Here is a 57,279-nt window from a genome sequence, read left to right on the forward strand (position 1 = left end):
CGCTACGCGTCGACCATCACCGCCCTCTCGTTGGGCACGCAGTGGGTCATCGTGAGGCCACTGACGTCGCGAGGTCCGTTCTTGCCGAGGTTCTGCATGCGCTGCACCTCCTCGGCGCTCAGCGTCTGCGTGCGCAGCGGGGCGAGGTCGGCGACGACCTCGAGCCCGATGCCAAGCCCCTCGCCGACACGCTGTCCCAGCTCGTCGTCGCACATGTAGAAGTGCCACACCATGCGCTCCTGCACGGGCCGCGCCGCCTGTCCGATGAGCTCGACGAAATTCGCGACGAGATCGTCCTTCTCCCACTCCTCCATGAGCTGGTAGCGCTGCCCCGCCTGCATGTAGTCGTTGGTGCGCGGAATACGCGCCCGCACGAGGCGCCCGCGCAGCTCGGGGCCGACCTCCGACTGATACTCCCGCGTCGCCTCACGCAGGCCGCCCGTGATCGATGGCTCGTAGTTGACGTGCGGGTTCTCCCCCGTCCCATCGACGTAGTAGGTCATCTGGCCGTCGCGCTGGTTGGTCGCGACTGACGCGTTCTTCGCCTGGTTGACCGGCAGTTGGAGGTAGTTCGGCCCCACCCGGTAGCGCTGCGTGTCGCTGTAAGAGAACGTGCGACCGACGAGCATCTTGTCGTCGGAGAACTCAAGGCCGTCGACGAGCACGCCCGTGCCGAAGGCGATCTGCTCGTTCTCAGCGAAAAAGTTGTCGACGTTGCGGTTGAGCACCATCCGGCCCACATAGCGGGTGGGGAACTCGTTCTCCGGCCAGACCTTCGTGTCGTCGAGCGGGTCGAAGTCCAGCTCTGGATGCTCGTCGTCCGTCATGAGCTGCACATACAACTCCCACTCGGGGTAGTCGCCCGACTCGATCGCCTCATAGAGATCTTTCGACGCGTGACCGAGGTCACCCGCCTGAATGGCCGCGGCATCCGCCTCGGTGAGGCTCTTGACACCCGCCTTGGGAATCCAGTGGTACTTGACGAGGTGGCTCTCGCCCTCAGCGTTGACCCAGCGGTAGGTGTTGACGCCGAAGCCCTGCATCGTGCGGTAGTTCGCGGGGATGCCGCGCGGGCTGAAGAGGTTGACGAGCATGTGCATCGCCTCAGGAGTCTGCGACATGAAGTCGAAGATGCGTGCCGGCTCCTGCCGGAAGGTCACGGGGTCGGGCTTGAGCGCATGGATCACGTCAGGGAACTTGATCGCGTCGCGGATGAAGAAGACCGCGAGGTTGTTGCCGACCAAGTCCCAGTTGCCATCCTCCGTGTAGAACTTGACGGCGAAGCCGCGAGGATCGCGCGCCGCCTCTGAAGAATCGCGGCCACCGATCACCGTCGAGAAGCGGATCGCGAGGTCCGTGCGCTTGCCCTCCTCCTGGAAGAGCTTCGCGCGCGTGTACTTGGAGATCGGCTCGTCGCCGACGCGGCCAGTGGCCTCGAAGTAGCCGTAGGCGACGGCACCGCGGGCATGCACGACGCGCTCGGGAATGCGCTCGCGGTCGAAGTGGCTGATCTTCTCAAGGAACTGGTAGTTCTCGAGGGTTGCCGGGCCACGCGGTCCGACGGTGCGCTGGTTCTGGTTGTCGGCGACTGGGTGACCCTGCCTGTTCGTCAGAATGCCGCCGGCCTTCTGGGTCGCCTTCGTGTCCGCCATGTGCTCGCTCCTCACGTCGCCACTGATCGTCATCCGAGCGCCTCATAGGGGCCGCTGCCCCCGTGCGCCCGTCTACAGTCCCACTGTGCCCCGCTTGTGCGAGTCGTGCATGAATGCACGGTGAACATGGAGGATGCTGTTGGCGCGGGCCTAGTATTGGCCCATGCCCCTCGGCGCGACGCCTACCGCTTCGCCCGCAGGCGGCACATCGCCTCACGCCCACCCCTTGAAAGGATCGTCGCGTGTCGACTCTCTCCCTCAGCATCGGCCGGCCGACCCTCGCCGACCGTCTCTTCTCCCGCAGCCTCGCGACCGACATCGTCCTGGTGACTGCGGGAGCCGCGGTCACGGCTGTGGCCTCGCAGCTCTACATTCCGATCCAGCCGGTGCCCATCACGATGCAGACCCTCGCGGTGCTCCTGGTCGGCAGCACTCTCGGGGCGGCGCGCGGTGCTCTCTCGATGGTGCTGTACATGGCACTCGGTCTCGTCGGCCTGCCCGTCTTCAGCGAGGGCGCCTCCGGGGCCGCCGTACTCTTCGGCGCCACAGGCGGCTACATCGTCGGCTTCGTCTTCGCGGCAGCTCTCACCGGGTGGCTCGCGCAGCGCAACTGGGACAAGAAGTTTCTAGGGGCTGCTATCTCCTTCAGCGCGGGCACCGTGGTGATCTTCGCCTTCGGTCTCATCGGACTCGCGATCGTTCTCGGCGGGACCCTTGAGCAGACGCTCGCCTGGGGCCTCTACCCCTTCATCCTCGGTGGCGTCGTCAAGGCCGCCCTCGCTGCGGCGATCATCCCGGCAACGTGGAAACTCGCCGACCGGATCGACGCTCGGCGCAACTGAGCCGCGATCTCTCGCGATGGCCCGACCACACGTGGTCGGGCCATCGTCGTTCTCGGGACTATGCTGTAGGGCGGGCTTTTTTACACTGAGACCAACAAAGCTCTGGTTTCCCTCCCGCTCACCGTCCGCCACAGCTCCCGAGGTACGAATGCTCCGCGCCCCCCACACCTTCTCTCTCCTTGGTTCCATCGCCATCGTCGGCCTGCTCGCGGGCTGCTCGAGCACGACCGTCACCTCCGATGAGCCGGTAGAGGGCGGCGTGCTCGTCTACGCCACGGGCGACGCCGAGCCTGACTGCCTCGATCCTCACGTTGGCGGCAACTACCCACAGGCCCTGCTTGCGACGCAGTATCTCGAGTCCCTCGTGTCGAAGAATGCGGAAGGGGACATCCTGCCCTGGCTCGCAGAGTCCTGGACGGAGAGCCCCGATGGATTGAGTTGGGAGTTCACGCTGCGCGAGGGCATCGAGTTCACCGACGGCACGCCTCTCAACGCCGCAGCCGTTGCGGCGAATATCGCCCATCTGAAGGACCCCGAAACCGGCTCCTCGACCGGATACCTTGCCCTCGGCAAGGTCGAGTCGACAACCGTCGTGGACGACCTCACGCTGCGCCTCGACCTCACTGCTCCCGACAGCGCCCTCCTCGACTCCTTCAGCATGCCCTGGCTCGGCATCCAGTCCCCCACCGCCCTGGAGCGCGGCGAGGAGGTCAACTGTGCGTCTCCTGTCGGGACTGGCCCCTTCATCGTCGAGAGCTGGACGCGCCAAGACAGCATCACCCTCGTGCGCAACGAGGACTATTCCTCCGCCCCTGAGGACGCGGCTCACGACGGTCTCCCCTACCTGGACGGCATCGAGTGGCGCTTCATTCCCGACGCCACGACGCGCTACGCGGCCCTGCAGTCTGGGGAAGTGGACGTCATTGACAATCCGCAGCCCAACTCGCTCGCCGCTGCCCTCGACGGCGGCGAGATCACGGCGCTGCTCGCCCCGCGTCCCGGTGCCTCCAACCGCATCGAGCTCAACTCGAGCAAGCCGCCCTTCGACGACCCCCGAGTACGCGAGGCGTTCGTGCGCGCAGCGGGTGTCGACGAAGGCATCGAGAGCCTCTTCTTCGGTACGGTCGACCGCTCCTACTCGGTGCTGTCGAGCGTCGAGAAGGAGGCGCTCTCGGCTCCCGAATACTTCGAGGGTGACCTCGACGCAGCGAACGCGCTTCTGGATGAGGCGGGCTGGACCGAACGCGACGATGAGGGTTACCGCGTGCGAGACGGCGAACGACTCACCCTCTCCTTTCCCGTGAGCACGAACCAGTCGGTGCCCGCCGAGCAGTCGCTCTTCGAGCAGCTGCAGGCCACGACGAAGGATGTCGGCTTCGAGGTAATCCTCGAACCCCTCGATCTCTCGAGCTGGTACGGCGCGCTCTTCGCACACGAGTACAACCTCGTGAGCGCCCCCTACACCAAGGTGGGCCCGGACGTGCTGCGCATCCTCTACCACTCCGACTCCACCGTTCCCGCACCGAGCGGCTACTTCGCCAACCTCGCGCAGCTGAAGGACTCGGAGCTCGACGCCCTGTTGACGCAGGCCAGCGAGACGAGCGACCCCGCGCTGCGCGGTGAGCTCTACGAGCAGGCGCAGGAGATCGTCCTCTCCGGCTACTACGCCATCCCGCTCTACGACCAGCAGAACAACTACCTCCTTGGCCCGGATGTCCGGGGCGTGCGCGCCCTGCCAACAGTCTCGACGCCGACGTTCCACGATGCCTGGCTCGCCCGCTGACGCGAGCGTGACGCACTGCAACGGATGCCCGTGAGCGGCGCTCGGCGCGTGCTCCGTTGGCTCGCGGTTCGGCTCGCGGGCGCCGTGTTCGTGCTGTGGTCGATCGCGACGCTGATCTTCTTCGCCCTCCGACTCGTGCCCGGCGATCCGGCGCTCGCCATACTCGGGGGCCCGGGATCGCAGGCATCCGAGGAGGCGCTCGCTCTCGTCCGGCAGGAGTACGGCCTCGACCGCCCGGTTAGCGAGCAATATCTCCTCGCGATGGGCCGCCTGCTCGTGGGAGACCTGGGAACCTCCTACTCGCTTCGCCAGGACGTCCTGGGTCTCATCGCTGAGCAGTTCTGGGGCACCCTCCTGCTCACCGTCCTCGCCCTCGCGACGGCCTGGCTGCTGGCACTCGGGCTCGCGACGTGGGCGACGCGAGGTAGCCGCGCGGGGCGAGCCGTGGCATCCGCTCTCGAGATCGTCGCGGCGGCTGTGCCCCACTTCTGGCTCGCGTCGGTGCTCATCCTTCTCTTCAGCACGACGCTCGGAATGCTGCCTCCCGTGAGCGTGCCGGGGCCCCTCGGTCTCGTGCTGCCCGTCGTGACGCTCGCCCTGCCGCTCGCTGGCTTCCTCGCCCAGGTCATGCGCGAGTCACTCGCTGACGCCCTCGAGTCGCCCTTCGCGCTCTCCGCTCGGGCGCGTGGGGAGTCTGAGACAGGCGTGCGCCTGCGCCACGCCGTCCGCCATGCCGCCCTGCCTGCCATCTCGCTCTCGGGCTGGGCATTCGGTTCTCTCATCAGTGGCGCGGTCGTCGTCGAGACGGTCTTCGCCCGCCCAGGCTTGGGGCGGAGTCTGCTCAAGGCCGTCACGGACCGAGACATTCCCCTTGTCACGGGAATCGCACTCGTCTCCGCACTGGCCTTCGTGCTGGTCACGATCGCGACCGACGCTCTCGACCGCGTCGCCGACCCGAGGCTGAGGGGCTCGTGACCGCCCCCGAGACCGCGGGGACGGGACTGCGGACCGCACACCTCGCCTCTCGCCCCGGCGCACGTCCGACCGTTGGCGAGATCATCAGCGTGCTCATTCTGCTCCTGATCGTGCTCGCCGCCGTGGCACCCCGACTGCTGGCGCCGGGCGACCCGCTCGGCATCAGCCCGGCAGATGCCTTCCAAGCGCCGTCGTGGCAGCACCCTTTTGGCACGGACGAGTCCGGACGCGACGTCTACACTCGGGTCGTCCACGGGGCGGGAGAGTCGCTCCTGATCGGCCTAGCCGCGACCGCGATCGGCCTGGGACTCGCCCTCGTGATCGGCATTCTGGGTGCCGTAGCGGGCCGTGCCGTCGACTTCGCGACGACCCGGATCAACGAAGTGCTCTTCGCCCTTCCGGGTCTCCTCCTCGCACTCGTGTTCATCGCGATCGTCGGGCCGGGAGTCGCCACAACAACCGTGGCGGTGGGGCTATCGACCGCGCCGGGATACGCCCGTATCATCCGCACCCAGATCCGGGCGGTTCGGGGCTCGGCCTACATCGAGGCCGCCGTCGTGCTGGGGCACAGCAGCCCGCGCATCCTCGGCCGCCACATCCTCCCCAACGCACTCGCCCCCGTCTTCGTGCTCGCGACCCTTGGCGTCGGTCAGGCCATCGTGTGGGCATCCTCTCTCAGCTTCCTCGGTCTGGGGGCCGTTCCGCCCGCTCCCGAATGGGGCGCGATGCTCGCGGCCGGGCGCCCGTATATCGAGCTCGCGTGGTGGATGACGGTCTGCCCGGGACTCGCGATCGTGGCGACGGCCGCCGCTTCGACGGCGCTCGGCCGCAGCATCCAGGCTCGCACTCGGCAGGGGGACGGATGAGCGAGCCCCTGCTCTCGGTCGAGGACCTGCGCGTCTCGTTCTCCGGCGTGGCTGCCGTCGACGGTGTCTCCTTCGATGTCGCGGCGGGCGAATGCCTCGCGCTCGTCGGCGAGTCGGGTTCCGGCAAGAGCGTGACCGCGAGATCCCTTCTTGGCCTCGCGGGGAGCAGTGTGACTGCCCAGCGCCTGTCCCTCGGAGGCCGTGACCTGCTCCGCGTCTCGCCACGCGACTGGCGCGAGATTCGCGGGGGCGAGATCGGGCTCGTGCTGCAGGATGCGCTCGTCTCGCTCGACCCGTTGCGCCCCGTCGGTCGGGAGATCGATGATGCGCTGCGGCTGCACACAACCCTGAAGTCCGGCCAGCGCCGGGAACGGGTGATCGAACTGCTTCACGCCGTCGGCATGCCTGAACCCGAGACGCGAGCCGGCCAGCGTGCCGGCGAGCTCTCGGGCGGCCTGCGCCAGCGCGCCCTCATCGCAAGCGCGATCGCCGCCGGGCCGCGGCTCCTCATCGCCGACGAGCCGACGACCGCCCTCGACGCGACTGTCCAGGCACAGGTGCTGCAACTGCTCGGCGAGCTGCGCTCCTCCGGCACCGCCCTGCTACTGATCAGCCACGATCTTGCTGTCGTGCGGGAGGTGTCTGATCGCGTCGCCGTCATGCGCGCGGGGCGCATCGTGGAGAGCGGCGCGACCGAGGAGGTGCTGCGCAACCCCCAACACGAGTACACCCGCGAGCTGATCCGCTCGGTTCCTTCCGGCGTGCCGCGTGGGGTGCCCCTGCTCTCTCCCGCATCGGCCTCCACGGATGAGCGGCGGACGGCGGGCGCGGTTATCCTTGAGGCGCGGGGTGTCAGCAAGGTGTTCCCCCGCCGCCACGCCGCTCCCCTGCTCGCCGTCGATGACGTCTCACTGCGGCTCGCTCGCGGGTCGACGCTTGGGCTCGTAGGCGAGTCTGGCTCGGGCAAGACGACGCTTGCGCGACTTCTCCTCGGCCTCGAGGAGCCTGACTCGGGCACCGTCCTTCTCGACGACGAGCCGTTCAGCGACGTTCCCGAGCGATCGCGACGCCCACGGCGGCGGATGCTCGGGGCTGTCTATCAGGACCCCCTCAGCTCCTTCGACCCGCGTCACAGTGTGCGCCGCATCCTCCTCGACGCGGTGGGGAAGGGCGCAGAGGCGGACCGACGGATCGCGGAGCTTCTCGACGCGGTCGGTCTGCCCAGCGCGGTGTTGTTGCGCCGCCCACTTCACCTCTCGGGCGGCCAGCGCCAGCGTGTCGCGATCGCCCGTGCTCTGGCGCCGCGCCCCGCGGTGATTGTGTGCGACGAACCCGTCTCGGCACTCGATGTCTCGGTGCAGGCGCAGGTGCTCGACCTTCTTGACGAGCTGCAGCGGGAGTTCGGCCTCGCCTATCTCTTCATCTCGCATGACCTCGGTGTCGTTCAGCACGTCAGCGACCGCATCGCCGTCATGCGCGCGGGCCGTATCGTGGAAGAGGGCGAGGCCTCGGAGGTCTTCGCATCGCCGAGCCACGAGTACACGAGGCGCCTGCTCGCCTCCTCCCCGCGTCTCGACCTTGGGACGGAGTGAGTATGGCAACACGATCGGCACGGGGACGACCTCCCTCGGCCTCACGCGAAATGCTCCAGGATGCCGCGTTCGAACTCTTTCTCGAGCAGGGCTACGCCGCCACGACCGTCGAGCAGGTCACGCGGCGGGCGGGGGTCAGCCGCAACACCTTCTTCAACTACTTCGACGCCAAGGCTGACGTCTTCTGGGTCGAGCTGGATTCCGCACTCACGCAGTTGGCGGAGTTACTCGCCGCCGTACCCGACTCGGCCTCCCCACTGCCGGCCCTGCGCGTGCTCCTGTTCGACCTCGGCGAGGGCTTCGGGGCCGGCGACGTGCCGTTCGCCCTCACCCAGCACGAACTCATCGGCAGCACGGGCGACCTCCAGGCTTCCGCCGTGACGCGATTCATGACCGCCGTACGCCTGATTCGCCGCTTCCTCGCAGAGCGAGGCATCTCGGATGCGCGGGCTCGAGCCATCGCCTATGCCACAGTTGGGGCATCCGTCGCGGCGGCGGAGGCCTGGGCTGCTGCGGGGACCTCCCGAGGGTCGCTCCGCTCGCATCTGGAACCCGTCGTCGGGCCTGTCCTCGACGGATTCGGGAGCGCCGAAGGGGACGCCCGTCGCTGAGGCACCGTTGGGAACGCTTCGCTAGGATTGGCCCTGCACTCAGCACACTCAGGCACCTCAGTACGGACACGGTGCCGCACACACCGAACCGGAGCATCCCATGGCCGACGCCATCCCCGACAAGCCCGCCCTCGAAGGCCTTGAGCAGAAGTGGGGACCGGAGTGGGAGTCGCGGGGAACCTACCGCTTCGACCGCGCGTCGGCCACGCGCGAGAACATCTACTCGATCGATACCCCGCCGCCCACCGCCTCTGGCTCCCTCCACATCGGGCACGTCTTCAGCTACACCCACACGGATGTCATGGCTCGGTTCCAGCGCATGCGTGGTCGCACCGTCTTCTACCCCATGGGGTGGGACGACAACGGCCTGCCAACAGAGCGTCGCGTGCAGAACTACTACGGCGTGCGCTGCGACCCCACGCTCCCCTACGACCCCGATTTCACGCCCCCCTTTGAAGGTGGCGACAACAAGAGCTCGAAGGCGGCCGACCAACTACCCATCAGCCGCCGCAACTTCGTCGAACTGTGTGAACGACTCACGGTCGAGGACGAGAAGCAGTTCGAGGATCTCTGGCGCAAGCTTGGGCTCAGCGTCGACTGGAGCCAGACCTACCGCACCATCTCGCCCGAGGCTCAGGCGACCGCCCAGCGCGCGTTCCTGCGCAACCTGGAGCGCGGCGAGGCCTACCAGGCGGATGCCCCGACCCTCTGGGACGTGACCTTCCGCACGGCGGTGGCCCAGGCGGAGCTCGAGGACAAGGAGCAGCCGGGCGCCTACCACCGCCTCGCCTTCCACGCTCCCGACGGCAGCGACATCCACATCGAGACGACCCGGCCGGAACTGCTCCCGGCCTGCGTCGCGCTTGTCGCGCATCCGGATGACGAGCGCTACCAGGCGCTCTTTGGCACGACCGTGCGCACCCCGCTCTTCGACGTCGAGGTCCCCGTCGTGGCCCACCACCTCGCCCAGAAGGACAAGGGATCGGGCATCGCCATGATCTGCACCTTCGGCGACCTCACCGACGTGATCTGGTGGCGCGAGCTCAACCTGCCCAACCGCGCCATCATCGGCTTCGACGGCCGCGTCGTGAGCGAGGCTCCCGCCGCCATCACGAGTGAGAGCGGCCGAGCGGCCTACGCGGAACTTGCCGGCAAGACGGTCTTCAGCGCCAAAAAGGCGATCGTGGAGATGCTGCAGGGCACGGGCGAAATGATCGGCGACCCGAAGCCCATCAGCCACCCCGTCAAGTTCTTCGAAAAGGGTGACAAGCCCCTCGAGATCGTCTCGACCCGGCAGTGGTACATCACGAACGGCGGGCGGGACGAAGCCCTGCGACGCGACCTCGTCGCCCTCGGCGAGACGATCGACTGGCACCCCGACTTCATGCGCGTGCGCTACGAGAACTGGGTGGGCGGCCTCAATGGCGACTGGCTTATCAGTCGGCAGCGCTTCTTCGGCGTTCCGATTCCCGTCTGGTACCCGCTCGACGGCGACGGCAACCCTGTCTTCGACTCCCCCATCGTCCCCGCGGAGGCACAGCTGCCGGTCGACCCCTCCTCGGATGCCGCACCCGGCTACGAGGAGAGCCAGCGGGGCGTGCCCGGCGGCTTCATCGGTGAGATCGACGTCATGGACACCTGGGCGACCTCCTCGCTGACGCCGCAGCTCGCGGGCGGCTGGGAGACCGACCCTGAGCTCTTCGAGCTCGTGTTCCCCTACGACCTGCGACCTCAGGGCCAGGACATCATCCGCACCTGGCTCTTCTCGACCGCCCTGCGCGCCCACCTCGAGCACGGCGGGGTCGCTCCGTGGAAGAACGCCGCGATCTCCGGCTTCATCGTCGACCCCGACCGCAAGAAGATGTCGAAGTCGAAGGGCAACGTCGTCACGCCGGCGGGCATGCTCGACGAACACGGCTCCGACGCCGTCCGCTACTGGGCGGCCTCTAGCCGGCTAGGAACGGATGCCGCGTTCGACCCGCAGAACCCCAAGCAGATCAAGATCGGCCGCAGGCTCGCGATCAAGGTGCTCAACGCATCCAAGTTCGCCTACTCCTACGAGCTCCCGTCGGGCGACTTCTCCATCACTGCCCCGCTCGACGTCGATGTGCTCGCCGAGCTCCACGCTGTCGTCGCAGCAGCGACGGCCGCGCTCGAGGACTACGACCACGCGCGCGCCCTCGAGACCACGGAGCAGTTCTTCTGGACCTTCTGCGACGACTATCTCGAGCTCGTCAAGGAGCGCGCCTACGGCGCCTCGACCCCGGAGGGCCAGGCAAGCGCCGTGCTCACGCTCCGCGCGGCGATCGACGCCATGCTCCGCCTGCTCGCGCCGTTCCTCCCCTTCGCCACCGAAGAGGTGTGGTCGTGGACGCACAAGGGCTCGATCCACGCCGCCGAGTGGCCCGTCGCCCCCGGTGACGACGCTCCCAGCGGGCTCCTGCCCGCCGTGAGTGCCGCCCTGATCGGGATTCGCCGAGCCAAGACGGATGCGAAAGCCTCCCAGAAGACGCCCGTCACCTCCGCTTCCATCGTCGCGCCCGCGGAACAGCTCGAACTGCTCCGGCTCGCGGAGGACGATTTGAAGGCCGTCGGACGCATTGGAGAGCTGTCGTTCGTCGAGGGCGAGGAACTCGCCGTCGTCGACATCGTCCTCGCCGAGCAGCCCGCCTGATGCAACTCGGCACGCGCTGGTCGGTCGGGGCTTCCAGCCCCGACCGTCTGCCGGAGCCCGTGCGGAACGCGGTGCGTGAGGTCGACGCGGAGCTGTTGGCGCTCGCATCCGCCGACTTCGACCCCACGACGTGGCGCTGGACGCTCACCTGGCTTGAAGGCCGGCCCGTCGTCGAACTCGATGACGGTACCGTCGTGACTGTGGATGCGGCGGGCGAGGTTCACGTCACCCCGCCGTCGTGATCGACGACACGACTGCCTCGCGGGCCGAAGCCCTCGCGGCGATGGCGGACGTGCTCTCGACACTCCTGGCCTGAACCTCGTAGCATCAGTAGCCCCGCGTCGAAGGGCACGATATGACTCTCGCAGAGCTTCTTGACCTCGAGCATCAGGGCTGGAAAGCCCTATGCGATGGCACCGCCGCCGAGTTCTATGGCCAGATCATGACCGACGATTCCGCCATGGTGCTCGCGGGAGGGCTCTCCCTCGACCGCCAGGGCGTCATCGACTCCCTCGGTGCCTCCCAGCCCTGGCAACGCTATGACATCAGCGAGGAGCGCATCATCCGTCTCGGTGAAGACGAGGCCATCCTGCTCTACACGGGGCGTGCCTCTCGCGACGACGGCGATGAGTTCGCGGCACGCATGGCGAGCGTGTACACGCGTCGGGTGGGCACCTGGAGACTCGTGCACTACCAGCAGACGCCGATCGACTGAGCGGTCAGCGGCGGCAGAGGAGCTCGCCGTGTGGCATGCCCATCCAGCCGTCGGATGCAGCCGCCCAGTCGCTCCAGGCATCCGCGATCCGCTGCAGCTCTTCCTCGGTTGCGAGTCCGCGCTCGACGGCGTGCTTCGCGAACTCGGACTTGAGCGCACGGTCGTGCCACGACGAGCCCCACCACGCTCGCTCCTCGTCTGAGGCGAAGCACCAGATCGATGCGGAACTCTCGAGCCGGGTGAAGCCCGCTTCGCGCGCCCACTGCTTGAGCCGACGACCCGCATTCGGCTCTCCGCCGTTGCTGCGGTGCACGCGCTGGTACAGGTCCGCCCAGCTCTGCAGGCCGGGGGTCTCTGGGTAAACCATGGTTCCCGCGTAGTCCACGTCCCGCACCGCGACAACGCCGTCCTCCCTCACCACGCGGCGCATCTCGCGCAGGGCGGCAACGGGGTCGCCCAGATGCTGGAGCGTCTGGTGGGCGTGAACGATGTCGAAGCTGGCATCCGCGAAGTCCAGCGCGTAGGCGTCACCCTCGACAAACTCGGCGTTCGTGACGTTCCGCTCGGCAGCGAGGTTCCGCGCACCGTCAAGCACCCCTGCGGCAGCATCAAGTCCGATGACGCGCCCCGGAGTCACCCGCTCAGCCAAGTCGACCGTGATCGTGCCAGGCCCGCATCCGATGTCGAGCACCTCGAGGCCCGCACGGATGCTCGGAATCAGGTATGCCGCAGAGTTCTCGACCGTGCGCCACGAGTGGGACCGCAGCACGCTCTCGTGATGACCGTGGGTGTAGCGCTCAACCATGTGGGCAACACTAGCGCCCGCTCGGCTCCCGCCGCCGCCAGGCAAGCCACCCCATGATGATCGCACCGACCAGGAGGCCCCAGAATGCGGAGCCGATGCCGAGCACCGTCACCCCCGACGCGGTCACGAGGAAGGTCGCGATGGCTGACACCCGATGTGGTTCCTGCGCGAGGGCCGACGTGATCGAGCTGATGAGCGCGCCGAGCACGGCGAGCCCCGCGACCGCGATGATGAGGATGGGCGGGGCCGCGCTCACAATGGCGGTCGCGACGCCCGCGCCGAGGCCGAGGAGGAGGAAGGTCGATCCACTGCTCACGGCCGCGATCCAGCGGCGCGACGCATCCGGATGGGCTTCGGGGCTCGCCGCGATCGCGGCAGTGATCGCCGCGAGATTGACCAGTTGCCCGCCGAAGACGGCACCAGCGGCCGAAGCGATTCCCGTGCCAAGGAAGACGGGGCGCGCCGGCACCTCGTAGCCGAAACTGCGCATGACGACGAAGCCCGGCACATTCTGGCCCGCCATCGTCACGATGAAAAGCGGCAACCCGATGCTCACGATCACGAGCGGGTCGAAGACGGGGGCGACGAGAGTGATGCTGGGTGCGAGACCCCCATCCGCCATCCAGTCCGGCCCCGCCGCGACGAGGATGGCGATGACCGCGACGACCATGGCGGAGGGAACCGCCCAGCGCGGGGCGAGCCGGAACAGCACGAGCCACACGAGCACGATGGGCAGCGCAAGAAACGGATGCTCGATGACCGCCGTGACGGGCGCGAGACAGATGGGAAAGAGAATGCCCGCGAGCATCGCGCTCGCGAGGGGCGTCGGGATGCGCGTCATGGCTCTGCCGAGCGCGGGCCAGAGTCCGCACAGGGCGACGAGGGCGCCCGCGACCATGAAGGCGCCGACGGCCGATGCGAAATCGACGGCGCCCGTCGAGACGGCGACGAGCACGGCGGCACCGGGTGTCGACCAGACGACCGAGATGGGCTGCCGATAGCGCAGCGAGAGCAGGATCGTGACGATGGCGGATGCAACACACAGCGCCAGCAAGCCGGAGGAGGCTTCGGCTTCCGTCGCCCCCACCGCCGCGAGTCCCGCCACGACAAGGGCGAAGGATGACGCGAAACCGCTGATCGCGGCGACAATGCCCGATGAGACGGGCTGGGCGATTCCTGCCCGTCGCCCGCGGCGACTAGGCAGATTTCTCCTGACGCGAGGCCTTGCGCGGCACGATCGTGGGCGCGGCACCGTTGATCACGGCCTCGCGTGTCACGACGACGCGGGCGATCTGGTCATCGGAGGGCACGTCGAACATGATCGAGCCGAGCACCTCCTCCATGATCGAGCGAAGGCCGCGAGCACCGGTCTGACGCAGGACGGCGAGATCTGCGATGGCCTCGAGGGCATCCTGCTCGAACTCGAGCTCCACGCCGTCGAGTTCGAACATCCGCCGATACTGCTTGACGAGGGCGTTGCGCGGCTGGGTCAGGATGTCCATGAGCGCGATCTGATCGAGCGGCGTTACCGTCGTCACGACCGGGAGTCGCCCAATGAACTCGGGGATGAGCCCGAACTTGTGCAGGTCTTCCGGCAGCACCTCGCTGAAGAGGTTCACGTCGTCGCCCTTGCTGTGCAGGGGGGCTCCGAAGCCGATGCCCTTCTTGCCGGCGCGCTGGGAGATGATCTCCTCCAGGCCCGCAAAGGCGCCAGCCACGATGAAGAGCACATTCGTCGTGTCGACCTGAATGAATTCCTGGTGCGGATGCTTGCGCCCGCCCTGCGGGGGAACGGAGGCGACAGTGCCCTCGATGATCTTCAGGAGCGCCTGCTGCACGCCCTCGCCTGACACGTCGCGCGTGATCGACGGGTTCTCCGCCTTGCGGGCGATCTTGTCGATCTCGTCGATGTAGATGATGCCCGTTTCGGCGCGCTTCACGTCGTAGTCCGCCGCCTGGATGAGCTTGAGGAGGATGTTCTCGACATCCTCGCCCACGTAACCGGCCTCCGTGAGGGCGGTTGCATCGGCCACCGCGAACGGCACGTTGAGGCGCTTGGCAAGAGTCTGGGCCAGGTAGGTCTTGCCGCAACCCGTCGGGCCGATCAGGAGGATGTTGGACTTTGCGATCTCGACATCGTCGGCCGCAGCATCCGCGGGAGCGATCGTATTGCGTGCCCGGATGCGCTTGTAGTGGTTGTAGACGGCCACCGAGAGGGCCTTCTTGGCCTTCTCCTGCCCGATGACGTACTCCTCGAGGAAGTCATAGATCTCGCGCGGCTTCGGCAGATCAAACTCGCTCGTGGCGGTCTCGCCTGCCTCGGCGAGGCGCTCCTCGATGATCTCGTTGCACAGCTCGACGCATTCGTCGCAGATGTACACGCCGGGGCCCGCAATGAGCTGCTGCACCTGCTTCTGGCTCTTGCCACAGAAAGAACACTTGAGCAGATCGGCGCTCTCGCCAATTCGAGCCATGCGCCCCCTCCTCCATCGATTGGAATAGTGGCTACGAGCCTAACCCGTTCCAGTGACACTGTGCTGCAATACGGCTCTTCCGCGCGCCTAGAATGGCCGTGCACGCTCGAAACGGAAAGCACGGGGTGAGGTCATGAGCAGGCAGAAGGCATTCGTGGGGCGACCGTCCGCCGCCGTCGCGCTCGCCCTCACGGCCGCCGTCCTCACTGCCGTGGGCTTCGCCGCGCTGCCCCTCACCGCACTGCCCGCCACCGCGCACAACAGTGTCGTCGACACAGTGCCCGCCGAGGGTGAAGTGCTCTCGGAGCTCCCCGAAGCCTTCCTCGTCACCACCAGTGACACGCTTCTCGATGCAAGCGCCGCGATGCAGGTGACGGATGCCGCGGGTCTCTACTACGGGGACGGCTGCGTCACGATCGACGGCCCCAGCATCAGCACGCCGGCCCTTCTGGGTGAGGCCGGCGAATACACGCTCGCCTGGCAGGCAGTTTCGGCCGACGGCCACACGATCTCGGGCACGATTCCGTTCCGTTGGGAGCCTACGGGCGATGCCCCCCTCTCCCCCGGATCGAGCGAGCCGCCCGTCTGCGGTGAGACCGTAGCGAGTCCGAGCCCCGAGCCCGAGGAGGCTGCCGAGGACGGATCCGAGGTCGGAGACGATGGGGACGAGGCATCCGCCAACCCCAGCCCCACCGAGGAGAGCGAGGCGGAGTCGAACGACGACCTCGTGTTTCCGTGGATCGTCGGTGGCACGATCGTCGTCATCATCGCCGTCGGCGTCGTTCTGTTGCTGACCCGTCGCAGGGATTCATGACCCAGCGGCAGTCTGCTGCGCTCCGCGGCTGCCTGGTCGCGCTCTTCGCCACCCACGTGGCGGCCTTCTCGCACGTGACCGGTGGTGGCGGTGAGCCGCAGAGCGTCGCGCTCATCCTGGCCCTCGCCTTCTCGGTTCCTCTCTGCATCGGCCTCTTCCGGGCTCGCGTCTCGCGTCTCACCCTGGCCGTTTCGATCGCCGCGACACAGGCGGTGTACCACACGCTCTTCGCCGTCTTCGGAACGGCGGATGCAACGGCCACAGTGTCCTTCGTGCCCGCGGCCGGTCATCACCACCATGCCGCCGTGCCCGTGCCGACGGGCGCGGGCTCCGGTCCCGAGCTTTCGATCGCGCCGACTCCCGAGATGGTCGTAGCACACGTTGTCGCCGCCATCTTGACGTTCGGTTTCGTGCTCGTGCTGCGCGACGCCCTCGCGCGGAGCCTGTCGCGAACAGTCGTGTCTTCCGTCATGAGCGCGCTGGCGCGGCTGCGCTATGCGGTCGGCGTCGCGATGCGCCTCCTCGCGGATCCGCCCGCCGCCTTTGCACGGCTCCGGCTCGCGCTCTCCCCCGTGGATCCTCCGGTCAGACCGGGGGCGCGACCCGTGCTGTCGGGCTTCCTTCAACACTGCGGTCCTCCAGCAGCGTCCTACGTCTGATCGAGCGGACATCGGCGTCCGCTCGATCAGGTGTACCCGCGACCCGCAATCAGCGACGGGCGTCGTTCGCGCGCCCGCACATACGAAGGACCCACTCATGAAGAACACGACCATCGCCGCGAGCACACTCGGCGCGGCAGCCCTCCTCGCACTCCTCGCACCGGGTGCGGCATTCGCCCACGTCACGGTCTCCCCCGGCGAGGCAGCGGCGGGCTCCTATGCGGCCCTCGAGTTCGCCGTCGGCCACGGCTGCGAGGGCTCTCCCACGACGGCTCTCACCTTTACGCTCCCTGAGGGTGTCGAGTCGGTGACCCCGACCATCAATCCCGGCTGGACCATCACCGAGGGCGAAGGCACGGTCACCTACACGGCAATCACCCCCCTGCCGGACGATCGCCGCGACACCTTCTCCCTCTCGGTGCTCCTCCCCGAGGGCGAGGCGGGCGAGACCCTCGCCTTCCCCGTCCTGCAGGAGTGCGAGACGGGCCAGACCGACTGGTCCGAGGTTGCGGAGGGCGACGCGGAGCCTGAGCACCCCGCTCCTGTGCTCACGCTCCTCGAGTCGACGGGAGACACCCACGAGCACGGCGGTGCGGGCTCCACCGAGCACGGGGATGCCGCAACCGACGAGCAGACGGATGCCGCGGCATCCGACTCCACGGACGGCGACGACGTGCTCGCCCGCGCGCTCGGCCTTGGCGGACTCGTACTCGGCGCGATCGGCATCGTGCTGGGTCTTCGTCGCGGAACCGCGACGCGGTGAGCATGCGGGCCCGTTCGAGGATCGCGATCGCGCTCTCCGCGGTCCTGGGGCTCGCAGGGGTGGGTGCGCTCGGCGCTCCCACCCCGGCCCTCGCTCACAACTACGTCGTCTCCACGACGCCGGGAGAAGGGGAGAGCCTGACGGAGCTACCGGAGCGGTTCGTCATCACGACCAACGACGTGCTCCTCGACCTCGCGGGAGACGGCAACGGCTTCGCGATGCAGGTGGTCGACGACCAGGGTCTCTTCTACGGCGACGGCTGCATCACGGTCGAGGGACCGAGCATGTCGACCGCCGCTGCCCTCGGGACCGCAGGCGACTACACGCTCGTGTGGCAAGCGGTTTCGGCCGACGGCCACACCATCTCCGGCGAGATCCCGTTCACCTGGTCCCCCCGAGACTCAGCCGGAACGAGTGAGGGAGTGCAGGCGCCACCCACATGCGGCAGCACGGTCGCCGAGCAGAGTGAGGAGCGACCCGGCGAGACTACCGCTGAGGAGGTTGCCTCCCCCGACGAGACATCCGCGGGGCTCCCCTCGGATGTTCTCTGGGTCGCGGGCGCGGCGGCGTTGCTGGTGCTCGCCGTCGCCACGACCCTCGCACTGACGCGCCGACGCTTTAGAGACGAGTCGGCTGTGCTGAGCGAGGAGCCGGAACGCGAGTCCTGACCTCATGCGAGAAGGCCCCGCCACCCGAGGGTGACGGGGCCTTCTTCCGCGGTTTTCGCGAAGGTCGCTACTTGACGATCGCCGGAACGTTCTTCCGCGAGGTGAGCACCTGGTCGACGAGACCATACTCGAGGGCTTCCTGACCGCTCAGAATGTTGTCGCGCTCGATGTCCTGGTTGACCTGCTCCTTCGTGCGGTTGGAGTGGTTTGCCAGCGTCTCCTCGAGCCACTCGCGCATCCGGAGGATCTCCCGCGCCTGGATCTCGATGTCTGACGCCTGCCCACGGCCAGCATCACCTGCGGAGGGCTGGTGGATGAGGATGCGCGCGTTCGGCAGGGCGAGTCGCTTCCCAGGCGTGCCCGCCGCGAGGATCACCGCGGCGGCCGAGGCGGCCTGCCCGAGCACGACCGTCTGGATCTGCGGACGCACGTACTGCATCGTGTCGTAGATGGCCGTCATCGCGGTGAAGGAGCCGCCGGGCGAGTTGATGTACATGACGATGTCACGGTCAGGGTCCTGGCTCTCGAGCACGAGGAGCTGCGCCATGATGTCATCGGCCGAAGCGTCGTCGATCTGCACGCCGAGGAAGATGATGCGGTCCTCGAAGAGCTTCGCGTAGGGGTCCTGGCGCTTGTAGCCGTAGGCGGTGCGCTCCTCGAAGCTGGGGAGGATGTACCGGGACTCGGCGGGGCGGGCGATGCCGCCTGGCGAATTGAGCATTGATGCGTGTCCTGTCGGGGTCGTGAATTCCATGGGCCGGCCTCCTATTCCTTCGACTCGGCCTTGGACGCCTCGACGTCCGTGCCGCCGCCGCCCGCAACATCCGACGCGAACTCGCGCAGATGGTCGACGAAGCCGTAGTCGAGCGCCTCCTGGGCCGTGAACCAGTTGTCGCGGTCGCCATCCTTGATGATCTGCTCGACCGACTTGCCGGTCTGCTCGGCGGTGAGCTCCGCCATCCGCTTCTTCATGTCGAGGATGACCTTGGCCTGCGTCTGGATGTCCGCCGCCGTGCCGCCGAAACCGCCGGAAGGCTGGTGGAGGAGGACGCGCGCATTGGGCGTGATGTAGCGCTTGCCCTTGGTGCCCGACGAGAGCAGGAACTGCCCCATCGATGCGGCAAGGCCGATGCCGACAGTAACGATGTCGTTGGGAACGAACTTCATCGTGTCGTAGATCGCCATGCCCGCCGTGATCGAGCCGCCGGGCGAGTTGATGTAGAGGTAGATGTCGCGCTTCGGGTCCTCGGCCGCGAGAAGCAGGATCTTGGCGCAGATCTCGTTCGCGTTGTCGTCTCGCACCTCTGACCCGAGCCAGACGATGCGGTCCTTGAGGAGTTGGTCGAAAACACTGCTGACCAGTGCCGGTTGGGCCATTGGCTACGCTCCATTCCAGTAATCGCGTATGTCGAATCTATCGTGGGGCAACGCGCATCCCCGGCCACGTTCGCTGTGGGCAGAGCCGCCGGCATTCAGAACGTTGCGTCGAGCGCTGAGCGCAGGTCGTCGACCAGGTCTTCGGCATCCTCGAGCCCGACCGAGAGCCTCAGGTGGCCGAAGCGCCGGAACTCCTCCGGGTAGTGCACGACACGCGCGCCCCCCGCGCCGACGTGCACAATGAGCGACTCATCGTGCCCGAGTGAGACGGCCGACGTGATGACCCGCAAGTTTGCGACGAACCGGTTTTGAGCATCCGGGTCGCCATTGACGGCGAACGACATGACACCACCGGCACCGTTCGGCAGGAGCGAGCGGGCGAGATCATACTGCGGATGCGATGGCAGACCCGGGTAGTAGACGTAGGCGATGCGGGGCTCGCCCTCGAGGAACTCAGCGACCTGCTGAGCGGATGCCACGTGCTGGCGCAACCGCAGGGGCAGCGTCACCGCACCCCTTGTGATCAGCCACGCATTGAACGGACTGATCACGCCCCCGACATCGACCATCGCGTCGGCCTTGATCCTGCCGACCAGTTCGGCGGAGCCCACCACCGAGCCGCCCATCGCATCACCGTGCCCGTTGATGTACTTCGTCAGGGAGTGCACGACAAGGTCGGCGCCCGCTTCGAGAGGGAACGCCAACGGCGGCGGCGTGAAGGTCGAGTCCACGGAGAGCAGGGCACCGGCCTCATGGGCGATCGAGGCGAGGGCCGCGACATCCGCCAGCCTGGTCGTCGGATTCGCAATGGTCTCCGTATGGATGAGCCTGGTGGTGGGACGGATCGCAGCGCGCACGGCGTCAAGGTCTGACGTGTCGACAAAACTCGCCTCGATGCCGTACTTCTCGGGAAAGAGTTCGTCGAAAAGCCGAAAGCTCGCCTCGTAGGTCTGATCGGCGATGACCGCATGATCTCCGGAGCGAAGGAACGTGAAGAAGACGGCGTGGAGTGCTGCGACCCCGCTGGCGAGCACGACCGCATCCTCACCCCGGTCGAGGAGCGCCAGCTTCTGCTGGAGAAGCTTCTGATTCGCGGCACCATTTCGCGTGTAGATCGTGGCCTCAGAAGACGACCAACTGATCGCACTCGGGTCGTCGGGCAAGGCATACGAGTTCGCGAGCACGAGCGGCGCACGCACCGCCCCCGTGGCCTCGTCGATCCGGTTGCCCGCGTGCACCGACTGGCTCATCGGGCGGAGGGTCTCTGGTCTGTGCTTGTCAGGGCGCGCAGTCATCACATCAATCTACGGCCCTCGGCGGAGGGCAGGGGTAATGTCCGACCGCTCGCGCCGGCGGCATGACAAGGGGCCCACGCACCGAGGTGCGCGGGCCCCTTCTCGGAGAACCTAGTGGTTGTGCCCTGCGTGCTCGTCGTGCTCCTCTACGACCGGAAACTCGACGTCGCCGTCTTCGTCCTCCGCACCGGCGGTGAAGGCAGAAAGGTCGACCTCGGCACCGTTGCTGTCGACAACCTTCGCCTTGGCAAGAACCTTCGCGAGGGCCTTGCCGCGGGCCACCTCGCCGATCATGCCCGGGATCTGGCCGTTCTGATCGAGGATCTGGATGAACTCGCCGGGCTCCATGTTGTACTGCTGGGCGCCCTGGATGAGGTACTGCGTGAGCTCGTTCTGCCCGACCTTGATCTCCTCGGCCTCAACGACGGCGTCGAGAAGGATCTGGGTGCGGAACGTCTTCTCGCTCGACTCCTTGACCTCAGCCCGGTGCTCGTCATCCTCGAGACGGTTCTCGTTCTCGAGGTGGCGGTGCACCTCGTCCTCGACGAGCTTCTCGGGAACGGGGATCTCCACCTGCTCGAGGAGCTTGTCGACGATCTGGTCGCGCGCCTGCGTGCCCTGGCCGATCACCTTGCGCTTGCCGAGCTGCTCGCGCAGGTCGTCCTTGAGTTCGCCGATCGTGTCGAACTGGCTCGCGATCTGCGCGAACTCGTCGTCGGCCTCCGGCAGCTCACGCTCCTTGACAGCGTTGAGCGTCACCGTGATGAGGGCGTTCTGGCCCGCGTTGTCGCCACCGAGCAGCGGCGCCTCGAAGGTCGTGGTCTCGCCCGCCGTGAGGGAGTCGAGCGCCTCGTCGATGCCCTCGATGAGTTCACCCGAGCCGACCTCGTAGGAGATGCCCTTGGCCGTGTCGACCTCGTTGCCGTCGATCGTCGCGACGAGATCGATCTGTGCGAAGTCACCCGTCTTGGCGGGGCGGTCGACCGTCACGAGCGTGCCGAAACGCGTGAGCAGGTTCTGCAGCTCCTCGTCAACCTCCTCGTCGGAGACCTCGACAGCGTCGACCGTGAGCTCGAGGCCGTCAAGGCTCGGGAGCGTGAACTCGGGGCGCACGTCAACCTCGACGGTGACCTCAAGGTCGCCCGAGAAGTCCTTAAGGTCGGGGAGAGCCGTGACATCCGCCTCGGGGCGCCCCAGCGGACGGATCTTGTTCTCCTCGGCAGCCGTGCGGTAGAAGCTGTCGAGACCCTCGCCCACGGCGTGGTTGAGCACCTCGGCGCGGCCCACGCGCTGATCGATGATGGCCGGCGGCACCTTGCCCTTGCGGAAGCCGGGGATGTTGACCTGCTCAGCGATGTGCTTGTAGGCGTGGTCGATGCTGGGCTTGAGGTCTTCGGGGCTGATCGAGATGACGAGCTTGACGCGCGTCGGGTTCAGCTTCTCCACCGTGGTCTTCACGTTGCTGCTTTCTCCTGGTGTTTGTTGTCGACGTTGGAAACTTGGGAAATATGTCGGGGCGACAGGATTTGAACCTGCGACCTCTCGGTCCCAAACCGAGCGCTCTACCAACCTGAGCTACGCCCCGGGAACTGTCGGCATCCCACAAAAGGGCCTGGGCAAGTCTAGCCGACGGCGCCTCGCGCGCTGCACAGCGGCCTCCCTGTCACCGGGGCGGGGTCGTGCATGTATTAGAATTGCTCCGCGCCCCCATCGCGATGGGGCTGCGGGGATGTAGCTCAATGGTAGAGCCTCAGTCTTCCAAACTGATTACGCGGGTTCGATTCCCGTCATCCCCTCCACCGAGTCGGCCTCCTGCATGACGCGCCCATCTCGGGAAACGCAGGCGTCAGCCGTGCATCCTGTTGATGAACATCAGTCCCGCGGCCTAGACCTTCATCGTGTGCGCTGAGAAGATGGCGCATGTCTGTGACTGGAACTCACCGAATCGACGTGCGCGACTACCTACAGGGCAACGAAGTCCTTCACGATGACGATTCCGCCAGCGTCGCCCACATCATTCAACGTGCACTCGATGCGGCGAACGCGCTGTACCTCGCTGAGGGCATCTCGTGCGCGGTATTCCTGCCCGCCGGCCGCTACCGCTTGGACGACTCCCTTGTGGCCAGATCGGGAGCGGGACTCCAGGGCGAAGCACGAGGAGCCACCGTGCTCAGACCCCGGGGCAATCGCAGCGCCATCCTCGCGACCGTCTCGATCCACAACACCTCGCTCCTGAACCCCATCGCGGATGTTGTCTACCGCAACTTCTCGATCGACGGCAGCGACCAGGCGTTCGGCTCCTACCAGACGAGCATCAAGGGCATCTTCATCCAGCACCTGGTGCGCGCGACCTTCTCGGATGTCGCGATCGAGAACACGTGGGCGACGGGCTTTGGCGTCGACTTCGTGCAGGACACATCATTCGTGAGCTGTGTTGCTAAGAACTGCGGGCGTGGCATCACCGTCACCGGCACAAATCGAGACACAGCGCTCGGCGGGTCTGGCTTCGGCATCGGGACCGGTGCCTCCGACATCGAGAGCGTTTCGATCACTGGATGCAGCGCAATTGGCAATGGCGTGCACGGCATCTTCACGGAGACGCAGACCTCGGCGACCACGACGACCGACACTCCCCTGCTCTCGAGGGGCTTGCGCGTAATAGGCAATCACGTCTCGGGCAACTGGATAGGGCTGAAGGATGCGGGCTCTCGGGACGCGATCTTCGAGGGAAACACGGTGATCCAGAACGAGAAGGCGGGGTTCGAGCTGTCGCGCACCAGCCTCTCCTCCAGCGCGGGCGTGCCCGCCGGCCACGGCGGAATCTTCCGCGGCAACCAGGTAGCCGAGAACGGCACCGGCAGCGGGGCGGGCGGCGGAATCGTCATCGGCCACGCCAGCAGCGGCCGGTATTCGATCGCGGGCAATCGCATCCAGGGCAACACCGGATTCGGCATCCGCGGCTTCCTCACTGCGAGCACGACGAACATCGGACCTCACATCGAGATCAGCGACAACACCATCGTCGAGAATTCCAGGGCCGGAGTGTTCTTCGGCCACGCTACTTCGCACCCCGTGATCGCCCACCTTCTTATTCGGTCGAACCACATCTGCGACAACGGGACGGATGCGACGTCAGCGCAGCGTGATGGGATCCGCATCGACTCCTCCATGGCCGAGCCCCGAATCCTCAGCAACGTCATCCGGGCCAACGCAGGCAGCGGCATCCTCCTCTCCGGCTCATCGCGTTCCACCGCTGATGCCGTGGTGTGGGCAAACGACCTTGCATCCAATGGCGGCGGCGGTTACAGCGTCACCCACACCAAGACAGGCACGTGGATCGAGCAGAACATCGGCGACTTCTGACGAGGAGGGCGGCAGGGGCCGGACAGCCCATCCATACCCCCTTCCGGGCGGCCCCCATCCGTGGGCCAAAATGTACCCCTTGCGGTCTTGCAATGTCCCCCGTACAGGGGGCTAGCATCTAGGCAACCCCGATCACAGTCGCCCGGTCCCCCGAAGCCGGCGAACTCGCCTCCAGGAGTCACCCGATGTCTTCTACCGCAGCACTCACGAGCACTCGTTCCGACGAGGGCCAGCGCCCCGCATCAAACGCACCAGCGGGCTGGTACCACGACCCGCTCGGTCTCCCGCAGGTGCGTTGGTGGAACGGCCTCATGTGGACGAACGAGGTGCAGGAGCCTCGCCCCGAGATCCAGGTCTCGGCCGCGTACCGCACCCCTATGGTCGGTCGCCCCTGAGCCGAAGGCGTTCAGCCTCCTCACGAGACACCTCCACCGCCGACTTCCCCACCGCCGAGCTCCCCAGCGCCGGGTTCTCCACCGCCGGGTTCTCCAGCGCCGGGTTCTGCAGCGCCGGGTTCTCCACAGGGCGGGCGTGAGCCGCTCCGCCCGTCGCGACGCCCGCTAGAGTCAGCCTCGAGCAGAGCGGAAGGCGACACGTGAGCACAGGGCAGCATCCCGGTTCGACGCAGCACCAATTCAGGGCAGCAGAGGCACGAGCGGACCTGCCACCTCGTATCGCCGACCTTCGCGACACCACGAGATGCCCCGCGTGCTTCACGGCGCTTCGCGCGACGACCTGCCATCGCTGCGGGCTTGTCCTCACCCACCCGGATGCCGCGGCTCTTGCCGAACTCTCGAGTCGCGCCGCCGAACTCTTCGAGCAGCGCGTTTCCCTCATCGCCGGCATGCGCGCCGCCACGGCTGCGGCGGTGGCATCCGCGCCTACAGACGCCGTGGCATCCGTCAGCCCATCATCGGCAACTCCGATCGAGCGTGCCGCTCCGCCACTTCCCGCACCCTCCGCAGCGCCGGCAGCGCCGCCAGCGCCGGCAGCGACGCCGCCTTCCACTGCTCCTTCGGCCAGGCCGGCCGCGGCGGCGAATGCCAGTGACACGGGACGACAGCGCCGCTCCGGAGTTCAGGTCGCGCTTCTCATCACCGGCATCTCACTGCTCTCGGTGTTCGCCGTATTCTTCATGGTCTACGCCTTCATCAACTACGGCCTCATGTGGCGGTCACTCATCATCGGCGTTGTCACGGTGGCCGCGTTCGTCGGCGCGTCGCTGCTGAGACGGCGGGCTCTGGTCGCCAGTAGCGAGGCGACCGCAGTCTTCGCGCTCGTGCTCGTGTACCTCGATGCCTTCGCCCTCCGCGCCAATGGGCTGCTCGCTCTCGATGTCGTTGATGGCCGCGGCTACTGGGGAACCGTTCTCCTCGTAAGCGGCTTCGGCTACATCGTCTGGTACCGCACAGCCCGCGTGCGCGCTGCCCAGCTCGTTGGCTATGCGGTGATTCCCGTGGGCGTCGGCCTTCTCGTCGCACTCGCCACAGAAGAGCTGGATGCTGCGGCATCCGTCTATCTGATCGCCCTCACCATCGCCCTGACGACCGCCGTGCAGCACACGGCCTGGCTGGTGCCATCGACCGACGCGGCGCGGCGCCCCGCCGTTGCCGAGCGGATCCTGCTGACCGCCACCGGCGCACCAGCCATTTTGGTTGCGGCACTCGTAAGCATCGGGCTGTGGCCAGCCTCGCCCTTCGGCTTCACCCTCGGGTTGCTCGGCTGTGTTGCCGTGGCAGCGCTGCATGCGTTCCTCCACTCGGCAGGAACGGGCGGGCATGACCGGAGCTTGGCCATCGCGTGGTCCGCTGGGGGCGGGGTATTCGCGGCGGCAGCCGGCGGTGCCTATGGTCTCCGCTCCCTTGCGGACTCCGAGCTGCCCCTCCTGATCGTCGTCGCACCGATGCTCGCCGTCACACTTCTCGTGCTTCTCATCGCTCAGCAATCCGGCCCGCGGCTACGTGTTCCTCTGCGTGTCGCATCGATCGGCTCCGCGCTGACCGCGGCCCTCGCGCTGGTGCCTGCCAGCATTCTGGCTCTCGGGGCACTCGCCGCCCATCTGGTCGAGGCTGTGTATCCTCCCCGCGTCGCTGCCCTCACGCTCACGGAGCCGTGGGATGTGAACCGGCTCGATGCGTGGGCAGCCCTTGCCCTCGCTGTGCTCGCCGGCCTCGGAGCGGCCGCGATGACCCGCACTCTCCGTCGATTCGGGCCGCTGCTGGCCGTGCTCGCCGTCGCCACCGCGCTTCTGGCGCCACCCGCGCTGCCCACGCCCGCGCTGGCGATCGCGCTGTGGTCGGCGCTCGGTATTGCCGGCCTCGCCCTCCGCCTCGCGCGCCCCGCACTCGCCCCGACGGCGACTGCGATCGCTGCGCTGGGGGGCGTCACGTTTGCCTGGACGGCAGGGTGGGCGGCAGACGACACGTGGCCGTTCACGAGCCTGCTCGTCGTCGCCTCCGCCCTCATCGGGCGTCGTACCCTGCGAAGCGGCGGGTTGCGAGCCGTCCTCGCGGGCACCACGACCATCGTCATCATCCTCGCGGCTATCGCCGGGACCGCCCAGCTTCTGCCGACCAACGGAACCTCACCTCCCTCGGCGCTGGGCGCGGCCGCCGTGCTGGCCGCAATCGCCGTTGTCCCCCGCCTCCCCCTCGGCCCGGGCGAACGGCGTGCCGTCCTCTGGACGGCCGTCACCGTTGCTGTCCTGGCCTCCTTCGGCATCCTCGCGCAGTGGAGCCCGTCGATGCCGCTGCCTTTTGTCACCATCGCTGCGGGCATAGTGCTCGCGGGCGCGCTCGCCGCCCGCGCGTCCGTTGCAGACTCCGCGGCCGAACGCCAAGCGAGTGCCTCCCTCGTCGCGCCCGCCGCGGCCCTCGCGGTCAGCACCGCAGCGCACGTCTACCTGGGCGAACCAGCGGCTGCGCTCGCGCCCGGTCTTGTCGCCGCAATCGTCGCCGGGGTCGCCCTGCTCTTCAGCCTTCGTGACGAACCGGCCGGCCACGCCGCCACACGCTGGGGATTTGATGTGGGAGCTGTTGTCACGCTCCTGCCCACCCTCACGGCAGGTGCGACAGGAACACTGGACGAAGGGTGGATCGCGCTTGCCCTCGCCTCCATCACGGTCGCGCTCCTCGCAACAAGCTCCGACGGGCTCACCGCCTCGCAGTCGCGCCGGCGCCACCTGGGCTGGGCTGCCCTCGCGCTCGCGACAGGCGCCCTCTGGTGGGCGCTTGCTGACGCCGACATCACCAGCCCGGAGCCCTACGTGCTCCCGCCGGCGCTCGCCCTCGTCGTCATCGCCATACTCCTGCGCCGCCGAGAACTCGACCACGCCGCAGCTCCCGCCCGATCCTCGGCGTGGGTGCTCATGCTCGGCCTTCTCCTCGCGATCGTTCCTCTCACCGTCGCGACAGTCGGCCCCAATGACGAGGCGACAATCCGTGCGATCGCGACACTCGCCGTCAGCGGCGCGCTCCTCGTCACGGCGAGCACTGTCGTCGCGCGACGCTCCGCCATAGATCGCGACGGCCTAGTCAGGCTCGCTGCCGCGGCATCCGTTCCCGGTCTGTTCGGTGTGCTCGGCGTGACGGCCCTGCGCAGCGCACAGTCCATCGACAGCCGCACACCCGCCGAGGTGTGGCTCGGGCCCGGAGCTCTGGCGCTCGTCGCGTGCGCGGTCGTGCTCTGCCGCATCCGCCCGGCCGCGACACGCACAGGTGGCGGGCAGAACGCGGGAGTCACCGCCACGGCATTGGCAACGGTGCGCACGGCGGGTGCGTGGATCTTTCGCGCCGCCCTCGCCCTCATCGCGGTTGTCGAGATCGGCGCAGCGCTGAGCGACGACGACCCGGCCATCCGACTCGGCATCGTCACGGGCGCGTTCGTCTGCCTCCACGTCGCGTCGGAGCTGTGGCGCACACTGCCCCTCGGGGTCCTCACCGGCTGGATGAGCTTCGGCTTCGCCGCGGCCACGGCGTTCGTCGGCGCCGCCCACACCCAGCATCTGGAACAGTTCAGCCTGCCCCTCGCGCTCGCTCTGCTCGCAGCCGGAAGCCTCGCACTTGCCCGTGACAGCGCAGCACGCAGTTGGCCACACCTCGGCCCCGGCATCGCGCTCCTCCTGATGCCGAGCCTGCTGCTGACCTTCATCGACCCCGAAGTCTGGCGGCTCGTCGGACTCGGCGTTGCTGCGGTGATCACGATCGTGGCGGGCGTCATGCTCCGTCTCCAGGCACCCTTCGTGATCGGCACCATCGTTGTCATCGCCCACGCACTGCGCACCTTCGCACCCCAGATCCGCGCCGTCTATGAGCTGGCCGACTGGTACATCTGGGCGGGAATCGGAGGCGCCATCATCATGGCCATCGCCATCCGCTATGAACGGCGCATACGCGACCTCAACCGGGTCGTCACGAGCATCAGCGGGCTCCGCTGAGGCCAGCGGCCGAAGCAAGCCCGGCGTTCGCGACGGGGACAACCTCGAACGGACGCGACCTCAGACGGCGCGCCGTGCCTCCCGGCGCAGCCTCTGCTCAGCGGGGTCGGGCACAGGGGCAGAAGCGATGAGACGTCGTGTGTACTCCTCGGCCGGGTCGAAAAGCACGCGGGCGCGCGACCCCTGCTCGACCACTCTTCCACGATGCATGACGGCCACGGAGTCGCAGAGGCTGTCTACGACGGCAAGGTCGTGGCTGATGAAGACACAGGCGAAGCCCAGTCTCTCCTGCAGTTCACGAAAGACGTCGAGCACACGGGCCTGCACAGAGACGTCGAGAGCACTCGTCGGTTCGTCGGCAATGAGAAGGTCTGGGTCGAGTGCAACGGCGCGGGCGATGGCGACCCGCTGGCGCTGACCTCCCGAGAGTTCGTGGGAGTAGCGCTCACGCCAGCGGCCATCGAGACCGACCGAGGCAAGGAGCGCGTCCGTGCGGTCACTCAGCTCTGAGCCCCGCAGTCGGGCGATCATGCGCAGTGGCTCCGATACCGTCTCGGCGACCGAGAACCGTGGATTGAGCGAGGTGGCAGGGTTCTGAAAGACAACCCCGACACGGCGGCGCATCCGCTGCCGAGCGACGCGATCGCGAGTGGCGAGGTCCACACCGCACACCTCGATCGTGCCCGCGGTGACAGGGGCGAGCCCGATCACGGCGCGGCCGATCGTGGTCTTGCCGCTGCCCGACTCCCCCACGACACCGAGGATCTCGCCAGGTGCGACTGAGAGGGAGACGTCGTCAACCGCACGCACCAGCCCGCGAAGCCGTCCACCGTACTCGACCACGAGACTGCGCACCGAGAGGGTGGCTTCGGTGCTTTCAGCATGCGTGGCGTCGTCGCGTCCACCGAATCTGGGCACAGCACTCAGCAGCCGGTGTGTGTATTCGGCCTGCGGGCGCGTGAAGATCTCCGCCACGTTGCCCCGCTCCACGACATTTCCCTCTTTCATCACGACGACGCGGTCGGCGATGTCGGCCACGACCCCCATGTCGTGCGTGATCATGAGGATGCTGAGGCCGACGCGATCGCGCAGGCTCCTAAGCACGTCGAGGATCTCGGCCTGCACGGTGACGTCGAGAGCCGTGGTCGGCTCGTCGGCGATCAGCAGGCGCGGCTCTCCTGCCAGGGCCATCGCGATCATCACCCTCTGGCACTGCCCTCCGGAGAGCTGGTGCGGGTAGGAATCGAGGCGGCGTTCGGCATCGGGAATGCCGACGAGCTCGAGGAGTTCGACGGCGCGGCGTCGAGCCTGCGCCTTCGGCAGTCCGCCGTTCTGGGCTCGCACCGCCTCCACGATCTGGAAACCAACCGTGAAAACCGGGTTGAGCGCCGCGACGGGATCCTGGAAGATCATCGCGATGCCGCTGCCCCGGATGCCTCGAAGCTCTCCCGCGCTCAGCCCCAGGATGTCGCGGCCCTCGAACTCGATCGCGCCCTCCACTGAGGCGTTCTCGGGCAGCAGGCCCAGCACCGCCATGGAGGCGACGCTCTTTCCCGAACCTGACTCACCGACGATGGCGAGGATCTCACCCGCGCCGACCTCAAAGCTCACGTCAGCGACGCCCACGTGCGAGTCGCCTTCGAGGTCAAATGCGACCCGCAGTGATCGCACGGCGAGCAGCACGCCGGTGTCGTCAGTCATGCTTGCATTCCTCTCGTGCCCCTAGGATTCCTCGTCGAGGGCGTCGCGCTCCGCCTTGTGCGCTTCCCAATCTGCGAGCATCTTGTGGTGGTAGTCCATGACCCATCGAAGGTAGTCGCGGCCGTTCTTCAGACGGATGCGAGCCCCAACTTCCTCGGGCCTGAGCCACTTCAAGCCCTCATCGAGGGTCTTGATCTCACGTTCGAAGTAGCGGCGTTCATTCGCAAGAAAGCTGCCCCACGGGTCGTCCTCAGCCTTGAAGTAGTGGCTCCTGTCCCCCGGCACTGAGTGCCGACGGATGAAGTTGGTGTCGAGGAGGCGACGGGTAGCCATCGAGACAGCCCCGGTGCTTGCGCGCAGCGCCTTGGCGAGGTCGGCCGAGGAGATGTATTCGCGGTCCATAATCATGAGGTAGCCGAGAACCCGCCCGTCCATGCGCGAGGTTCCCGCCATCTCCCAGATGAGGCTGATGTCCTCGGCGAACTGGCGACGGACGGCCTCGCGTTCATCGCCGCTGAGGTCAGCGGGATCGGCGTCACGATCGCTCACGGCAGCTCCCCTTTCGTATGGTTCGATGAGGCGGTCGTTCCCCATCGGCGTCCATTCTCTTTCACTGCAGCCTTCTTGGATCGCTCCCCGCCCTTAGCGCGTCGCCAAGCACGATGACGCTCAAGACGGTTGCGGCGAGGAAACCCGAGGGGAGAAGGAGCACGTGCGGCGCTGACTGGAAGATGCGGGAGCCGGCCGCGATCTGCAACCCCCAAGAGATGGCCGGTGGCTGGAGCCCGATGCCGAGATAGGTGAGGGAGCTCTCGGCGACGATTACAGCACCGATCGCGATGGTCGCAAGGATGAACACGGGCGAGAGTGAGTTCGGCAGCACGTATCGGCTGATGATGCGTGCCGGTCCGAGCCCCATAGTTCGCGCGGCGAGCACGTACTCGCTCGATCGAATCGAGCGCACCGACGCGCGCATGAGACGAGCCATAGTGGGCCAGCCGAAAACGCCCAGCACGAGACTGACGGTCCACACCGTGCGCTCCCCCACGCTGTTGAGCACCACGATGGCGGCGAGGAGGAAGGGGAATCCGAGGAACACCTCAGTGGCGCGGGAGATGAGCCAGTCGACGACGCCTCCCCGCAGTCCCGCGAGGGTACCCAGCACGATGGCGATACCCAATGCGATGAGGGTCGCGACCACTCCGACGGTGATGGATGCTTGTGCCCCATAGACAGCATTGGCCCAGAGGTCGCAGCCCTGAAGGTCGAAGCCGAAGGGATGCCCCGGTCTGGGACCGGCTGCACTGTCGGCGAGGTTGCAGGCGCGCGGGTCACCGTTACCAAAGATGCCGGCGAAGGGGGCCGGAAGGAGCGCCATCGCGATGAATAGCATGAGCACAGCGGCCGGCAGCCAGAACATGGGGCGCCGCAGGACAGCGCGAAGGCCCCGCGGCTGGTGACGGGCGGGGGTGACGATGGGAAGGGTGTCAGCCAAGTCGGCTCCTCGGGTCGAGGACGGCGTGGAGCGCATCGACGACGATGGTCGTGATGAGGAAGATGAGGATGAGGGCGGTTGACACTCCCACGACCGTCGCCCCCTCGTGGGACCGAATGGCGGAGAACAGCAGGTTGCCGACACCGGGGAGGTTGAAGATCCCCTCGATGATGACGGTGCCGCCAAGGAGGTAGCCGAGGTCGGTGGCGAGGAACGTCGACGCGGGAATGAGGGAGTTGCGCATGACATGCACCCCCACAACCCGAGGCTCGCCGAGGCCCTTTGCACGAGCCGTGCGAACGTAGTCGGAGCCCAGGCTCTCGATAACGGAGCTTCGCACCAGACGGGAGACCGCGGCGAGCCCGAAGACCGCAATTACGGCGGCCGGAAGGATGTAGGAGATCGGCCAGCCATCGCTCACGCCCGCGACGGGCAGCCAACCGAGGCTTACGCCGAAGACCAGCTGGGCGACCGCTCCCAATACGAAGACGGGGATGCAGCTGGCCAAGACGGTCAGCGCGAGCAGGCTCTTGTCGATCACGGTGCCCTTGCGCAGCGCCGAGATCACCCCAATGGCCACTCCGAGCACGACCTCAATGCCCCACGCTGTCAGCGCGAGCGCGATCGTGACGGGCCAGCGGGCAAGCATCTGCTCCCCCACGGGCCGACCCCGAAAGTCGATTCCGAAGTCTCCGTGGAAGAGCCCGCCGATGTACGCGGAATACTGCTGCCACAGCGGTTGATCGAGCCGGTACTGAGCGTGCAGCGCGTCGATCACGCCCTGCGGGATCGCTCTGTCGCCTGCGAGCGCGCGGATGGGGTCTCCCGGCAGGCTAAAGACAGCGAAGTAGATGACAAACGTCACGCCGAAGAACACGATCACGAACCCGAGGATCCGCTGCAAAAGGGCGAGCGCCGGGCGCATCTAGACTCCAGCGGCCAGGTGGGCTGCTGCTGCCAGTATGGCCCCGTACTGCACGCCCACAAGCGTCGACACGGGGATCACTTCGGCGTCAGCGTCATCCACTGCCGCATCAGCAAGCCACTCGGAGTAGAGCATCTCGAGCTCGTCGACCAAGCGCCGAAGCGTGTGGGTCGCGGTGCCCGCGGCGCACTCCGCCGAGAGGGCCCGCAGAAGCATGCCCCCATAGCGGAGGCGGTACATGTGCACGGTCTCGAGACATCCGGCCCGCTCCGCCGCCGTCGCCGGACGAGCCGTCTCTGGCTGCTCCCCGCGGGCGATGTTGGTGAGCCCCGTCGCGGCGACCATGGGCACGAACGCTCGGCTCGCCCGCAACATCGGCGTGTCGAGCGTGAGCTCGGGGCTCGCCTGCTCGAGCACCTCGGCGAGTTGGTGGCCAGCGTCGCGCAGCACTGCCCCCGTGCGGGCCAGCAGCGAGGCGTATGACTCATCAACGGGAGAGGTGTCGTCGGCGTCCCGGTGCTTCCAGTACGGCAGCTCGGCGATGAGCGAGAGCGTGCCATATCTACGGGCGTAGGAGCTGGAGGCGTCGCCGCCCGAGCCAGGGGGAAACGGATCGACGCCGAGCGATTCGAGCCAGTCGTAGACCTCCTCGAGAGGGCCAGTGACGAAGATCGCGGGGGCGACAGGTTCGAGGTGTGCTGACTCCGGTTCGCCCTTGTCGAGGGGCACACCGAGATGCGCCGGGATGCGGTGGAGCATCTCGTAGAGCCCTGGTTCTTCGCGGGTCAGGTAGTAGTAGACCCCGCCCATCTCCCCGTTGTGGAGAGCGACGTACAGGTCGGGCCGCGTCGAATCGATGGCCCGCATGAGCGCCTGTGTCTCCGGCAGCACTCGGTCGAAGTAGGCCCGCTTGTAGGCGAACGGGAAGGTCCATTCGACCTGCTCGTCAGGTGCAGGACGGTAGAAGTTGCGCGCGTAGTGGGAGCGCTCGCCCGGCCTCTTGAACCAGGCCTCGTTGAGCCGCGCTCCGTCAGGATCGATGCAGGGGATGATGTGCCACCGCGCGCCGAGGCCCTCGCGCAGGCCAGCATCCTCTGCGAGCTGTTGCAGCAGATGGGTCGCCGTCCACGCGCCGATGGGCTCGTTGGGGTGCACGCCCCCGACGACCAGGTGGGAGAGCGTTGATATACCGTCCGTCGCGTCTGCGCCGATGGAGTACATGCGGATCGGCTCCCCGAGCCGGCTGGTGCCGATGCGCTGAGAGGTGATGAGGCCGGGATGCGCCGCCTCGAGTGCGTCGAAGCCTGCGACAAGCTCGTCGACCGTCGGGAAATTGGAGTGGTCAGGGGCGGAGGCGGCCCGCCGGAGGATATCCTCCGGCGAGCCGACCTCGGTGGAGCGGCGCACTGCCGCAGAGTGGTGCACGGTGCTGGTTCTTCCCTTCAGTCCGCCGGATCAGGCGGAGACCTCGACCCGGCTCAGCAGCGGGCTGCCCGAGATGGAGTAGAGGTCGGTGACCCGCTCCGAAGTGACGTATAGGTAGCGGTTGCCGAAGGTCGGTACGACCGGGAAGTCCTCCAGGATGCGCTCCTGCACCGCCCGATAACCCTCGTACGATTCCTCGAGGGTCTCGGCGGCGTCCGCCTCGGCGAGGAGGGCGTCGACCTCGGGATTGGAATAGCCGCCCGTGCCGAAGTTGCCGTCTCCCTCTGCCGTGTAGAGCGAGTGCAGCGTGTCCTGCTGGCTCGGGTAGAGCGCGCCCCAGCGAGCGCGGAACGGACCTGAGACGTCGCCGTTCGCTACGCGCTCAGTGAAGGCCGCGAAGTCCGGCGCTGGGGTCGCGACGACATCCTCGATGCCGAGGTTCTGGCGGATCTGGTTGGCGTATGCCGCAAAGAGGTCTTCCTGGCCCCAGCCTCCGATGAAGAGGAGCTCCATCGGACCTTCGAAGCCGCCCGCCTCGGCGAGCAGTTCCTGAGCTGCCTCGGGGTTGAACTCGCAGTACTCGCCGCAGACGCCTGCGGGGTCGCCGGGCATACTCGGAGAGGTCAGCGAGGTCGCGGGAATCTGGCGCCCACCATAGATGGCGTCGTTGATCGCTTCACGGTCGATCGCCATGGAGATCGCCTGCCGCACGCGCTTGTCAGAAAAGCGCGGGTCGTCGGAGGGGAATCCGAGCAGATCGACGCCCGGGGCGTCCAGGGCGTAGAAATTGTCGCCAAAGTCCTCCTCAGCTCGTGTCACCTGGTCCCCTGAGATGGCGACGATGTCGACCTCGCCCGCGAGGGCGTCCGTGTAGGCGATGGTTGTGTCGAGGTAGGGCACAAAGGTGACGCCCCCGATCGTCGGCTCCTCGCCCGCGTAGTCCTCATAGACGACGGTTTCGATCTCTTGGCTGGGCGTCCAGTCATCGGCGAGCATGAAGGGACCGTTGCCGATGGGGTGACTGTTGTACGCGTCCAGGTCTTCCAGAGCCTCTGCCGGCAAGGGATAGAGCCCCGTCTGACCCTGGGTCAACTGGAATGGATACTGGCGGTCGGGCGACTGAAGCTCGACGGTGAAGGTGAGATCGTCGACGACGGAGAGGCCGGAGAGTTCCGTTGCGGTGGGCTCCGAGCCGTCGACGGGGCTGAGCTCGGAGTAGCCGACCACATTCTTGAGCTGCCCGCCGTTGACCTGCGCGTTGGGTGCGTAGGCGGCATAGTTCCACGCATCGACGTAGGACTGGGCGGTGACGGGATCGCCGTTGTGGAAGGTCCAGCCGTCGCGCAGCGTGATGGTCCAGGTGACGGCATCGTCGGACTCGACCGATTCGGCCTGGAGGTATTCCAGCTGCCCGTCTTCGTCGAGCCCGGTGAGCGATGTGAATATCGCCGTGAGCACCTCATAGGAGCTGAAGTGGTTGGCGGGGACGAGCCGATCCGGTTCGGCGATGGCAACGCGCAGGATCACGTCGTCGTCGGTGGCGGGATCGGATGTCGCGGTACAGCCTGCGAGCACGAGCATCGTGGCGGCGGCGATTCCGAACGATGCCTTGACAGACAGCTTCATTTCTCCTCCTGGGCGCGTGCGCTGCACGCGTGCTGTGGCGCTTCTGGGCGAAGCATCCTTGAAGGGGAGCTTATGGTTCTCAAAGAGTTCACCGCAATGAACTTTCAGAAATATCTGAAAGTTGTTACCGCTGTGAAATGGCAACGAAACGGCTCAAGCGGCGTAGCCGCAGGAGAGTCAGAAGCCGCCGAAGGTCCAACGACCGGCGAGCATGGTGCCGGCAACGGGAAACGTGCGGAGGGCATCCGCCCCCGCCGCCAGCGGATCGGAGTCGAGCACGACGAGGTCGGCCACCTCTCCCGCCGCGATCGACGAGCGCACCGACGCGTCGAGAGCCTCGCGCGTTGTTATCGCCTGCTCCGGATGCCACGGCTCACGCCCGTCGCGAGAGCGCCCCACCGCCGCCGCGATCGTCACCCACGGGTCGAGCGGCGCGACGGGCGCGTCGGAACCGAGGAGCAGCGTCGCGCCCGAGTCGAGAAGGGAACGCAGCATGAAGGCACGCTCCGTGCGGCCGCGCCAGTGCCTGTCGGCGATGTCCCTGTCGTCCATCGCGTGCTCGGGCTGCACACTCGCCTGGATGCCCAGACGGCCGAAGCGTTCAAGGTCGTCGACGGTGAGCAGCTGGGCGTGCTCGACGCGCGCGCCTCGCATCCCCAGATCCTCGAATACATCGAGCATGAGGTGGTTGGCGTGGTCGCCGATCGCGTGCACCGTCGCGATGATGCCTGCATCGAGCGAACGGCGCAGCAGCGGCCTCAACTGCTCGGGCGGCACCGTGAGCAAGCCGAAGGGGTTCTCATCGGGGGCGAGCCCCGGATAGGCGTCGAAGCAGTATGCGGTGCGCGTGCCGAGCGAGCCGTCCGTGAGGATCTTGTGCCGACCGACCGTCAACAGCTCCCCGAGGCGCTGCCCGGTCTTCAGGCCCATCTCGATCGCCCGCTCAATGTCCTGCGTGTAGATGCCGAACTCGACCCGGAGGGTGTCGAGGCCTGCGGCCATGCGACGCTGCCAGGCGTCGAGGTTCCACGTCATCTCGAGATCGACGACGCCGACGACACCGCGAGCCGCAGCATCCGCCGCCGCCTCGGCTACCCACGCATCGAGCACCTCGTCGGGCACCTGGTTGACCCGCCGCTCGATCTCGAAGGCGGGCTCCTCACGGAACACCCCCGTCGGATGCCCCGCGAGGCCGTAGCGCTCAAGGGCAGCCGTGTTGAGCCAGGTGGCGTGCAGGTCAAAACTGATGACGACGACGGGGATGCTCGGGCTCGCGGCATCCAGATCGCCCAGATTGGGGGCGTCATCCCAGACGCCGTCGCGGAACCCGTTGGCGACGAAGGTCAGGGGTTCGCCATCCGGGCCGAGGGACGGGCCCTGCTCACGAAGGGCGGCCGCGACCATGCCCGCAGCCTCCCGCGCCGACATCGCCGACGAGACGTCGAGGCGGTGGGTCGCGAGCGCCCACTGGTTCATGTGGATATGGTTGTCCCACAGACCGGGGGCTACCCAACGCCCCTCGAGGTCGATGCCACCGGCGCGCTGCTCCCCCACCGTCACGATGCGGCCGTCCATGATCTCGATGTCGACGGGTTCGCCCTCAGAGCCCACGACCCGCGCATTGCGCAGGACCACTGATGCCGCGCTCACGCGTCTGCTCCCGCGCCCCCGTGCACTCGGCGCATCTCAGCGGCCAGTTCGGTGCTCGAATAGTGCTCGCCGTGGGCGAGATTGTCGATGACGGAGTCGACGACCACGTCGGGCTTGTCCTGGCTGAGCTTCGCCCTCGCTTCGAAACGCGTGACAACGAGACGGAAACCGGCCGTGCCGGAGACGATCTTGCGGCCGTATTCCTCGTTGTCCTCGAGAAGCTTGGGGTGCGGCACGGAGTCTTCGAAGTGGTGCACGAGCTCGGTCAGTACGCGCCAGTTCTCCTCGTCGCTGAGGATCTCGGGGGTGCCGTAGAGGTGGGCCGTGACGTGGTTCCACGTCGGGACGGCGGGCCCGTCGCCATACCAGCTCGGCGAGACGTAGCCGTGGGGCCCTTGGATGATCACGAGCACCTCGTGCTGGCCCAGCTCGAGGGCCCGGTCGTCGGGGCGCCCGACATGACTGACGATGCTGATCTCGTCGCGGTCCTCCTCGAGCACGACGGGATAGTGCGACGCGACGAGGCCCTTGGCAGTGTTCGAGACGATCGTCGCCCAGGGGTTCTCCCGGATGAGGCGCTTGACCTCCTCGGGGTCCTTCATGATGTAGTGCGGCGTGTGCCTCATGGTGCCTCTCGTCGTCTCAGTGATGTCAGACCTGGCAACGGGGGCACCAGTACAGCTTGCGCCCCGCCGCGATCTCCATTGCGATGTTGGTGCCGCAGGTGCGGCACGGTTCCCCCTCGCGATGGTAGACCCAGTGGCGGTCGTCCCTGCTCGCAAGGGCTGCTCGGTATGCCTCACCCTCGAGTCCGTCGATCGTCATCATCTGGCCGGTCTCGACCCCGATCGTGAGCAGATGTACCCAGTCGCGCCACAGCTCACGCACGAGTTCCTCCGGCACAACCTTGCCGGGCGTGTGGGGGTCGAGCTGGGCCCGATACAGCAACTCGGCGCGATAGACGTTGCCGATGCCGCTCACGACCTTCTGGTCCATGAGGAGCAGGCCGATGGGGGTCGAGGTCTTCCGTACCGCGGCGACGAAGCGCTCCTCGCCCTCCTTCTGGTTCCCCACGAGGGGATCCGGGCCGAGCTTCGCCATTGACGCGGCGACCTCCTCCGGCGTCTGCACCTCGCACGCGGTCGGCCCGCGCAGGTCGGCGACGGCGACCTCCGTCAGGAGCCGCACGCGTACTTGGCCGACCGGCTCGGGCGGGAAGGTCGCGATGTCGTCGCCCAGCCGCTCGTTCTCCGACATCCGCAACCGCGTGCGGCGCGGAGCACCGATGCTGCGCAGGCTCGCCTCGTTCTCGCCACGTGCGCCCGCGGCATCCGGAACCTCGCCCTCGAAGTCGCCCTCCGCGTCAACGAAGGTGCCGCGCATGTTGGTCTGGCCCATGCGACCGCTCGCGGATGCCGTGGTCGCGTCCGCCGTGATGTCGCCCGCAAAATCCCAGGCCCCGTAGAGGCCGAGGTGCACCCGCAGCCACAGCCCGTGGTCGAACTCGAGGAACATCTGTTTGCCCACCGCGAGGGCGTCGACCATCGTGTGGCCGTCGAGGCGCTCAGCCCCTGCCGCAAATCGCCCCTGCGGCGAGGACACGGCCACCTCGTGCCCCACGAAGTGCAGAGCGAACTGCCGCGCGATGCGGTGGACGGAATGACCCTCGGGCATGAGCCGGCGCTAGACGATCTCGTGGCCGGCGATGGCCCCCGTCGTCTCATACTCGCCCAGCTGTGCGATGCGGCGAGCGTGCCGCTCCTCACCGGGGAACGGGGTTGCGATGAACGTGTCGATGAAGGAGACGGCGTCCTCGACGGGGTGCTGACGCGCACCGATCGAGATGACGTTGGCGTCGTTGTGCTCGCGCGCGAGCTCCGCCGTTGCCGTGCTCCAAACGAGGGCGGCGCGGATGCCCGTGACCTTGTTCGCCGCGATCTGCTCGCCGTTGCCCGAGCCCCCGAAGACCACCCCGAGCGCCTCGACCCCCGCGGCCCGGTCGCGCGCGACCGCACGGGCGGCGTTGATGCAGAACGACGGATAGTCGTCGAGCGCGTCGTACTCGGCGGGGCCGTGGTCGATGACCTCGTGGCCCTGCTCGCTCAGGTGCTGCTGCAGGTGACGGCTGAAGTCGAGGCCCGCATGGTCGGTGGCGATGTGGATGCGCATCCGTTCAGTTTAGAAGCGCCGCGGCATCCGTCTCACGCAGCTCAGTCGAACTGCGGGTCGCGGGTGCGAGAGCGCTTGAGCTCGAAGAATCCGTCGTAGGCGGCGACTGCGACGACGCCATCCCACAGCTTCGCGGCCTCCTCGCCCTTGGGCGCGGGCGAGATCACGGGGCCGAAGAAAGCGATGTCCCCGACCGCGATCACGGGGGTGCCGACATCCTGACCCACGCGACCAATCCCCTCCGCGTGGCTCGCGCGCAGCTGCGGCTCATACTCCTGCGTGTCGGCGTGCGCGATGAGGGCGGCATCGAGTCCGACCTCGGCGAGCGCCTCGGCCATGACGGTGTCGACGTCAGTCGAACCTCCGGGGTGGATGCGCGTGCCGAGAGCGTCGTAGAGCGGCTTGACCGCCTCCTCGCCCTCAGTCTCGGCGACGGCAGCGACGAGTCGCGCGTAGCGCAACGCACGAGGAAGGAACTGCTTGTAGAAGTCGGGCAGGTCCTCCTTGTCCTCGTTGAGCACGGCGAGGCTCATGATGTGCCAGTGCACGTCGAGCGCGCGCAACGTCGCCACCTCGTCCAGCCAACGGCTTGTCATCCAGGCCCAGGGGCAGGAGGGGTCGAACCAGAAGTCGACGCGGGTGGGAGTTGCGGTGCTCGTGTCGGTCATGGCGACCACGCTAATGGCCTCGGGCGAATCACCACACCGCCCCTGCCTGACAAGCACCTCAATCCTCTGGAATTCGCGCCCCGGCGGGCGCACACTGGAAGAAGCGCAGGCGTCTCGAGGCGGAGGTGGCTCATGACCGGATTGACGGGATTCAGGAACCAGAGCGAGTGGGACGTGCCCGGCGGGATGCCGGTGCTCTCCCGGGGACGGCACCGACGCCCCAGGCAGGGAGCCTGCTTCATGGAGTTCGCCTCCTACCTCGCGGGGGAACCGTGGAGCGATCACCCCGCGTGCACGCATCCGCTTCTCGCATTTCTCGCGCGCGGCGTCAACGACTTCACGAGTGACAGTGCACGCCAGGCGCTCGCTCGCCACATCCCCTCCGTCGTCGGTCTCACGGGCGCGTCGCCGCTGATCGATCCGGCGATCACCCTTCGCGCGGCCGTGACTCCGCTTGCCTCCGTTGCCGAGACGCGGCAGCGGGCACTCGCTGTGGGCGTGCTCTCCTGCCGTTCCGCGCTCGAGGATGCGGGGCAGGAGACTCCGAGGTCTGCGGAGCTCCTGAAGCAGGCTGAGCGCGTCGCGCCGCTCGCGATGGCGTGGGCGCGAGACTTCACGGCGAGCGTCCCCACCTTTCGGCGGCCGGTCTCCTTCTCTCGGCGTGGCCGCGCCATCATCAGCACGGCGGTCCTGGGCGCTGCCGAGGCCTGCGTCTCCGATCCGGATGCCCTCCTGCGCAGCATGCTGCTGGGCGCGATCGCCGACACGGAGGAATTGGTCCGCGAGGAGATCGTGCGGGGTGAGGAGCAGCGGATGCAGGACCCCGTGGACTCCGAGGTGCGTGCGGCAGCGAGCATCCGCTGACGGGTCCGGTTTAGGCTGAACGGCGACGCGCGACGATCTCGCGCGGCCCGGGCGAGCCCCGGGCCCATCGGTACCGGCCAGTCGCCACACAATGAAGGAGCCCCGCCATGCCCGGAGACAACCTCACCCGCCTCGAGGCCCAGGAGCGCAGCGCCCTCCTCGCCGTCGACTCCTACGATGTCGCGCTAGACCTGACGACGGGAGCGGAGACGTTCCGCAGCACGACGACGGTCGTCTTCGAGGCGGAGGCCGGAGCATCCACCTTCATCGACGCGATCACCCGCGAGGTGCACAGCATCACGCTCAACGGGGAGAGCGTGGATGTCGCGGCCGCCGACGGACTGCGAATCCAGCTGGACGGGCTCGCGGAGCGCAACGAGCTCACGATCGTCGCCGACATGGAGTACACCAACACGGGCGAGGGCCTGCACCGTTTCGTGGACCCCGTCGACGGGGAGGTCTACCTGTACTCCCAGTTCGAGGTGCCGGACAGCCGCCGCGTCTACCCCGTCTTCGAGCAGCCCGACCTCAAGGCCACGTTCACCTTCACGATCACGGCGCCCGCGACGTGGCAGGTAGTGAGCAACTCGCCCACCCCCGAGCCAGAGATCGACGGCGAAACGGGCACGTGGCGCTTCTCCCCCACCCCCCGCATCTCCTCCTACATCACGGCGATCGTCGCGGGTCCCTACGACGTCGTGCGCAGCGAGCTCACGAGCCGCGATGGCCGCACCATCCCGCTCGGTGTCTTCTGCCGTCGCTCGCTGCGCGAGTTCCTCGACGCCGACTACATCTTCGAGAAGACCCGACAGGGCTTCGAGTACTACGAGGAGAAGTTCGACTACGCCTACCCCTTCGAGAAATACGACCAGCTCTTCGTGCCCGAGTTCAACGCGGGTGCGATGGAGAACGCGGGCTGCGTGACCTTCACCGAGACCTACGTCTTCCGCAGCAAGGTCACCGACGCCATCAAGGAGCGTCGTGTCGTCACGATCCTCCACGAGCTGGCCCACATGTGGTTCGGCGACCTCGTGACCATGAAGTGGTGGAACGACCTGTGGCTCAACGAGTCCTTCGCCGAGTGGGCGTCGACGATCGCGACGGCCGAAGCGACCGAGTGGACGGAGGCATGGACGACCTTCCAGGCCATGGAGAAGAGCTGGGCCTACCGCCAGGACCAGCTCCCCTCGACGCACCCCGTCGTCGCGACGATCAATGACCTTGAAGACGTGCAGGTCAACTTCGATGGCATCACCTATGCCAAGGGCGGCTCTGTGCTCAAGCAGCTCGTCGCCTGGGTCGGCGAGGAGGCCTTCTTCGCGGGTGTCGCCGCCTACTTCAAGAAGCACGCCTTCGGCAACACCGAGCTCGTCGACCTGCTCACGGAGCTGGAGACGACGAGCGGGCGCGACCTCACCGAGTGGTCGAAGCTGTGGCTCGAGACCTCGGGCGTCAATACCCTGCGCCCCGAGATCGAGACGGACGCAGACGGGGTCATCACGTCCTTCGCTGTGCTGCAGTCAGCTCCCGAGGACTACCCGACCATCCGTCCGCACCGCCTCGCGATCGGCCTCTACGAGCTCGAGGGTGAGTCGCTCACAAGGGCGCACCGCGTCGAGATCGACGTCGACGGGGAGCGCACGGATGTCGCGGCTCTCGTCGGCCAGAAGAAGCCCGCCCTCGTGCTCATCAACGACGACGACCTCGCCTACGCCAAGATCCGTCTCGACGAGGACTCGCTCGAGGCAGCGATCGCGCACCTCAGCAGCATCGAGAACCCGCTCGCGCGCGCGATCGTGTGGGGTTCGGTGTGGGATTCGACGCGGGATGCCGAGACGAAGGCGAGCGACTACGTGCGGCTCGTGCTCGGCAACATCGCGAGCGAGACCGAGTCGACGACCATCCGCACGACCCTGACGCAGCTGCTGACGACGGCCCGCATGTATGTCGACCCGGCGACCCGCGCCGAGACGATCGAGCTCGTCGGCACGGAGCTATGGCGGCTCGCGCAGGACGCGGCACCGGGCTCCGACGCCCAGTTCCAGTTCGTCAAGTTCTTCGCGGCCATCGCGTCGACGCAGGACCACGCATCCGTGCTCCGCGACCTGCGGGAGGGCGCGATAACGCTCGAAGGTCTCGAGATCGACACAGACCTCTCGTGGGAGCTCCTCGAGGGTCTCGTGCTGAACGGCGCCGCGGGCGAGGAGGAGATCGCCGCAGCCCTCGAAGCCGACAACACGGCCAACGGTCAGCAGGCCGCGGCTCGCGCCCGGGCGACGATTCCGACCGAGGAGGCAAAGCTCGCGGCATTCGCGTCGATCGTCGACGACGACAGCGTGCCCAACATGATCGTGCGCCACACGGGCATGGGTGTGCAGCACGTCAACGACCCTGCGTCGCTCGAGCCCCTCGTCGAGCGCTATTTCTCGAGCCTCACCACGCTGTGGGAGTCGCGCAGCTACGGCATCGCCTCGGCGCTCATCGTCGGGCTCTACCCGACGCCGCTGGCCTCACGCGAGCTGGCGGATGCCACGCGCGCCTGGCTTGCCGACAACCCCGAGATCCCGGCACTGCGTCGCCTCGTGGTCGAGAACCTCGACGGTGTCGACCGGGCGCTGCGGGTGCAGGAGCGCGACGCGCGCTGACGCAGGGCCAGACGTGAGCGGGGTGGACTGGGCTGCCTTCTGGGCGGGCGTGCTGGCGTTCGTCGACGCCTGGCAGGTGCCGCTCAAGGTGCTACTCATCATGGCGGGGGCCATCGTGTTGCGATGGCTCCTCCTCCGCGTCATCCGTCGCGTCGTGAACCGGGTCGTGCAGGGTCTCAAGGAGCGCCAGAACACCCAGGACACGCAGGACCTCGTCACCTCTCCCCTCGCGGCGGCCCGCGTCGTGCAGCGAACCCGCGCCCTCGGCACGGTACTCAACAGTGCAGTGACGGCGGTCGTCGTGATCCTCGCGGCCATCCTGCTGGTCGGGGTGCTGTTCCCCAACGCTTCGGGCGCCTTCGCGATCGTCAGCGCGGCCGTCGGCGCAGGGCTCGGTTTCGGCGCGCAGAACATCGTCAAGGATGTGCTCAACGGCATCTTCATGGTCGCCGAGGACCAGCTCGGTGTCGGTGATGTCGTCGACCTGGGGCCCGCCGTCGGTGTCGTCGAGGTGGTAGGCATCCGCGTGACGCAGATCCGCGACGTCAACGGCACTCTGTGGTTTGTGCGCAACGGCGAGATTCTCCGCGTGGGCAATCTCTCGCAGGGCTGGGCCCGCGCGATCATCGACCTCGCCGTGCCCTATGAGGCGGATGTCGCGCTCGTGCAGGAGCGGATGCTGGCAACCGCCGTCGACATGTTCCAGAACTCGAAGTGGCGCAGTCGTATCCTTGAGCGTCCGGAGATCTGGGGCATCGAGTCGATCTCGTCGGAGGCCGTCGTCGTGCGGCTCGTGGTCAAGACCCGCTCCTCGAGCAAGGATGATGTGGCCCGAGAGCTCCGGGCGCGCCTCAAGGCGACCCTTGATGAAATGGGGGTGCGGCTTCCGGCGCTCAACAGTGTCGTGCTCAAGGGCTACGACGGGGCGACGAATGTCGCGGGGGCGCGAACGCCGCGCACGCGCCCACTCCCCCTGCAGGAGCCCGAGAAGAAGACGCGGAGCAAGGAGCAGACATGAGTGAGCAGCATCCGAGCGACATCCCCGCCGGTTCCGAGGGCCTGCGCAGCCGGGTGACTCTGCGCCGCAGCGAAAGCGGTTCGGCGGCAACGGGGAGCTTCTTCGAGCAGATCGGCGGGCACGAGACGTTCGAGAAGCTCGTGCGGGCCTTCTACGACGGGGTGCAGGGCGACCCTGTGCTCTGGCCCATGTACCCGGCCGACGACCTCGAGGGGGCCATCCAGCGCCTCACGATGTTCCTCGAGCAGTACTGGGGCGGGCCGGGCACCTACAGTGAACAGCGCGGGCACCCTCGTCTGCGCATGCGCCATGCGGGCTTCAGGGTCGGGCCGGACGCCCGCGACCGCTGGTTGAAGCACATGCGCGCAGCCCTCGACACGCTCGAGCTCAGCCCGCTCGACGATGCGACCTTCTGGTCCTACCTCGACCGGGCGGCGCACAGCCTGCTGAACACCTTCGACGACTGAGCGCCCGCTACTCTGCAGCTTCGCGGGCCGCCATCGCCGACTCGTACGCCTCCGCGAGACCCTCCGCGAGCGGTGTGGTGGGCCGCCCGATGAGCCCGCTCAGGGTGTCGTTCGCGTCGGCCAAGGCACCCTCCCGCGTGTTGGTGTCGAGCGTGACGACGAAACCGGCGGTGCCCATGTCGAGCCCTGCCTTTGTGAGGATGCTGCGGTGCTCCTTCGACGAGACGCGCTTGTACGTGACATCCCGGCCCACAATGCCCGAGACGACGGTGGCGAGCTCGTCGTAGTCCCATGCGACATCGCCCGAGAACTCGTAGACGGCGCCCTCGTGACCCTCGCCCACGAGTACAACGGCGGCGCCCTCCGCGTAGTCGCGGCGGCTCGCGCTCGCGATGCGCCCGTCGCCCAGGCTCGCGATGATGAGCCCCGTGTACTGCGCCTGCTCGGCAACCTGCACGTAGTTCTCGGTGTACCAGTTGTTGCGCAGCAGGGCGAAGGGGATGCCCGACTCACGCACGACCTTCTCCGTCGCCTTGTGCTCGGGAGCAAGGGCGAGGCTTGTCGTGTCGGCGTGGGGTGCGCTCGTGTAGGCGATGAACGTCACGCCGGCCCGCTTGGCCGCCTCGACGACGTTCGTGTGCTGGGCCACGCGGCGACCGACCTCGCTGCCGGAGATCAGCAGCAGCCGGTCGACACCGGCGAGAGCGGCGTCGAGCGACGCGGGCTCCGCATAGTCGGCGGTGCGGACGACAACACCCTGCTGGGCGAAATCCTCGAGCTTCGCGACATCCCGACCGATCGCGACGATGTCGCCGGGAGCAACCCCCCGCTCGATGAGGGAGGAGAGGACGAGGCGGCCGAGGTGGCCGGTGGCACCGGTGACGGCGTAGGTCATTGCGTTCCCAACTGTTGATGCAGGCGTACAGACATCAACGCTAACGCGGGTCGACCCCGACTTCTTCCCGGTGGTCACCGCCGCCGGCAGGATCCTGTCGCAGCAGGTTCGCGTGGTCACGGGCATATCGGCGGGCGCGCTTGATTCGCAGCACTGTCCACGGGATGAGGACGAGCAACACGACGGGCAACGCCACCAGCAACACCAGCGACAGGACATTGCTCGGGTCACTGAGAAGGAGTTGCACCTGCTGCAGTGCGAGGCTCAAGTACAGCAGGACCACAAAACAGAGTTGAGAGGTGAGAATCGTGGAAATAGTGGCGGCATAGCGAGCAGCCATGGGCGCTTCACCTTCGCCGAGCAGGTCGTCCTTGCCTCGCAACACGACCTTGGCCATGCGGCGGCCCACGCCGAGGTCCCCTCCCAGCACGTGCTTGAGGCGGCGATTCCACGCGAGACTGACGACCAGGGTCGCGATCGCCGCAGCAAGGAACGCGAAGTTGAGGGCCATCACGAAGACGGCGCCGATATCGGAGGAGTCGGCATCGTCAAGACTGAAGAAGAGCAGAGCGAGTCCGACCAGCGCAATCACGAGGCCAGCACCGAATGTGATTGCGACGACAGCGATCTTGCGCCGTACCTCGTCTCGCGACACCGGCGACCAGGGCTCGGCCGAACCCCCGCGTCGCTCATCGTGACGGAAGAGGGCGGGCCCTACTACGAGACCCACCGCGGTCAACAGGATGCCACCCCCGATGAACAGCGCAGGCAACCAGACCGGCGCGGGCAGGAGCACCGCGTAGGTGACGATCGCGACACCCGCCAGAACCTCCAGGCCGACAATCACGGCAAGCCACAGTCGAAACGTCTTCCTGCTCTCACCTGACACCTTGACGTTCCAATAGGCGGAGAGGGAGCCGAGCAGCAGAGGCCCGTATACGAACACGGTCAGTGATGCGAATGCGAGACCGAAGAAGCTCGACAGTTCCTCCCCCTCCGCTAGGCCAACTAGCAGGCCGCCACCGAGGAGCAGCGCCGTGGCGAGGATGACCGCGACGATGTATGCGAGCAGCTTCATAATGTTGCCCTTTCGGGTGAGGATTGCACACGACGGTGTGTACCTGCAGTCAACCCCCGAATCGCGGCAGTGCACAGTGGACAGCTTCTGCTGTCCCTCCGTCACCGCCCCGCGCGGCGCAGCATCGCCTCCGCGTGACGGATGAGCGGCTCGTCGATCATCGCGCCGTCGACCGTGAAGGCGCCCTCGTGGGAGGCCGCCCCTTCCACGACCCGGCGGGCCCAGTCGATTCGCTCCTCGCTCGGGAGGTAGGCGGCGCGGATGGGCTCGACCTGGGCGGGGTGGATGCAGGCGGTTGCGGTGAACCCGCTGGCCGCGGCATCCGTCGCCTCGCTCGTGAGGGAGTCGAGGTTCGTGAAGTCCGCGTTGATCGCGTCGATCGCGGCCTTGCCGTGCGCGCGTGCCGCGAGGAGGATGCTCGAGCGGGCGTGGCGGACGACGTCGCGGTAGCGGCCGTCCTCGCCGCGGCTGCTCGTGCCGCCGAGGGAGACGGTGAGGTCTTCGGCACCCCAGAACAGGCCGACGACCTGCGGCAGTGCCGCGATCGACGGCGCTGCAAGCACCCCCGCCGCCGACTCGATCAGCGCGATGACACGGTGGGCGGCGAGCGGGGCCAGCTCCTCAGGCGCCTGGACCTTCGGCACCATGACGGTGTCGTAGCCGCTGCGCTCGAAGGTTTCGAGGTCGGCGGCGAACTCGGCGCTGCGGGTGCCGTTGAGGCGCACGATGGTGCGCTCGGGATCGAGCGAGGAGGTGAGCACGGCGGCACGGGCATCCGCTTTGCGCTCACTGCCGACGGCGTCTTCGAGGTCGAGGATGACGGCATCCGCTCGGTCCGCCGCTTTGGCGAAGCGCTCCGGCCGGTCGGCGGGGCAGAAGAGGATGGCCGGACCCATCGTGAAGGTCATGTCTCGCGTCTCTCGCACCAGACGAGGGTACTGCGCACCGCCACCCCCACCACGACGCCCTCCTGGTTGCGACCCGTGTGCTCGAAGGTGACGATGCCCTGACCGGGGCGCGATCGCGAGAGCCGCTTGCCCGTGACGACCGTCTCGGTGCGCAGGGTGTCGCCGGGGAAGAGCGGATGCGGGAACTCGACCCGTTCGAAGCCCAGGTTTGCCACCGTCGTGCCCTGCGTGAGATGCGCCACGGCCTGCCCGACCATGATCGAGAGGGTCAGGAGAGAGTTGACGAGCGGGCGGCCGAACTCCTCTCCCGCCGCGAAGTGGGAGTCGATGTGGAGGCCCTGTGGGTTCATCGTCATGGCCGAGAACTGGATGTTCTCCCCCTCCGTGATCGTGCGGCCCGGGCGGTGCACGTAGCGGACCCCCTCCTCGAGCTCCTCGAACCACAGCCCCCGCTGCACCTCCTCGCGCATCATGCCTGCACTCCCAGCCCTAGCGAGCGTGCGATGAGCATGAGCTGCACCTCGCTCGTCCCCTCGCCGATCTCGAGGATCTTCGAGTCGCGGTAGTGGCGGCCGACGAGGCTCTCGTTCATGAAGCCGTAGCCGCCGAAGACCTGCGTCGCATCGCGCGCGTTGAGCATCGCCGCGTCGCTTGCGACCAGCTTGGCGATCGCCGCCTGCTCCTTGAAGGATGCCCCCGCGTCCCGCCTGCGCGCCGCGTCATGCCAGGACAGCCGCGCCGTGTGCACCCGTGAGCGCATGCGGGCGATCGTGAAAGCGATGTGCTGGTGCTGCGCGATCGGCACGTCGAAGACCACGCGCTCGTTCGCATAGCGCACCGCCTCCTCGAGGCAGCCCTGGGCCGCCCCCGTCGCGAGCGCCGCGACCGCGATGCGGCCCTCATCGAGCGCGCTGAGGAAGTTGGCGTAGCCGCGCCCTCTCTCCCCCAGCAGGTTCGACGCTGGCACGCGAACGCCGTCGAGCGTCAGGGGGTGGGTGTCGGATGCTCGCCACCCGACCTTGTCGTAGGCGGGCTCGACCGTGAAACCCGGCGTGCCGGTGGGGACGATGATCGTGGAGATCTCGCGGCGCTCGCGGCCCGAGGCATCCGTGGTCCTGCCGGTCACCGCGGTGACAGCGACGTGCGAGGTGATGGGCGTGCCCGAGTTGGTGATGAACTGCTTGCTGCCCGTGACGACCCACTCGTCGCCGTCGAGCACGGCCGTCGTGCGGGTCGCCCCCGCGTCGCTGCCCGCGCCTGTCTCCGTGAGGCCGAAGCCCGCGAGCGCCTTGCCCGCCAGCAGTGCGGGCAGCAGCTCCTGCTTCTGCTGCTCGGTTCCGTGGCGGAAGACCGGCATCGCGCCGAGGCCGACCGCCGCTTCGAGGGTGATCGCGATCGACTGGTCGACCCGGGCCAGCCCCTCGACCGCGAGGCAGAAGGCCATGTAGTCGCCGCCCTGCCCGCCGACCTCCTCGGGGAAGGGCAGCCCGAAGAGCCCCAACTCCCCCATCTGCGCGACGACATCGAGCGGCAGCTCGTGCTCCCGGTCGGCCTCGTAGGACCTCGGCGCGACGACCTCCTCCGCGAACTCGCGCACCATCGCGCTGAGGTCGCGCTCGTCCTCCGTGAGGTCGAAGCCGTCGTCCTGTCGTGTTCGTGCGAGCGTCTGCGTCATTGCTTTTTCTCCTCGTTGTGCCGCGGCGCGATCGCCGCGACGACCTGCCCGAGCTGCGCGAGGTCGCCCTCGCGCACGTGGACCGTGACCACGCCGTCACTGCCCGCCGTCAGGTGGTGCTCCATCTTCATGGCCTCGATCGTCACGACGACCTGGCCCGCCGCGACCTCGTCGCCCGTGCTCGCGCCGACCGCGACCACCGTGCCGGGCATGGGCGAGCGGAGTTCCGGCGATGCCTCGCCCTCCGCCCGGCCGATCGCCGCGAGTTTCTCCGCGAGCAGCTCGTCGCGCGGGATGAAGCGCAGGGCGACGGATGCCCCGTCCCGCCCGATCCACACGCTGTCGCCGTCGCGCGCCACCCTGTAGCGGTGGCGGGGCGGCGCGTTCGGCACCTCGACCGTGTGTCGTTCGCCATGCACCTCGAGGACGTAGCGGGCCGGGCGGTGCTCGCCGAGACGCCAGCCGTCCCCGGCGTGCCAGGGTCCCGTGCCGGGCGTGGCATCGGCGTGGAACTCGAGTGCCGCGACCTGGAGCGCCTGCTGCTCGACCGTGACGGGAGCGGCGTGCCGCAGCATCCGCTCGATCACGCCCGTGTCGAGGGCGCCCGAGCGTACCTCCTCGGTCGCGAGCAGCTGGCGCAGGAAGCCCACGTTGTGGGCGACTCCGAGCACGACCGTCTCGGCGAGGGCGCGGTCGAGGTTGCTGAGAGCCTCGGCGCGGTCGGCGCCGCGCGCGATGACCTTGGCGAGCATGGGGTCGTAGTCGCTCGTCACGCGGCTGCCGCGCTCGATGCCGGCGTCGACGCGCACGCCGTTCGGCAGTGCCAGTTCGAGCACCCGGCCCGTCGCGGGCAGGAAGTCGCGGGCGGGGTCCTCTGCGTAGACGCGGGCCTCGATCGCGTGCCCCACGAGCGCGACATCGGACTGCGCGAAGGAGAGCGGCTCGCCGGCGGCGATGCGCAGCTGCTGCTCGACGAGGTCGATGCGTCGGCCCGCGGCCTCGACGACCTCCTCCGTGACGGGGTGCTCGACCTGCAGCCGCGCGTTCATCTCCATGAAGTAGAAGGAGTCCGGGTCATCGCCCGAGACGAGGAATTCGACCGTGCCCGCCCCGACGTAGCCCGCCCCACGCGCGACCGCGCAGGCGGCCTCGCCCATTCGTTCCCGCGTAGCCGCGTCGAGCAGCGGCGACGGCGCCTCCTCGATGACTTTCTGGTGGCGGCGCTGCAGCGAGCACTCGCGCTCGCCGAGATGCACGACGGCGCCGTGGGAGTCCGCGAGCACCTGCACCTCGATGTGCCGCGGACTCGGGATGAGCCGCTCGAGCAGGAGTTCGTCGTCGCCGAAGGCGGAGCGGGCGACGCGACGGGCGGTCGCGAGGGCTGGGGGCAGCTCGGCGGCCGCGTCGACGACCTGCATGCCCTTGCCGCCTCCCCCGGCGGAGGGCTTGACGAGGAGCGGGAAGCCGACGGACTCGGCCGCGGCCGCGAGTGCCTTGTCGTCGAGCCCCGGCTTCGAGACCCCCGGGATGACGGGGACGCCCTGCTCGGCGACGTGGTTCTTCGCCCGGATCTTGTCGCCCATGAGGTCGATCGCCGCAACGGGCGGACCCACGAAGACGATGCCCGCCTCGGCGCATGCCTCCGCGAGGGCGGTGCTCTCCGAGAGGAAGCCGTAGCCCGGGTGCACGGCGGCTGCGCCCGTCTCCCGCGCCGCGCGGACGATGGCCGCGACATCCAGATAGCTCTCCCGGGCAGGCGGGGGGCCGATGCGTACGGCGACGTCCGCGAGGCGCGTGTGCGGGGCATCCGCGTCGGCAAAGCTGTAGACGGCGATCGAGCGGATGCCCAGGCGGCGCAGAGTGCGGATGATTCGGCAGGCGATCTCGCCACGGTTGGCGACGAGCACGCTCTCGAAGAGGGGCACGGCGATCACATCCGAAACAGGCCGAAGGCCGGGTCGGGCAGCGGGGCGCCAGCGCAGACCGCGAGGGCGAGGCCCAGCACGGTGCGGGTGTCGGCCGGGTCGATGACGCCGTCGTCCCACAGCCGGGCGGTCGAATAGTAGGGGCTTCCCTGCGTCTCGTAGCTCTCGGCGATGGGCCGCGCGAAGGCCTCCTCCTGCTCGGCGCTCCACTCCTCGCCGCGGGCCTCGAGCTGTTCCCGCCTCACGATCGAGAGCACGGATGCCGCCTGCCGCCCACCCATGACGGAGATGCGTGCGTTCGGCCACATCCACAGGAAGCGCGGCGAGTAGGCCCGTCCGCACATCGAGTAGTTGCCCGCTCCGAACGAGCCTCCGATCACAACCGTGAGCTTGGGCACGCGGGTCGTCGCGACCGCCGTGACCATCTTGGCGCCGTGCTTGGCGATGCCGCCCGCCTCCGCGTCGCGCCCAACCATGAAGCCCGAGATGTTCTGCAGGAACACGAGCGGCGTGCCCCGTTGGTCGCAGAGCTCGATGAAGTGCGCACCCTTCATGGCGGACTCGCTGAAGAGGATGCCGTTGTTGGCGACGATGCCGACGGGATGCCCGTGGATGCGCGCGAAGCCCGTCACGAGGGTCTCGCCGTAGTCCCGCTTGAACTCGTGGAACTCGCTGCCGTCGACGAGCCTCCCAATGACCTCGCGCACGTCGTACTGCGCCTGCACGTCGCTCGGCACGACCCCGTAGAGCTCGGCCTCATCGAGCGCGGGAGGTCTCGGCTCCGCGACCTCCCACGGCGGCGCGAGCGGCGGCGGCAGCGTCTCGACGATGTCGCGCACGATCTGGAGCGCGTGCTCGTCGTTCTCGGCGAGGTGGTCGGTCACGCCGGAGGTGCGGGCGTGGATGTCGCCACCGCCGAGCTCCTCGGCCGTGACGACCTCGCCGATCGCGGCCTTCACGAGGGGCGGGCCGCCGAGGAAGATGGTCCCCTGCCCGCGGACGATGACGGTCTCGTCGCTCATAGCGGGCACGTAGGCACCGCCCGCCGTGCACGACCCCATCACTGCTGCCAGCTGTGGGATGCCGGCCGCGGACATCCGCGCCTGGTTGTAGAAGATGCGGCCAAAGTGGTCGCGGTCGGGGAAGACCTCGTCCTGCATGGGCAGGAACGCCCCGCCGGAGTCGACGAGGTAGATGCAGGGTAGGCGGTTCTCGAGTGCGACTTCCTGCGCCCGAAGGTGCTTCTTGACCGTGAGCGGGAGGTAGGTGCCGCCTTTGACGGTCGCGTCGTTCGCGATCACGAGCACGGGGCGACCGTGCACGAGCCCGATGCCCGCGACGACGCCTGCGGAGGGCGTCGCGTCGTCGTAGACCCCGTCGGCGGCGAGGGGCGCGATCTCGAGGAAGGGGCTGCCCTCATCGAGAAGCGCGTCGATGCGGTCGCGGGCGAGGAGCTTGCCCCGGCCGGTGTGCCGTTCGCGGGCTGCGGGCGATCCCCCGAGGGCCGTCTCGGCGAGGCGGGCACGCAGCTCGGCGACGAGGCCGTGCTGCGCTTCCGCATTGGCCGCGAACGTCGCGGAACCCGTGTCGATGGCACTAGAGAGCGTCTTCATTGACTGCTTTCAGTTAAGATCGATTAACTGAACCAAGGCTATCCGGCTGTTGAGCGAATGGGAACCCCTGTGAGCGACCCCGCACTCTCTCTGCGAACGCAGGCAAAGGCAGACCGCCGCGCGGCACTACTGGCGGCGGCCGCCGAGCTTTTCGCCGAGCGCGGGTACGCGGGCGTCTCTCTCGAGGATCTCGGCGCCGCGGCGGGCGTCAGCGGTCCCGCCGTGTACCGGCACTTCGCAGGCAAGCAGGCCGTACTGACCCAGCTGTTGGTCGGCGTGAGCGAGTCACTCCTGGCGGGCGGGCAGGCGGTGGTCGAGGAGCATCCGGATGCTGCATCCGCCCTCTCCGCGCTGATCGAGTTCCACGTGCGCTTCGCCCTCGCCGACCCGCACATCATCCGCGTGCAGGACCGCGATCTCGACAGTCTCGAACCTGAAGCGCGCCACCAGGTGCGCTCGCTGCAGCGTCGCTACAGCGAGCTATGGGTCGACACGGTCACGCGGTTGCGGCCCGAGTTGCCGCGACCGGAGACGCGGCTGCGCGTGCAGGCCACGTTCGGGCTCATCAACTCGACGCCGCACGCGCTGCACGGCGCCCCGTCGGCGCAGGCAGGCGTCGTTCTTGGGTCGATTGCGCGGGCGGCGCTCCTCGCATGACGCCCGAGCGTCGGCCCTCAGAAGGACCTCGAGAGCCCTACTGCCACGTTGGAAAGCGCCCACCGGCGACCATGCTCGTCGCCTGACGCGAACAGTCACCAAGGCCCTCAGCAGTCCCAACCGCCCGTGACAGGGAGCGCCGCCACAGACCCGAACTAGTCGTGACCATCCTTTGCCTTGCCGCGCCTCTCACGGAGGATGCTAACAACTTGAACGACAGCACCGATGGCCCATACGACGGCAGAGGAAGCACTCAGCACAGTAAATCCGACAGCGTCGCTTCGAACGAGGCCCCAGATCGAGAAGGCCAGCAGCAAAAGGCAGATGGCACCGAATATAGACCGAGCGATCATTAGCAGTACGTCGTTTCGGGATAGAGAGCGATTGTGAGTGCAGTGAGGCCGAGGCCTGCAAGACCTATGACCAGACCGATGCCGCCTGTGAACGCCCCTGCAATGGCACCGCCGACCACGAGCCCGTAGCCCCCTGCAATATGCGCGCACTTTCCGAGATCGTTGTAAAGACCTGTCGGGTCACTCCCGTTTATCGGATTGCACGCGGCATACGAGTACGGGTTGGCTTCCTGCCCGGACGGGTCGAACTGGGTGAACCGTCCTGTGCTGGCGTCGTAGTACCGTGCCCCGAGTTTGTAAAGGCCGGAGGCTTCGTCCCAGTACCCGCTGATGTAGCGCAGGTTGTTCTTGCCGATGTCGGGGTCGGCACTGATGGCGCGTTGTTCACTATAGGGGCTGTAGGAGTAGCCGCCGTAGTAGGTGCCGGTCTTGCTGAACATCCCCACCACCGAGTTGAGGTGGTCGGTGACGTAGTAGTACCGGGACCCACCACCGAGCCGGGCCCCGACCGCGTCGCCCTCGGGGGTGCGGGTGAAGCCACGCTGGGACCCGACCGCGCCGGAGAGTTCCTCCCCCATCAACCCCAGACCGCTGGTGAGGTAGCTGGTCGTAGTGGAGGAGGCGACCCTCCCGAGCTGGGTGGTGTTGCCCTGCCCGAACCCTTCGTAGGTGCCGGCACCGATACTGGTGACCGCACCGCGACTGTTGTAGGTCGCGGTCTGCCCGGTGATGCCGTTGACCGTCTGATTCCCGGCCGCGTCATACGCCCAACTGGTCGTATCGGCGGTCGTGGCGGTGAGCCTGCCGGCCGCATCGTAGGTGTAGTCGATCGTGCCGGCTGCAGCTCCGGACGCAACCGGACCGCCACGAGCAGAACGCATACGAGAAGACCAACCTCAATGTCGGGGAAACGAGGGGCGAAGCGACTACTCCCCCGACGCTACGACGACGAACCCTCAAAGTTCAGTCTTGAGTTCTCCCTCAAAATCAGGCTACGGTTATTAGCGTCGATGCCAGGTTGCACTGCGACCAACACTTTGCTTGATAAGTGTTGGTAAGAGCTCGACTTACCCACGGATGTCCCCCTAGAAATCGACCAGCTCGATCGCGACCGTCACCACATCCCCGAGATCGACCCCTTCAGCCGCCCGCACCGCCTTCTTGATCGGCAGCACGTACGCCTGATCGCTCGGGAAGATCGACGTGCGCCAGCGGGTGGCCCCGATCGTGACATCCACCCTCACCGAGCCGAAGCCGCCCTCCATGCCGGCGACAACCTGCTGGATCTCGTCAGAGACCTCCTCGGGCACCGAGGCGAACACCCAGACCGTGTCGCTGCGCGCCTGCCACCGCCACAGCTCGCTCTCGAACTCGAATCGCATGTCGCCACCTTCGGGCGAGCGCCCGCTCCGTCGGGGGTGCGGGTGATTCTCGCTGCGACCGGTGTCCGGTGCGGGCGGCGGGATGGTCCGGCAAAGCGTGTATCGCCGGCCCACGATTCCGCTCAGGGCGCTTCCAGGGGCCCGACAGGGATACTCACTGACCCGAGTTCTGATGCCACGGTAACCAAAACCATCTCTGCAGGGACGGCCCAGCGCCATCGAATGGCCCATTCAGTGCCAGTCCCTCCGGTGTACTGCATCACGTTGCTTCCCGGCACGCACGTCGCCCGCAGTTCCGTGAGTCGGTGAGCCCCATCAAGCGGAGGCTCCCCCGCACGAGAGACCCCGAGTTGCGCCCCGCGCTGCAAGTACGCTTCCAACTCAGAGCGGAACTCCTCGTCAATCGCTCGCTTCACGGCGGACTCTTTCGCAACCACCCACGCTTCGACGTGATTGCCCAACCGCGCTGCGCGGGCCTCGACTTCGATACCGAGTGCCGTGGGCAGAGTCACCGAGCACTTATCCTGCGCCGACAGAATTGAACACTTCATCTTCGACCACACCATTGATCCACAGCGTTCCGTAGCTCTGGATCACGCTGTACTGCGGCATGGTTCCGCTGAGTGTGGGGAGTGAACCTCCGGTAGTAATTGGCAGCACTGGCCAGTGGTTCCATGCACCAGATCCTGGCTGCACGCGATAAATCACTCCCAGATCGTTCGCGCCGTAGGGAACACCGACTGCATTGACGTCGATGGACCAAGACTGGTAAGTCCCACACGGGCACGTCTCTACCTTCGCCCGCGTGTCATTCCGCACGTAGTCGCCGTAGGTCACCCCGAACGGTCGAATGGTGCTCTGATACTGGCAAAAGCTCTCCACCATCTCGATGGCCACCTCGAACTCAGCTGCGCTGAGTGGTTCGCCGTCCTGATTCGTGGTGTTCAGGGTTTCGCCTTCGCAGACTTCTACTACCGCGGCGAAGTTGCTCTTCGCAGGTGCGGGCGATGCGGCGGCGGGAGTCGCTGCGACTCCCGCGAGGGCCATGAGGCCAGCGGCTCCGATTGCGATCTTGGATCTAAGTCTCATTGCAGTGCTCTTTCCCTCTCTGAGCCGAGAATACCGGGTGCACCTCTACGTCTACCCCCATGCCGGCAGAGTATCGGCGCTCGCCGGATTTGGACAACCTTGACTTTCCTTCTTCGGGTCTCCTCCGGCACCGAGGCGAACACCCAGACTGTGTCGCTGCGCGCCTGCCATCGCCACAGTTCGCTCTCGAACTCGAATCGCATGTCACCCTAGGGCGAGCCTCCGTCAGCGTGCGGAGGTGCAGATGCAGGCCTCGTTCCCCTCGGCGTCCGCGACGACCCACCAGTCGGGCGCGAACTCGTCGGTCACAAGCGTGCCGCCGGCCTCGAGAGTAGCGGCCAGCCGCGCCTCCGCATGCTCGGCGGGAACGTAGACGTCGAGGTGGATGCGGTTGCGGTCGGTGCGCGCGACTTCCATCTGCTGGAACCACACGAGCGGACCCAGCCCGCGGGGGTCGACCAGATCACCGTCCTCGGCATCAGCTCCCGGGGCGTCGACATAGTCGAGCACGGCCTTCCAGAACGGGCGGATGCTCGCCGCGTCGTCCGCATCGATCGCCAGCTCATACAGGCTCACGACGGCGGCGACCCGCTCCGCACCTAGCTCGGTGGCGGCCTCATCGATGCGCTGCGCGAGTTCCAGGTCGCGCGAGGTGACGCCACCCACGTCATGGGACGAGATCTCGAAG

At 67.5% G+C, this 57,279-nt stretch carries 51 protein-coding genes and 2 tRNA genes (1 of these 53 cut by a window edge); 22 read left to right on the top strand and 31 right to left on the bottom strand.

The genetic code is table 11. The features are described 5' to 3' along the window. Nucleotides 1-2 precede the first annotated feature (2 nt). Nucleotides 3-1,652 carry a catalase gene (locus OH146_RS02630; protein ID WP_265157103.1) on the bottom strand — a complete coding sequence of 550 codons (1,650 nt, stop codon included), beginning with the start codon at nt 1,650-1,652 and terminating at the stop codon, nt 3-5. A 242-nt stretch (nt 1,653-1,894) separates the two neighbouring features. On the opposite strand from OH146_RS02630, the gene OH146_RS02635 reads away from it, so the two are divergent. From OH146_RS02635 to OH146_RS02675, 9 genes are all read left to right on the top strand, one after another. Further along, nucleotides 1,895-2,494: a biotin transporter BioY gene (locus OH146_RS02635; RefSeq protein WP_265157105.1), complete on the top strand. Its 600-nt coding sequence runs from the start codon at nt 1,895-1,897 to the stop codon at nt 2,492-2,494. Nucleotides 2,495-2,642: 148 nt separating this feature from the next. Further along, nucleotides 2,643-4,277, top strand: a complete 1,635-nt coding sequence (locus OH146_RS02640) for an ABC transporter substrate-binding protein (RefSeq protein WP_265157107.1) — start codon at nt 2,643-2,645, stop codon at nt 4,275-4,277. A gap of 30 nt (nt 4,278-4,307) precedes the next feature. After that, nucleotides 4,308-5,252: an ABC transporter permease gene (locus OH146_RS02645; RefSeq protein WP_265157110.1), complete on the top strand. Its 945-nt coding sequence runs from the start codon at nt 4,308-4,310 to the stop codon at nt 5,250-5,252. Continuing rightward, on the top strand, nt 5,249-6,118 hold the full coding sequence (locus OH146_RS02650) for an ABC transporter permease (RefSeq protein ID WP_265157112.1): 870 nt from the start codon (nt 5,249-5,251) through the stop codon (nt 6,116-6,118). Before OH146_RS02645 ends, OH146_RS02650 begins: the two co-directional genes overlap by 4 nt. Next, on the top strand, nt 6,115-7,710 hold the full coding sequence (locus tag OH146_RS02655; RefSeq protein WP_265157114.1) for a dipeptide ABC transporter ATP-binding protein: 1,596 nt from the start codon (nt 6,115-6,117) through the stop codon (nt 7,708-7,710). The genes OH146_RS02650 and OH146_RS02655 overlap by 4 nt, the downstream gene beginning before the upstream one ends. A gap of 2 nt (nt 7,711-7,712) precedes the next feature. Then, nucleotides 7,713-8,321 (top strand): TetR/AcrR family transcriptional regulator, encoded by a 609-nt coding sequence (locus OH146_RS02660; RefSeq protein WP_265157116.1) that lies wholly within the window; start codon nt 7,713-7,715, stop codon nt 8,319-8,321. A 100-nt stretch (nt 8,322-8,421) separates the two neighbouring features. Further along, the gene (gene valS, locus OH146_RS02665; RefSeq protein WP_265157118.1) at nt 8,422-10,995 is read left to right on the top strand and encodes a valine--tRNA ligase; all 2,574 of its coding nucleotides are present in this window, start codon (nt 8,422-8,424) and stop codon (nt 10,993-10,995) included. Continuing rightward, a complete protein-coding gene (locus OH146_RS02670; RefSeq protein ID WP_265157120.1) occupies nt 10,995-11,237 on the top strand; it encodes a hypothetical protein in 243 nt (80 codons plus the stop codon). Before valS ends, OH146_RS02670 begins: the two co-directional genes overlap by 1 nt. 113 nt (nt 11,238-11,350) lie before the next feature. After that, entirely contained in the window at nt 11,351-11,710 is a 360-nt protein-coding gene (locus tag OH146_RS02675; protein WP_265157122.1) for a nuclear transport factor 2 family protein, read from the top strand. 4 nt (nt 11,711-11,714) lie between these two features. On the opposite strand, the gene OH146_RS02680 is transcribed toward OH146_RS02675, so the two are convergent. From OH146_RS02680 to clpX, 3 genes are read right to left on the bottom strand one after another with little or no spacing between them, the layout of a single operon-like run. After that, nucleotides 11,715-12,515 (bottom strand): methyltransferase domain-containing protein, encoded by an 801-nt coding sequence (locus OH146_RS02680; RefSeq protein ID WP_265157124.1) that lies wholly within the window; start codon nt 12,513-12,515, stop codon nt 11,715-11,717. A gap of 10 nt (nt 12,516-12,525) precedes the next feature. Then, nucleotides 12,526-13,767: a benzoate/H(+) symporter BenE family transporter gene (locus OH146_RS02685; protein WP_434056243.1), complete on the bottom strand. Its 1,242-nt coding sequence runs from the start codon at nt 13,765-13,767 to the stop codon at nt 12,526-12,528. Further along, nucleotides 13,712-14,989 (bottom strand): ATP-dependent Clp protease ATP-binding subunit ClpX, encoded by a 1,278-nt coding sequence (gene clpX / locus OH146_RS02690; RefSeq protein ID WP_265157126.1) that lies wholly within the window; start codon nt 14,987-14,989, stop codon nt 13,712-13,714. The genes OH146_RS02685 and clpX overlap by 56 nt, the downstream gene beginning before the upstream one ends. Before the next feature lie 133 nt (nt 14,990-15,122). Between clpX and OH146_RS02695 the strand changes: the two genes are divergently transcribed. The 4 genes from OH146_RS02695 to OH146_RS02710 all read left to right on the top strand — a co-directional run bounded on the left by OH146_RS02695 (nt 15,123) and on the right by OH146_RS02710 (nt 17,893). Continuing rightward, entirely contained in the window at nt 15,123-15,803 is a 681-nt protein-coding gene (locus OH146_RS02695; RefSeq protein ID WP_265157128.1) for a copper resistance CopC family protein, read from the top strand. After that, on the top strand, nt 15,800-16,462 hold the full coding sequence (locus tag OH146_RS02700) for a hypothetical protein (RefSeq protein WP_265157130.1): 663 nt from the start codon (nt 15,800-15,802) through the stop codon (nt 16,460-16,462). The genes OH146_RS02695 and OH146_RS02700 overlap by 4 nt, the downstream gene beginning before the upstream one ends. A 97-nt stretch (nt 16,463-16,559) precedes the next feature. Continuing rightward, on the top strand, nt 16,560-17,225 hold the full coding sequence (locus OH146_RS02705; RefSeq protein WP_265157131.1) for a YcnI family copper-binding membrane protein: 666 nt from the start codon (nt 16,560-16,562) through the stop codon (nt 17,223-17,225). A gap of 2 nt (nt 17,226-17,227) precedes the next feature. Then, nucleotides 17,228-17,893 (top strand): copper resistance CopC family protein, encoded by a 666-nt coding sequence (locus OH146_RS02710; protein ID WP_265157133.1) that lies wholly within the window; start codon nt 17,228-17,230, stop codon nt 17,891-17,893. 67 nt (nt 17,894-17,960) lie between these two features. On the opposite strand, the gene OH146_RS02715 is transcribed toward OH146_RS02710, so the two are convergent. From OH146_RS02715 to OH146_RS02735, 5 genes are all read right to left on the bottom strand, one after another. After that, nucleotides 17,961-18,614, bottom strand: coding sequence for an ATP-dependent Clp protease proteolytic subunit (locus OH146_RS02715; RefSeq protein WP_265160613.1), 654 nt, complete (start codon nt 18,612-18,614; stop codon nt 17,961-17,963). Nucleotides 18,615-18,658: 44 nt separating this feature from the next. Then, nucleotides 18,659-19,270 (bottom strand): ATP-dependent Clp protease proteolytic subunit, encoded by a 612-nt coding sequence (locus OH146_RS02720; RefSeq protein ID WP_265157135.1) that lies wholly within the window; start codon nt 19,268-19,270, stop codon nt 18,659-18,661. Nucleotides 19,271-19,365: 95 nt separating this feature from the next. Beyond that, on the bottom strand, nt 19,366-20,520 hold the full coding sequence (locus tag OH146_RS02725; protein WP_265157137.1) for a trans-sulfuration enzyme family protein: 1,155 nt from the start codon (nt 20,518-20,520) through the stop codon (nt 19,366-19,368). A 156-nt stretch (nt 20,521-20,676) separates the two neighbouring features. After that, nucleotides 20,677-22,023 (bottom strand): trigger factor, encoded by a 1,347-nt coding sequence (tig, locus tag OH146_RS02730; RefSeq protein WP_265157139.1) that lies wholly within the window; start codon nt 22,021-22,023, stop codon nt 20,677-20,679. Between the two features lie 53 nt (nt 22,024-22,076). Further along, nucleotides 22,077-22,150: transfer RNA gene (locus OH146_RS02735), tRNA-Pro, on the bottom strand. Between the two features lie 140 nt (nt 22,151-22,290). Between OH146_RS02735 and OH146_RS02740 the strand changes: the two genes are divergently transcribed. From OH146_RS02740 to OH146_RS02755, 4 genes are all read left to right on the top strand, one after another. Beyond that, a tRNA-Gly gene (locus OH146_RS02740) sits at nt 22,291-22,364 on the top strand. 121 nt (nt 22,365-22,485) lie between these two features. Continuing rightward, nucleotides 22,486-23,928, top strand: coding sequence for a right-handed parallel beta-helix repeat-containing protein (locus tag OH146_RS02745; RefSeq protein ID WP_265157141.1), 1,443 nt, complete (start codon nt 22,486-22,488; stop codon nt 23,926-23,928). A gap of 185 nt (nt 23,929-24,113) precedes the next feature. Continuing rightward, nucleotides 24,114-24,323 (top strand): DUF2510 domain-containing protein, encoded by a 210-nt coding sequence (locus OH146_RS02750; protein WP_265157143.1) that lies wholly within the window; start codon nt 24,114-24,116, stop codon nt 24,321-24,323. A gap of 200 nt (nt 24,324-24,523) precedes the next feature. After that, nucleotides 24,524-28,363 carry an SCO7613 C-terminal domain-containing membrane protein gene (locus OH146_RS02755; RefSeq protein WP_265157145.1) on the top strand — a complete coding sequence of 1,280 codons (3,840 nt, stop codon included), beginning with the start codon at nt 24,524-24,526 and terminating at the stop codon, nt 28,361-28,363. A gap of 60 nt (nt 28,364-28,423) precedes the next feature. Here OH146_RS02755 and OH146_RS02760 read toward each other — a convergent pair whose 3' ends face one another. From OH146_RS02760 to OH146_RS02810, 11 genes are all read right to left on the bottom strand, one after another. Next, nucleotides 28,424-30,064, bottom strand: a complete 1,641-nt coding sequence (locus OH146_RS02760; protein WP_265157147.1) for a dipeptide ABC transporter ATP-binding protein — start codon at nt 30,062-30,064, stop codon at nt 28,424-28,426. Nucleotides 30,065-30,085: 21 nt separating this feature from the next. Next, nucleotides 30,086-30,613, bottom strand: coding sequence for a GbsR/MarR family transcriptional regulator (locus OH146_RS02765; RefSeq protein ID WP_265157149.1), 528 nt, complete (start codon nt 30,611-30,613; stop codon nt 30,086-30,088). 61 nt (nt 30,614-30,674) lie between these two features. Then, on the bottom strand, nt 30,675-31,559 hold the full coding sequence (locus tag OH146_RS02770) for an ABC transporter permease (protein ID WP_265157151.1): 885 nt from the start codon (nt 31,557-31,559) through the stop codon (nt 30,675-30,677). Further along, the gene (locus OH146_RS02775; protein WP_265157153.1) at nt 31,552-32,484 is read right to left on the bottom strand and encodes an ABC transporter permease; all 933 of its coding nucleotides are present in this window, start codon (nt 32,482-32,484) and stop codon (nt 31,552-31,554) included. Before OH146_RS02775 ends, OH146_RS02770 begins: the two co-directional genes overlap by 8 nt. Then, nucleotides 32,485-33,891 (bottom strand): M14 family zinc carboxypeptidase, encoded by a 1,407-nt coding sequence (locus tag OH146_RS02780; RefSeq protein ID WP_265157155.1) that lies wholly within the window; start codon nt 33,889-33,891, stop codon nt 32,485-32,487. 48 nt (nt 33,892-33,939) lie between these two features. Then, nucleotides 33,940-35,535, bottom strand: coding sequence for a peptide ABC transporter substrate-binding protein (locus tag OH146_RS02785; protein WP_265157157.1), 1,596 nt, complete (start codon nt 35,533-35,535; stop codon nt 33,940-33,942). A 177-nt stretch (nt 35,536-35,712) separates the two neighbouring features. Then, on the bottom strand, nt 35,713-37,185 hold the full coding sequence (locus OH146_RS02790; RefSeq protein WP_308214936.1) for an amidohydrolase: 1,473 nt from the start codon (nt 37,183-37,185) through the stop codon (nt 35,713-35,715). Continuing rightward, nucleotides 37,182-37,811, bottom strand: a complete 630-nt coding sequence (locus OH146_RS02795; RefSeq protein ID WP_265157159.1) for an FMN-binding negative transcriptional regulator — start codon at nt 37,809-37,811, stop codon at nt 37,182-37,184. Before OH146_RS02795 ends, OH146_RS02790 begins: the two co-directional genes overlap by 4 nt. Nucleotides 37,812-37,836: 25 nt before the next feature. After that, complete coding sequence (locus tag OH146_RS02800; RefSeq protein ID WP_265157161.1) at nt 37,837-38,859, bottom strand: Fpg/Nei family DNA glycosylase; 1,023 nt, start codon at nt 38,857-38,859, stop codon at nt 37,837-37,839. A 9-nt stretch (nt 38,860-38,868) separates the two neighbouring features. Next, nucleotides 38,869-39,354: a ribose-5-phosphate isomerase gene (locus OH146_RS02805; protein ID WP_265157163.1), complete on the bottom strand. Its 486-nt coding sequence runs from the start codon at nt 39,352-39,354 to the stop codon at nt 38,869-38,871. Between the two features lie 41 nt (nt 39,355-39,395). Further along, nucleotides 39,396-40,022, bottom strand: coding sequence for a mycothiol-dependent nitroreductase Rv2466c family protein (locus OH146_RS02810; RefSeq protein ID WP_265157165.1), 627 nt, complete (start codon nt 40,020-40,022; stop codon nt 39,396-39,398). A 132-nt stretch (nt 40,023-40,154) separates the two neighbouring features. Between OH146_RS02810 and OH146_RS02815 the strand changes: the two genes are divergently transcribed. From OH146_RS02815 to OH146_RS02830, 4 genes are all read left to right on the top strand, one after another. Next, nucleotides 40,155-40,886, top strand: a complete 732-nt coding sequence (locus OH146_RS02815) for a hypothetical protein (protein ID WP_265157167.1) — start codon at nt 40,155-40,157, stop codon at nt 40,884-40,886. Nucleotides 40,887-40,993: 107 nt separating this feature from the next. Continuing rightward, nucleotides 40,994-43,531 carry an aminopeptidase N gene (gene pepN, locus OH146_RS02820; protein ID WP_265157169.1) on the top strand — a complete coding sequence of 846 codons (2,538 nt, stop codon included), beginning with the start codon at nt 40,994-40,996 and terminating at the stop codon, nt 43,529-43,531. A gap of 13 nt (nt 43,532-43,544) precedes the next feature. Then, complete coding sequence (locus tag OH146_RS02825; RefSeq protein ID WP_265157171.1) at nt 43,545-44,549, top strand: mechanosensitive ion channel family protein; 1,005 nt, start codon at nt 43,545-43,547, stop codon at nt 44,547-44,549. After that, the gene (locus OH146_RS02830; protein ID WP_265157173.1) at nt 44,546-45,016 is read left to right on the top strand and encodes a globin; all 471 of its coding nucleotides are present in this window, start codon (nt 44,546-44,548) and stop codon (nt 45,014-45,016) included. Before OH146_RS02825 ends, OH146_RS02830 begins: the two co-directional genes overlap by 4 nt. A gap of 7 nt (nt 45,017-45,023) precedes the next feature. Here the strand turns inward: OH146_RS02830 and OH146_RS02835 are convergent, their stop codons facing one another. The 7 genes from OH146_RS02835 to OH146_RS02865 form a co-directional block, all read right to left on the bottom strand. Further along, nucleotides 45,024-45,911 carry an SDR family oxidoreductase gene (locus OH146_RS02835; protein WP_265157175.1) on the bottom strand — a complete coding sequence of 296 codons (888 nt, stop codon included), beginning with the start codon at nt 45,909-45,911 and terminating at the stop codon, nt 45,024-45,026. Between the two features lie 40 nt (nt 45,912-45,951). Beyond that, nucleotides 45,952-46,989: a hypothetical protein gene (locus OH146_RS02840; protein WP_265157177.1), complete on the bottom strand. Its 1,038-nt coding sequence runs from the start codon at nt 46,987-46,989 to the stop codon at nt 45,952-45,954. Nucleotides 46,990-47,090: 101 nt separating this feature from the next. Next, the gene (locus OH146_RS02845; protein ID WP_308214937.1) at nt 47,091-47,915 is read right to left on the bottom strand and encodes an HpcH/HpaI aldolase/citrate lyase family protein; all 825 of its coding nucleotides are present in this window, start codon (nt 47,913-47,915) and stop codon (nt 47,091-47,093) included. Beyond that, complete coding sequence (locus OH146_RS02850) at nt 47,894-48,370, bottom strand: MaoC family dehydratase (RefSeq protein WP_265157179.1); 477 nt, start codon at nt 48,368-48,370, stop codon at nt 47,894-47,896. The genes OH146_RS02845 and OH146_RS02850 overlap by 22 nt, the downstream gene beginning before the upstream one ends. Continuing rightward, complete coding sequence (locus OH146_RS02855; protein WP_265157181.1) at nt 48,367-49,572, bottom strand: acyl-CoA dehydrogenase family protein; 1,206 nt, start codon at nt 49,570-49,572, stop codon at nt 48,367-48,369. Before OH146_RS02855 ends, OH146_RS02850 begins: the two co-directional genes overlap by 4 nt. Beyond that, nucleotides 49,569-51,497: an ATP-binding protein gene (locus OH146_RS02860; RefSeq protein ID WP_265157183.1), complete on the bottom strand. Its 1,929-nt coding sequence runs from the start codon at nt 51,495-51,497 to the stop codon at nt 49,569-49,571. Before OH146_RS02860 ends, OH146_RS02855 begins: the two co-directional genes overlap by 4 nt. A 5-nt stretch (nt 51,498-51,502) precedes the next feature. Further along, on the bottom strand, nt 51,503-53,110 hold the full coding sequence (locus OH146_RS02865; protein WP_265157185.1) for a carboxyl transferase domain-containing protein: 1,608 nt from the start codon (nt 53,108-53,110) through the stop codon (nt 51,503-51,505). Nucleotides 53,111-53,167: 57 nt separating this feature from the next. On the opposite strand from OH146_RS02865, the gene OH146_RS02870 reads away from it, so the two are divergent. After that, nucleotides 53,168-53,767 carry a TetR/AcrR family transcriptional regulator gene (locus tag OH146_RS02870; protein WP_265157186.1) on the top strand — a complete coding sequence of 200 codons (600 nt, stop codon included), beginning with the start codon at nt 53,168-53,170 and terminating at the stop codon, nt 53,765-53,767. Nucleotides 53,768-54,119: 352 nt separating this feature from the next. On the opposite strand, the gene OH146_RS02875 is transcribed toward OH146_RS02870, so the two are convergent. The 4 genes from OH146_RS02875 to OH146_RS02890 form a co-directional block, all read right to left on the bottom strand. Beyond that, nucleotides 54,120-55,001 (bottom strand): RHS repeat-associated core domain-containing protein, encoded by an 882-nt coding sequence (locus OH146_RS02875; RefSeq protein WP_265157188.1) that lies wholly within the window; start codon nt 54,999-55,001, stop codon nt 54,120-54,122. Between the two features lie 204 nt (nt 55,002-55,205). After that, entirely contained in the window at nt 55,206-55,502 is a 297-nt protein-coding gene (locus OH146_RS02880) for a DUF1905 domain-containing protein (protein ID WP_265157190.1), read from the bottom strand. 519 nt (nt 55,503-56,021) lie between these two features. Continuing rightward, nucleotides 56,022-56,549 carry a hypothetical protein gene (locus OH146_RS02885; RefSeq protein WP_265157192.1) on the bottom strand — a complete coding sequence of 176 codons (528 nt, stop codon included), beginning with the start codon at nt 56,547-56,549 and terminating at the stop codon, nt 56,022-56,024. A 267-nt stretch (nt 56,550-56,816) separates the two neighbouring features. Beyond that, nucleotides 56,817-57,279: the 3' portion of a 4a-hydroxytetrahydrobiopterin dehydratase gene (locus tag OH146_RS02890; protein ID WP_265157194.1), read on the bottom strand. 209 nt of this gene lie beyond the right edge of the window; only the last 463 of its 672 coding nucleotides appear in the window; its start codon lies beyond the right edge, outside the window; its stop codon occupies nt 56,817-56,819.

Origin of the sequence: Homoserinimonas sedimenticola (genome assembly GCF_026094475.1) — a bacterium.
Taxonomy (GTDB): Bacteria; Actinomycetota; Actinomycetes; order Actinomycetales; family Microbacteriaceae; genus Homoserinimonas; species Homoserinimonas sedimenticola.

What these genes read in the sequence shown, in the direction of transcription:
- OH146_RS02630 (WP_265157103.1), bottom strand. Translation starts at nt 1,652, where the DNA reads ATGGCGGACACGAAGGCGACCCAGAAGGCCGGCGGCATTCTGACGAAC.
- OH146_RS02640 (WP_265157107.1), top strand. Translation starts at nt 2,643, where the DNA reads ATGCTCCGCGCCCCCCACACCTTCTCTCTCCTTGGTTCCATCGCCATC.
- OH146_RS02655 (WP_265157114.1), top strand. Translation starts at nt 6,115, where the DNA reads ATGAGCGAGCCCCTGCTCTCGGTCGAGGACCTGCGCGTCTCGTTCTCC.
- OH146_RS02660 (WP_265157116.1), top strand. Translation starts at nt 7,713, where the DNA reads ATGGCAACACGATCGGCACGGGGACGACCTCCCTCGGCCTCACGCGAA.
- valS (WP_265157118.1), top strand. Translation starts at nt 8,422, where the DNA reads ATGGCCGACGCCATCCCCGACAAGCCCGCCCTCGAAGGCCTTGAGCAG.
- OH146_RS02670 (WP_265157120.1), top strand. Translation starts at nt 10,995, where the DNA reads ATGCAACTCGGCACGCGCTGGTCGGTCGGGGCTTCCAGCCCCGACCGT.
- OH146_RS02675 (WP_265157122.1), top strand. Translation starts at nt 11,351, where the DNA reads ATGACTCTCGCAGAGCTTCTTGACCTCGAGCATCAGGGCTGGAAAGCC.
- OH146_RS02680 (WP_265157124.1), bottom strand. Translation starts at nt 12,515, where the DNA reads ATGGTTGAGCGCTACACCCACGGTCATCACGAGAGCGTGCTGCGGTCC.
- clpX (WP_265157126.1), bottom strand. Translation starts at nt 14,989, where the DNA reads ATGGCTCGAATTGGCGAGAGCGCCGATCTGCTCAAGTGTTCTTTCTGT.
- OH146_RS02695 (WP_265157128.1), top strand. Translation starts at nt 15,123, where the DNA reads ATGAGCAGGCAGAAGGCATTCGTGGGGCGACCGTCCGCCGCCGTCGCG.
- OH146_RS02700 (WP_265157130.1), top strand. Translation starts at nt 15,800, where the DNA reads ATGACCCAGCGGCAGTCTGCTGCGCTCCGCGGCTGCCTGGTCGCGCTC.
- OH146_RS02705 (WP_265157131.1), top strand. Translation starts at nt 16,560, where the DNA reads ATGAAGAACACGACCATCGCCGCGAGCACACTCGGCGCGGCAGCCCTC.
- OH146_RS02710 (WP_265157133.1), top strand. Translation starts at nt 17,228, where the DNA reads ATGCGGGCCCGTTCGAGGATCGCGATCGCGCTCTCCGCGGTCCTGGGG.
- OH146_RS02715 (WP_265160613.1), bottom strand. Translation starts at nt 18,614, where the DNA reads ATGCTCAATTCGCCAGGCGGCATCGCCCGCCCCGCCGAGTCCCGGTAC.
- OH146_RS02720 (WP_265157135.1), bottom strand. Translation starts at nt 19,270, where the DNA reads ATGGCCCAACCGGCACTGGTCAGCAGTGTTTTCGACCAACTCCTCAAG.
- OH146_RS02725 (WP_265157137.1), bottom strand. Translation starts at nt 20,520, where the DNA reads ATGAGCCAGTCGGTGCACGCGGGCAACCGGATCGACGAGGCCACGGGG.
- OH146_RS02745 (WP_265157141.1), top strand. Translation starts at nt 22,486, where the DNA reads ATGTCTGTGACTGGAACTCACCGAATCGACGTGCGCGACTACCTACAG.
- OH146_RS02750 (WP_265157143.1), top strand. Translation starts at nt 24,114, where the DNA reads ATGTCTTCTACCGCAGCACTCACGAGCACTCGTTCCGACGAGGGCCAG.
- OH146_RS02760 (WP_265157147.1), bottom strand. Translation starts at nt 30,064, where the DNA reads ATGACTGACGACACCGGCGTGCTGCTCGCCGTGCGATCACTGCGGGTC.
- OH146_RS02775 (WP_265157153.1), bottom strand. Translation starts at nt 32,484, where the DNA reads ATGCGCCCGGCGCTCGCCCTTTTGCAGCGGATCCTCGGGTTCGTGATC.
- OH146_RS02785 (WP_265157157.1), bottom strand. Translation starts at nt 35,535, where the DNA reads ATGAAGCTGTCTGTCAAGGCATCGTTCGGAATCGCCGCCGCCACGATG.
- OH146_RS02795 (WP_265157159.1), bottom strand. Translation starts at nt 37,811, where the DNA reads ATGAGGCACACGCCGCACTACATCATGAAGGACCCCGAGGAGGTCAAG.
- OH146_RS02800 (WP_265157161.1), bottom strand. Translation starts at nt 38,859, where the DNA reads ATGCCCGAGGGTCATTCCGTCCACCGCATCGCGCGGCAGTTCGCTCTG.
- OH146_RS02805 (WP_265157163.1), bottom strand. Translation starts at nt 39,354, where the DNA reads ATGCGCATCCACATCGCCACCGACCATGCGGGCCTCGACTTCAGCCGT.
- OH146_RS02810 (WP_265157165.1), bottom strand. Translation starts at nt 40,022, where the DNA reads ATGACCGACACGAGCACCGCAACTCCCACCCGCGTCGACTTCTGGTTC.
- OH146_RS02815 (WP_265157167.1), top strand. Translation starts at nt 40,155, where the DNA reads ATGACCGGATTGACGGGATTCAGGAACCAGAGCGAGTGGGACGTGCCC.
- pepN (WP_265157169.1), top strand. Translation starts at nt 40,994, where the DNA reads ATGCCCGGAGACAACCTCACCCGCCTCGAGGCCCAGGAGCGCAGCGCC.
- OH146_RS02830 (WP_265157173.1), top strand. Translation starts at nt 44,546, where the DNA reads ATGAGTGAGCAGCATCCGAGCGACATCCCCGCCGGTTCCGAGGGCCTG.
- OH146_RS02835 (WP_265157175.1), bottom strand. Translation starts at nt 45,911, where the DNA reads ATGACCTACGCCGTCACCGGTGCCACCGGCCACCTCGGCCGCCTCGTC.
- OH146_RS02840 (WP_265157177.1), bottom strand. Translation starts at nt 46,989, where the DNA reads ATGAAGCTGCTCGCATACATCGTCGCGGTCATCCTCGCCACGGCGCTG.
- OH146_RS02850 (WP_265157179.1), bottom strand. Translation starts at nt 48,370, where the DNA reads ATGATGCGCGAGGAGGTGCAGCGGGGGCTGTGGTTCGAGGAGCTCGAG.
- OH146_RS02855 (WP_265157181.1), bottom strand. Translation starts at nt 49,572, where the DNA reads ATGACGCAGACGCTCGCACGAACACGACAGGACGACGGCTTCGACCTC.
- OH146_RS02865 (WP_265157185.1), bottom strand. Translation starts at nt 53,110, where the DNA reads ATGAAGACGCTCTCTAGTGCCATCGACACGGGTTCCGCGACGTTCGCG.
- OH146_RS02870 (WP_265157186.1), top strand. Translation starts at nt 53,168, where the DNA reads ATGGGAACCCCTGTGAGCGACCCCGCACTCTCTCTGCGAACGCAGGCA.
- OH146_RS02875 (WP_265157188.1), bottom strand. Translation starts at nt 55,001, where the DNA reads ATGCGTTCTGCTCGTGGCGGTCCGGTTGCGTCCGGAGCTGCAGCCGGC.
- OH146_RS02880 (WP_265157190.1), bottom strand. Translation starts at nt 55,502, where the DNA reads ATGCGATTCGAGTTCGAGAGCGAGCTGTGGCGGTGGCAGGCGCGCAGC.
- OH146_RS02885 (WP_265157192.1), bottom strand. Translation starts at nt 56,549, where the DNA reads ATGGCCCTCGCGGGAGTCGCAGCGACTCCCGCCGCCGCATCGCCCGCA.